Genomic DNA, 57,190 nt, shown 5'->3' on the forward strand with positions numbered 1-57,190 from the left:
TTCGATCTGGTCGGCACAACGTTATCCGGCTGGCTGTCCGACCGCTTTGACAGTCGCTGGCTCTTGTTCTGGTATTACAGCCTGCGCGGTCTCTCACTGCTGTACCTGCCTCAGGCACTGGGCCTAGGGTACACCCAGCTGCTGATCTTCGCCGTCTTCTACGGTCTGGACTGGATCGCTACCGTTCCTCCAACCGCCAAGCTGGCTTCCGAGAAGTTCGGTCCGGAGAAAGCCGGGATGATCTTCGGCTGGATCGTCGTGGCGCATCAGCTCGGTGCATCTACGGCTGCTTACGGTGCCGGCGTTATGCGTGAGCTGCTGGGCAGCTATACATTGCCATTCGTGCTGGCCGGCTTTGCCTGCTTCTTCGCCTCTGTCATGGCGCTGCGTGTCCGTGAAGCAGGCAGGATGACCCGGCGTATTCTATAAACCTCGGAAGGGAGCCTAAGCATGGGCAGACAGCGAACATTTGACGAGGATCATGTACTGGAGCAAGCCATGCAATTATTCTGGACCAAAGGGTTCGAGCACACATCCATCCAGGATGTATGTGAGTATGCCGGCGTGCATCGGGGAAGTATGTACCATACCTTCGGTGATAAGCATGAATTGTTTCTGGCTTGTCTGGACCGATTCCGGCATACGCTGAGGGATAGGTTGTTTGTCCAGTTGGAGGAGCCTGGAGATCCGCGGGAGGTGCTCACCCGCTTCTTCGATACCCTCATCGACCGTATGCTGGACGAAAACAAACAGCGCCGGGGCTGTCTGATAGCCAATACCGCCATGGAGCTCGCTCCGCTCGAGCCCTGCGTCGAAGTGCGCGTGGCAGCCAACCTGCTGGACATGGAGCATATGTTCCATGCTTTTCTCGTGAGAGCCCAGAGGGAAGGCAAGCTAAAGAGCAAGCATAGCCTCCGCGAGATGGCCAGGTTCCTTGTCACGACCAAGCAAGGACTTCATGTAATGGCCAAAACGACCACCGACCGCAAGATGCTTGAGGATGCATGCAAGGTTGCACTGTCTCTGGTGTGACCGCTCCACTTCCTAATCGCATGAAAACTGCCAGTCCCCACCCCGAACCGGAGCGTTCGGGGTTTTTCCCGCTTTTCTGACTCCCCTTCCTTTCCGCCTTCGTGCTTCCAAGAGAGGCGATATGCCGGCTCATTTCCGATGTTCCGCCCCTTCTCCCTAAGCGGTAGTTTAGGGGAGCTACTCAGAATCGTTCGTTTTTTTCTCACCAAGGGATAAACGCCCTCATATGATGAAGTAGTTCGTTTCTTAATGTTCCAGGCATGATCGGACCCTGGGAGGACGTTTCTTGCTGGGAAGGAGTACCGTATGAAAAGAACAAAGGTAAAGATCCAAATACAGTCTCCCGGTGCGACCACAGACGGCTCCACGGTGGCAATCAGCGAATCGGTCCTGCGCAAGTGGAAAATCCCATCCCATCAATCGCTGCAATTCAGATTCGGCTCATTCCGCCAGGAAGTCCGCATCGTCCCATCCAGCCAGGCGAAAGTCATCCGTCTGAGCCCATCCCTGGCAGCGCGAGTGGGCCTGACTGCCGGCCAGCAGCTATGTTTGCAGTACAAATCGTCCAGCAAGGCGCTGGTTCTCGGTCCTCTGATCGGCGTCATGGTCAGCCGGGTCTACACGGGAACTCCCGACAAGCCGTTCGGTGCCAATACCGCCTTCTGCCGGGAGCTGACTGAGGCCTGCAAGCTGTATGGAGCCTCCGTATTCTTCAGCACTCCCGATGACCTGGTCGTTCAAGGGGATACGGTCCGGGGCTGGCATTACGCAGGCGGATGGCACAAGACGACGTTTCCTTTGCCTCATGTGCTGTACAACCGGCTTACGAGCCGCAAGCTGGAAAACCGGCCCAGTGTGCAGCAGTTCATCGCCCATGCCAGGTCGAGACAGAACACCCTGCTGTTCAACGAGAAGTATCTGAACAAGTCGGAAGTGTTCGATGCGCTCCGGCATGAAACCGGTGTGCAGGTATATTTGCCGGAATCCCATCTCCTCAAGTCGTTTCAGCAGCTCAAATCGATGTGCAGCAAGTACCAGACCGTGTTTCTCAAGCCGGTCACCGGCAGCCTGGGCAAGGGCATCATCCGCATCCGCAGGCAGGAAGGCGGCGGTTACGCTTGCCACCTGGCCAGCCTGAACGGAGCCCGCAAGCTTTCATATGCCACACTGTCGGCTTTGTATAGCGGACTCGCAGGCAAGATCAAGGCCCAGCGCTACCAGATCCAGCAAGGCCTGACCCTACTGACGGTCGGGGGCCGTCCAGTTGACTTTAGGGCCGTCGTGCAGCGCGGAGAGACCGGGCAGTGGAAAGTAACCTCCATCGTAGCCCGGATCGCCGGCAGTCATCACTTCGTCTCCAACATCGCCCGGGGCGGCACCCTCAGCAGTGTGAAGGATGCACTCGCCCGCTCCGGCTCCGCAGCGGCATCCAGCGGCTTCGCCAAGCTCCGGCGCGCCTCGCTGCAGATCGCCAAGGGCATCGAAGCCCAAGTCCCCGGTCACTTTGCCGAGCTGGGCGTCGATTTGGCGCTGGATGCAGGCGGACGCGTCTGGCTGATCGAGGTCAACTCGAAGCCTTCCAAGGAAGACAATACGCCGTTATCGGCCGAAAGCAAAATCCGTCCCTCTGTGAGACAGCTGGTCCAGTATTCGCGGTTCGCCGCCAAATTCTGATGACGGAAATGAGGTGCAGCGCCATGTCGACAGCCGGTCCCTATGCAGACAACGCCCGATCGCTAGGCATCCTGACCACATCGATCGAGCATGATCCTCCCTTCGAGAACCGGGGCTTCTACCGCCGCCTGAGCATGCTCGGCCGCAAGCTGAACCTGCGTGTGTTCGTGTTTATGCCGGAGTCGATCGACTGGCAGCAATCCTGCACCTCCGGATTTCAATACGATCCCGGCTCGCGCAGTTGGATCCGTCGGTCCTTTGCGCTGCCTCCGCTTGTCTACGACCGCTGCTTTTTCAGCACTCGCCGGCAGCATGCGGCATACAGGCAGATGCTGGCGGAGCTTCATCGCCACTCCGGCATCAAGCTGCTCGGTCATGGACTGAAGGGCAAGTGGGACGTTCACCGCCTGCTGGAAGCCGACGGACGCTTCGCCCGCTATCTGCCTCAGACCGAGCTGCTGCGCAGCATGCGCACGCTCGTGGATTGGCTCGGCCAGCACGGCGAGGCCGTCCTGAAGCCGCTTGGCGGCTCGCAAGGCCGAGGCGTGCTGCATGTGCGCCGCGAGCCTCCAGGTGCGGAGCCGCGCTTCACCGTGCGCGGGCGCGACGCCCGCAACCACAGCATCGCTCGCAGCTTCACGGACGCCGCGGCACTGCTCGGCTGGCTCCGGCGCCTCATCGGCCGCCGCAGCTATCTGGTGCAGCGTTACTTGACGCTGCACACCGGGAGCGGCGACGCCTTTGATGTGCGTGCCTTGGTACAAAAAAACGGCACCGGCCGCTGGCAGCTCACCGGCCTCGCCGTTCGCCGGGGTCAGGGCGGCAGCCTGACCTCCAATCTGCATGGAGGCGGCTCCGTAGAAGCCGCCGAGCCCTGGCTCATTCGCGAGTTCGGGCTGGAACGCACGGAGGCCATCCTCGAGGAGCTGCGCAGGCTCTGCGCGGAAGTGCCCTATGCGCTGGAAGCCGGTCACGGGCGGCTCGCCGAGCTGGGTCTCGATTTCGGGATCGACACCGGCGGACATATTTGGATATTGGAAGCTAATTCCAAACCAGGCCGCTCCATCTTTACTTATTTACACGACGATCAAGCGCAAGTGGCAGCACTGTCCGCTCCTCTTCGGTATGCCGATTATCTGCTGCGGCCAGCCGGGCGGGCAACACCTGCGGCCGGACCGCAAACCCCTCGCAAAGCCGGCACGGGAGGCTGACCCGGACCACTCTCCGGCACGGAGTCGTGCGGAAGCAAAATGCTTGCCCAGGTACAGCTTAGGGCCGGAAGGCAAGAACCTTCCGGACATGGGGCTGGCTGTACCGCAAATCAATGCCTAAGCGGCATCGTCCTTTAGGAGGTTCATCATGAGCTTGACAACCTGCACGATTCATGTCGCCCAGCGGCAGGAACGCGTCGTTTATGTCAGCGGCGATTTGGCCAAAGCCCTCAGGCTGGCCAAAACCCGCAGCGTGACTTTAAAGCTCGGCAGCAAAAGCATCTCCTTGGGGCTCAAGCTGCTGAAAAAAAGCGGGAACCACCTGTATTTGACGCCATCCATCTACTCACAGCTACGGCTTCCCCGAACCGGTACGACTCTGGTTACGAGCTCCAATGGCAAGGAACTGCGGCTCGGACCGATGATCGGCATCCTGACCAGCGTCGTCAAGGGCAGCTCGGCTCCATTCGGCTCCAGAACGGATTTCATCCGGCAATTCATGAAGGTCGGATCGGATAGAGCCTTCTACTTTGGCTTCTCTCCCTCGGATGTCAATTGGTCACAGGGAACCATCACCGCGACCGTGCCCCGGAGCGAAGGCGGCTGGGTGCGCAAGGTCGTGCCTTTGCCCGATGTGGTCTACAACCGGCTTCCCAGCCGGAAGGCCGAGAAGCTGGCTTCGAACAATGCCTTCAAACAACGCTTCGTGCGCCAGGGCATCCCTTTATTCAACTGGAGCTTCTTCGACAAATGGGATGTCTATAATCTGCTCGAGGGCACGGACGCGTTCCGCCATGTTCCCGAATCCCGTATCAACCCGAGCTCCTCACAGATTAAGGAGATGCTCGACAAGCATAAATTCATCTACTTCAAGCCTACGGGCGGCAGCCTTGGTATCGGCATCTACCGGCTGACCTACAATCCGCAGCGCGGTTATTATGCACGCTTCCGGCGCTCGGGACGCAACGTACTGCTCCGCTTTAGCAAATTCGAATCCTTGATGGCGCTGCTGAATCGCCAAAGCGGAGGACTGAACGGCTATGTCGCCCAGCAGGGCATCCGGCTGATTGAGCTAGACAGTTGTCCGATCGACTTCCGGTTCCACATGACAAAGAACAGCTCCAACCAGTGGGTCGTCGCCGCCATCGGCGCCAAGAAGGCCGGCAAGGGCAGCGTCACCACGCATGTGCGTACCGGAGGCATGCTGATGACGCCAGAGCAGGTACTGCGTCAGGTATTCGGTGGCCGGGCCGGTGAGGTGCTATCGCATAGCAAAGAGGTTGCCATCAAGCTCGCGCAGGACATCGAGCGCAACTACCGGCATACGCTGGGAGAGCTCGGGTTCGATATCGGTATCGACAAAAACGAGCGGATCTGGATGTTCGAGGCTAATTCCAAGCCCGGACGCTCCATCTTCAAGCATCCCGCATTGAAGGAGCAAGGCCGAGCGTCACTGCAGTATATTTACGACTATTGCCTATACCTCAGCCGATTTCGCGCAAGGAGGGATTCCTGAGTGGATGGGCAAATTCAGAGCACAAGACAGCGGCCGATCCTTGCCATTCTCACGTACGCCGATGAAAAGCGGATTTTTCGAGGCAATCAGGAAAATTTTATCGATTTGATCCGCGCGGGAGAGGAGCGCGGTGTGCTCGTCTATGTGATGACAACGGCGGATTTCAAGCTGCGAGGCAAGCAGGCCATCGGCTACAAGTACCGCGCCTCCACCAAGTCGTGGAAGCGCGAGCTGCTTCCACTGCCTAACGTCATCTATAACCGGATTCCTTACCGGAAGTTCGAGGCTTTGCCTGAGGTGCAGCAGGTGATTCAGACCTGCATGCGTCATAGAGAGGTCAAGTTTTTTAATCCTTCCTTTTTCAACAAATGGACGCTGTTCGAGTGGCTGAACAAATCCCGGCGGACTAAGCCTTATATTCCCGAAACCAAGAGGCTGTCCTCCAGCGACGATATCGATAAGCTGCTCCAAGCCTACCCTTCTCTCTACCTCAAGCCGATTCGCGGCAAAGCGGGCAAGGGCATTATGAAGGTAAGCCGGACGGAGGGCAAGTCGAAGCCGAGACAATTCGAGCTGAGTATTCAGGATAAAACGGAAAGTCATATCTCCCGCTACCCTTCGGTCACGCAGCTGTGGTCCCAGGTCCGCGAGCTGGTCGGGTCCAAGGACTACATCGTCCAGCAGGGCATTGTGTTATCCAGCTACAAGCGCCGCCCGTTCGACCTGCGCGTGCTGGTGCAAAAAAATTATAGGGGGGCTTGGACTATAACTGGCATCGGCGCCCGCTTGGCGGGGAAGCTTAGCATTACGACCCATGTCCCTCGGGGCGGGTCGATCGACAACCCGCGCAAGCTGCTCACCCACGCGTTCGGGCAGGCCGAGAGCAAGCGGATCATCCGCAGCGCCAAGCGGGCGGCACTGATCATCGCGAAGCATGTGGAATCATCAAGCGGCCAGACGCTCGGCGAGATGTCGATGGATCTGGGCGTGGACAGCGACGGTCATATCTGGCTCTTCGAAGTCAACTCCAAGCCGATGAAGTTTGACGAGCCGCCGATTCGTCAAAAGTCGCTGGAGAATCTGATTCGCTATTCCATCTTTTTATCTCAAAAAAACGGTCTGTAAGGGCAGGCAGGTGAGAGCGGGATGAGTAAACAAGTAGGCGTGCTTGCGATGTATATGAGTGAAAGACGGCTTGAAGAGCTGTCTTTCTTCCGCAAGCTTTCTGTATTGGGGCAGAAGCTGGGAGTTGAGGTGCTGGTCTTCACCCCGGACGATGTCCATGACAACGGGGCGCGGATCCATGCCCTGGCATACCGGGTATCGGAACGTAGGTGGGTCAGAAAGTGGAGCAAATTTCCGTCCATCATTTATGACCGATGCCGGTATCACGGTGTCGACAACTACCGCAAGCTGTCGCTTTTCCGCAAGAAATATACGGGTTTGCACTACATGAGCAAGCCGCTGGCCAACAAATGGACGATGCATCAGCTGCTCTCGGAGCATACAGGTATCGTACCGCATCTGCCAGCTACCGTCCGGTATCAGAATACCAAGGATCTCGGGAACTTCCTGAAGAAGCATGCGGTCGTGTACATGAAGCCCAAGAGCGGCACCGGCGGTCGCGGTATTATCCGCCTGCAGCGCTTAGCCGGAGCGCGTACCTTCATGATGCAGGGGCGTGACCCCTCCCGGCATATCATCCCTGCCAGGAGGGTGTCGGTCGACCAGATCGCCCTCCGGCTGGCCGGATGGAAGCTAACCGAGCGTTATATCGTCCAGCAGGGTATCCCGCTGGAGCTGGGAGACGGACGGGTGCACGACTTCCGGATGCTAGTACAGAAGGACGGACAGGGCCAGTGGCAGGTCACCGGCTGTGCCGGACGTATCGGTCCCAGGCAGTCGGTCACCTCCAATCTCCATGGAGGAGGGTCAGCAGTGCCGATGAATACGCTGCTGAAAAACCGGTTTGGCAACGAAAGGAAAGTCGACGATATCCGCAAGAATGCCTACGAGCTCGGCATACGCGTCGTGGAGCATCTGGAAAAAAAATTCGGTGCCTTCTGCGAGGCCGGCCTGGATCTTGCCGTCGACCCCAAGGGCCATGTCTGGCTGCTTGAGGTCAACCCCAAGCCATCCCGCGAGGTGTTCCACCGGATCGGCGAGAAGGAAACGTACCGTAAGGCCATCAGCCGTCCGCTCGAATATGCACTGTGGCTCGCACGCCAGAAGCAGGAGGGCTCCAGCGGAACTAAGCCGTAGGCCTTCCTCAAGCGCAGCCTCAAAAAAATCGCCCTTGTCCCAGGCAGCCTGTGTGGCTGCCTGACAAGGGCGATTTTGCGGTTATTACCTTCAAACTAAGCCGTTGACGTCTCCCGGGACTCATCCACGAGCTCAAGCAGCTCAGCGAATGAGGCAATACGCACATCCGCCCCCTCCAGCTCATGGGGCTTGCGGAACCCAGCATAATCACAGCCGACGACAAACAGCCCGTTTTCCTTGCCGGCCTCGACATCCGATGAACGGTCCCCGACCATCCATACATTCTTCAGGCCGTGCTTCTCCACCAGCAGCCTCACCAGATCCACCTTGGAGCGCGTACGGTATTCACCTGCGCTGTAGAGACCTTCCGGTTCGAACAACGGCTCCAGTCCCTGATGCTGGATGACACCCTTCACATAAGCCTCCAGACCATTGCTGGCTGTGAATAGGCGAACCCCCCGCTCGCGCAAGCTCCGGAGCGTTTCCTCCACGCCTTCGTAGAGCTCGCCCTCTCCAAGCTTCAGCCCATCCAGCTGCAGCTTGAGCAGAAGCTCGTCGGCCCGCCGGCGGACATCCCGCCCGTAATCCGGCAGCACTTGCTCCCAAATTTCTTCCAGAAGCATTCCCAAGCCGCTGATGATATAGTGCTCAGGAGGTGTTTCTCCCCGAAACAGTCCTTCCGACCGAAGCCGGTCAAATGTCGTATAATAAGCCGGCAGCAGCAGCGTCTCCGTACGAAAAAGCGTACCGTCTACGTCGAAAATCATGGCTTCCGGCAATGCTCTTGCTCCCATCTATGTCTCCCCCTCTACCCAACCCTGTTCGGGCCCACATGCTAAATTAATACAACCATGTTTTACTGGGCTTGTCAATTAGGCGGAAGAGCCATGTCCGGGAGCACCCTCGAGGACACTTCAGCGAACGGAACGCGAAATACGAGCATGAGACCGATGATGATCGGAACGGAGCATACGTAAGCCACCAGCGGCCTGCGGCTATGCAGACGGAGCATCGGGAACATCATCAGGTCGAACACGACGGAGGAATACCAGCTCCAGCCATGTCCGTACTGAATCCGGTTCGTCCACATCAGGACAAGCTCGGTCCCGCCATACAGCCCTACCCACTTGAGGAGATGAGCAAACTGAGCAATCAGTCCCTTCTCTTCGGGGTATCCGTTCAAAAACATAAGCGTCGTCAACGGGAAAATAAACAGCGAATACAAAAGCTCGCATGTAAGCCTCTGCATCGGAGTATCGGGTACAAACGACCACAATAAATATCCAGCGGTCAATATCAAATAAAGCAGGCTGCCCAGTATCATATAAATCGCCGTCGTATGATATCTAGCGGATAATATCCAGCATCGAGAGCGAAAAAAGCAGATGAGGGTTAAGCCGACCAGAAGCAGATGAATGGTTATTCTCTCCTTTCCACCGACAGATTATGGAATAATCTCACAAAACTCTGTTCATAGGATCGGTTAAAATAACCATTTTTTTACGTCTGATTTATTAAATTTTCTTAATAAAAGGAAAAAGCTATGAGCGAATGAGACGAGCCGGCGTCGAGCGTATCCCGTAAGTTCCTTTGTTCGGCTGATACACAATGTCGAAGCCTGTAACCGCTTCGAGGTCGCTTAGGTGAATCCACAGCTTCTTGTCCTTCTTGACCAAAGGATAGGCCAGCGGCACATCGACGCCATCCTTGGAGATGGCTGACTTATCAGCCTGCACGATCCATCGCATGTCCCCATAGTACAGATTGACCAGGCCATTCTCATCGCGGATGACGACACCCCCCAGTTCAGCGAACGTATCGCGCAGCGGCACATAATCTGCGGCCTTATAAGGATCGACGACTTGCCGGACGATCGTATTGTGGAGCGTTTGCGGTGTGATGCCGGGACTGCCTGCATTGATGCGAGGAATCATCATTTCGTTGTCGGTCCGGGTCGCCATCTCGGGAACGACCGTAAATCCATAATCGATGCCCGATTTCCGTATGCTGTCAATGGCCAGTTGGTCGTAGCTCCCGAACGGATAGGCATAAGCGTTGACTGGCTTGCCGGTTACCCGGTTCAAGCGGCGGACGCACTGGTCCGTATCGCGCTCCACGCGCTCCCTATGCTGGGACTCGGTTTCATTCTTGCCTTCCTCGGAGAGCTGTGTAGTCAGAAACGGAGCCTTCCCATCGTGCTTGCGGTGGAGACGGTTGGAATGGCATTCGATATCGATACCCGATGCCGACATCCTGGCCACATCCTCCTCCGTCAGTGAAGGAAGCTTGCTGCTGAACGGCCCGTCTAGATCCTGCGTAATAACGAAGTTGACTGCGGGGACCTTCCTCTTCTGAAGCACCGGCAGTGCCTGCTCAGCAATACTTTTATAACTGTCATCGAAGGTGACCAGCACCGCATTGACCGGTACCTGCTCACCGCGCATATACCTTTGAAACGCCGGCATATCAATAAAATGATAGCCCTGGTGCTGTAAGTACTCTAGCTGGCTATTGAATATCTCGGGGGTAATCGTCACATTGCTCTTGTCCGTCTCGCTAAGATGATGATAGAGCAGCACCGCAACCTGGTCCTGGTAATAAACCTTATCGGTCGGCGCCGCCGAGGACATCACGACCAGCAGCCCCCCCATAGCCAGGACAGCCGATTGCTTCACGAAAGAAAGCCATCTCAATTGCTTACACCTCTTGATAGTTTAATAGTTAGGATTATCCTAATGATAGCGGAAGCCAGACCTATTGAATACGGGAAGAAAGTCAAATAACGATAAAGTTTTTATACTTTGCTTATTTTTTCAAGGTACCAATTACCCAAAGAATGCATGAGTGTACTACGGGACTTCAAAGAAGAAGAGGAAGTGAAGCCGACCCAGGGAAAAGTAAATATGGATGCAGCGATCATTGCTTTTATGGGGAGGAAAAAATAAGAAAAAGCCACTCCAGCATGATGAAGTGGCCTTTCCCTATTTCCATCGTTCAAAAAAACTTCTTTGCTCCCTGCTCCGCCTTCAGAATCTCCACCGCTTCCCGGAAACGCAGCGAATGCACGACCTCCCGCTCCCGCAAGTACTTCAGTCCGTCCTGAATATCCACATCATCAGTCAGATCGATCAGCCATTGGTAGGTCGCCCGCGCCTTCTCTTCGGCGGCAATATCCTCGTACAGGTCGGCGATCGGGTCACCCTTGGCCTGGATATAGGTTGCCGTCCAGGGAACTCCGCCAGCGCTTTGGTAGAACAGGGCGTTATCGTGAGCGGCATAGTGATCACCCAGGCCCGCAGCCTTCATTTCCTCTGGACTCAAATCTTTTGTAAGTTTATAGACCATTGTAGCAATCATTTCCATATGAGCAAATTCCTCTGTGCCAATATCCGTCAGCAATCCAATCACTTTATCCGGTATCGAATACCGCTGATTCAGATAGCGCAAGGCCGCAGCCAGCTCGCCATCCGCTCCCCCATACTGCTCCAGCAGCAGCCTGGCCATACGCGGATCGCATTTCCCGACCCTGACCGGATACTGGAGCTTCTTCTCATAGACCCACATGCCGATTCTCCCTTCTCTTCATTCATGCATGTCTGAGAGGTGATTCATTCAAACCTGCCATGGCCACGGGGCCTCTTTCCACTGCCAGGGGGCCTGGGAAAAGCTGTAGCCGAAGCTCGTTAAAGGTCCGAATTCCACTTGAAATTGCTGCGCAATCTGCATGCGGTGATGAACGAACCGGTTGTACTGCTCCAGCGCCTGCTGATCATCCGGATGCGTGTCCAGGTACAGCGTCAGCTCCACGATGACAAAATCGACGGCCTGCAGCTCCTTGAGCTGGGTGTAATAATGCTCGGGAAGCGCGTGCTTCATGGGCTTTCTCCTCCTTTGGCAGCAGCATGCTTCCGCCTCGGCTCGTACGGACTATAAAGCGCCGGCCAGAGCGTTCCATGCCTGAGCGCTTCCATCGGAGAAAATTGCGGCAGATTGGGCGGTTGAAAGGTAATAAATAGCTGTGGCGGGGTACTGTACGTCTTCACACGCACCGGCGGACAAGGGTCAAACGGACTGACATAAGGGTGCCATACTCTGACTTGCTCCATGGACCGGTCCTCCTCGTTGACATAGGCTACCATTATTTATACATTGCCCCGCTTCGCCATATGCATATAAAATTTGATAAAACTTGGATTCCCTAACGTTCAGAGAAATCCACAACGAAAAGGAGCCAGTCCCTTTATGAAGAGATCGTTTGGAATGACAATCATGACCACTGCGCTGATCAGCGGATTGCTGGCGGCTTCACCCGGAGCTTCGACACCGGCGCATGCAGCCTCCTTAGACACCGAGTCCATCTCCTATGCTTGGATGGATCAGCCACTCGTGAAGCAGAACATGCTGGCCGATGCCAAGCGCTATATCGGTACACCTTATCTATGGGGCGGAGTTACGCCGGATGGCTTTGATTGCTCAGGCTTTGTCTATTTCATGCTCAACAAGTTCGGCTTAGAGATGAAGCGCACGAATTCTGCCACTATGGCCGAGATGGGGACCGCCGTCAGCCGCTCGCAGCTGCAGCCGGGAGATCTTGTATTTTTTGCCTTGCATGATCCGGATACGGTCTCCCATGTCGGCTTCTATATCGGCGATGGTCAATTCATCTCAGCTACCCGCTCCGCAGGCATTGCTGTGCAGTCGCTGGACAGCAGCTACTGGGGGCCCAGATATACGGGAGCAAGACGGGTTTATTAATTAACAGGTTAGATCGCCTAGATGACCCTTCGGACAGCAGGAGGAACCGGGCATTGTTGAACGTGCCTCCGCCGGAAAAATTCTCAAGCGGCTTGCTGCGGAACTGGGTAGAGAAGGACATCGTTGCTCGCGGTAGAAGCTCATGACGCAGCGCCTCAAACTCAAATGAACGGTTTGCCGCGCTCATCATACTCCTTCCCGGAGGTCTCTCCATATCGGGAATCGGCTCGAAGGATACCGGTCTTCCGCTGTAGTTCACCAAGCGGTAATTGCAGGTCATCAGGATGACCGCTTCCTCGTTCTGCTGTTCGGAGTGATAGTTGCACTCAGAGCCTTTGGACAATCCTATGGCTTCCGTCACGGAAGCCCACAATGATTCCGTTAGAAATCTCTTTCATTATCAAAATACCGATAAAGGGAAGTAGGATGCATACGACACCGATCGTTTTTTTCATATGATTCAATTCCTCCATTCGAAAGATTCTTCACCTGGGCGTTGCCAGAAAGCCAAGACCTGCATACAACAAAAGGCCATCTAATGATGGCCTCTTGTTGTATGCAGGCAAACTCTAGTGAATGTCCTTCTTGCGGAAACGTCCGCCTTTCACATCGTGAATGTTGCCGACAGCCAGAAATGCGCTTTTGTCCATTTCCTCGACGATCGACTTCAGCTTCGCTTCTTCCAGACGGTTGATGACGCAGAAGATGACGAGCTTGTTGCCTCCGGTAAAGGCGCCCTCTCCCTGCAGGAAGGTCACGCCGCGGCCGAGCCGGTGAATGATGGCATCGCCAATCTCGCGGCTATTCTCGCTGATAATCCAGACCGACTTGGATTCATCGAAGCCCTCGATCGTAATATCAATCATCTTGAAGGCGATATAGTATGCAATCAAGGAGTACATCGCATGATCCCAGCCGAAGACAAAGCCTGCGCTGGTTAGAATAAACAAATTGAAGAACATAACGATCTCGCCGACAGAGAAGGGCGTCTTCTTGCTGAACAAAATCGCCATGATTTCCGTGCCGTCAAGCGAGCCTCCAGAGCGGATAACCATGCCCACACCAACACCGAGAATGATTCCCCCGAATACGGCGGCCAGCAGCGGATCGACCGTGAACGGATTCACGGGATGGAGAAAATACGTTCCGAGGGACATGATTAGAACAGCGAATAGCGTGGAGAGTGCAAAGGTTTTACCAATTTGTTTGTAGCCGATGAACAGGAATGGAAGATTGAATAAGATCAGAAAAACACCGATAGGAATCTTGGACAAATGGGAGGCAATAATCGAAATTCCGACGACTCCGCCGTCAATAATGTTATTCGGAACCAGAAAGATTTCCAGTCCGACCGAGACCAGCGCAGCACCGAGAAACATCAGCACTGCGCGGCGCACGAGTTTGGCCGGCGACAGCTTGGTATGCTGCTTAATATGAGCTAAATTCCCTTCCAACTGCTTTCTCCCCCTTATTCACGTTCGTTACGAGCCGTCAAGTTTAAACTTGATCTTCAACAGTCCGACACGCCGCAAAGCATGATAAATAATGATCATGACCGGTCCTAGAAATAAGCCTACAACGCCGATCACCTGAAAGCCAACATACATACTAACGAGAGCAGCAAGTGCGTTAATGCCGACCGCATCCCCGATGATTTTGGGTTCGGCGATCCGGCGGAAGATCAGAAGGATCAGGTAAAGAATGATTAAGCCGATGGCCAGATGAACACTGTCGGTCAGCAGTGCGTAGCCGGCCCATGGCAGCAGCACTGCACTCACCCCGAGCACCGGCAGGATGTCGACCAGCACAATAACCAATGCGACGGCGAGCGGGTAATCAACACGGAGCACCAGCAAGCCGGCAAGCGTCACGATATAGGTGAGAAGACTGATAAGCGCCTGGGCGAAGATGAAACCGAAGACCGCTTTGCGCAAGTCGAGGAGTACCGTTGCTACCTTGGCCTTGGACATATCGTCAAACAGGTTCAGGAAGGACTGATGAAGCTTGGGCAGACATAGCGAGATCAGATACAGCGCAATAATGGACACGACCAGAAAAATGAACAGATTCGGAATCGTCTTGGCAAATCCGATGAGATAGCCGCTGATGGCAACAATCATACTGTTCAAATTGCTCGTCACGCCGGCAAGTGCTTCCTCGATCCACTGCTGGACATCCACCGCCATATAAGGCGGCAGGTTGTCGAAGAAAAACTGCGTCTTGATCAACGTATGTTCCATAAAATGCTGAGCTTCGTTGAAGGCCGCAGGCGCGTCCTTCAACAATTGAACCAGCTCGGACACCATCTTAAACCCGATGAGGTACATAAAGCCCAGCACCACACCAGTGAACAGCGTACATGCCGTTATAGCTGCCATCCCTCTGTTGAATCTGGCATAGCGAATCAGCGCCTGGATGACAGGCTCCAGCAGAATAGCGAGCAGCATAGCCAGCAGGAATGGAAAGCCTACCGTAAACAATCCGTATAGCAGCAGTGCACCAATGAAGCACAACAGTACCGTTCGCCACGACATGTCCGGTAAAAGCTCCCCTCTCCAGTCCTTCTAGGATTCCTGGCGCGCCTCATCCTCAGGCTCAGACACCTTGGCCTGTTGAATGTTTACCCGCATAACCCGCAGCCGGTCCACCTCCGTAATCTCGAAGACAAACTGCTCATGCGAGTATTGCTTGCCCTTGGCTACAGAGCCTTCCAGCTGCTTAAACAGCCAGCCGCCGATGGAATCGACTTCCTCGTCCTCGATCCCGAGGCCAAGCATATCATCGAGCTCCTCCAGCAGTACGCGTCCGTCTACCGAATAGGCTTCACCGACCTTTTCGACCTCCGGCCTCTCCGTCACATCGAATTCGTCGTGGATCTCACCGACGATTTCCTCCAGAATATCCTCTGCCGTAATCAGTCCGGCCGTTCCGCCGTATTCGTCGATGACAATGGCGAGCTGGGACCGTTTTTTCTGCATCAGACGGAGTACGTGACTGATTTCCATCGATTCGGGCACCATGAGCACCGGACGGACGAAGCGCCTCAGATCAGGCTGGCTTCCCTTGATGGTCAACATATCGGTAATATGGACAAACCCGATGATTTCATCCTTGTCATGAGTAGCCACGGGATAACGGGTATGCTTGGTTTCATAAACAATATTCAGATTTTCTTCGAATGGCAGCTCGGTAAACAAGCAATCCATATCCGTGCGGGGCAGCATGACTTCACGCGCAACCCGGTCCGAAAATTCGAAGATGTTGTCGAACAGCGCCATCTCATCCTTGTCGATATGGCCGCTTCGGGCGCTTTCATCCATCAGAATGCGGATTTCTTCTTCCGTATGGGCCGCTTCATGTTCAGTCGCGGGCTGGATGCCAACCACACGCAGCAGCCGGTTGGCCGCTCCATTGAGTACCCAGATGGCAGGGAAGAATATTTTGTAGAACAGCATCAGCGGCGCGGAGAGCCACAAGGAGGTTTGTTCCGACTTCTGGATGGCAAGCGATTTGGGTGCCAACTCCCCTAGTACGATATGGAGGAACGTGATCACGGCGAATCCAATCGCAATGGACAGCGCATCAGCATACCAAGCGTGTCCGAGTCCCATCAGGTCGAACAGCGGCTCTACAATCAGATGAGAGATGGCCGGCTCTCCGACCCAGCCTAGCCCGAGTGAGGCCAGTGTAATTCCAAGCTGCGTAGAGGACAGATAAGCATCCAGCTTCTTCGTGACGGTCAACGCATAGCGGGCCTTGCCGTTCCCCTCGCTCTCCAGCTGTTGCAGGCGTGTTTGCCGGACCTTGACCAAGGCAAACTCCGCCGCCACGAAAAAACCGTTAAGCAATACTAAAAATACGACAAGGACCAGATTCAATGCGATGGAGCCGAAATCAAAACCTGCAAAGCCTGTACTATCACTTTCTATGCCCAATGCGTTTCAAACCCCTTTACTGTTGGTATGGTCTCACTCGGTCGTTCCTTAAGCTTTAAATGAAGGCATGGCGCTTCGTAAAATCGACATCCTTGTAATACGTATCCGCAACGAGCAGATTGGGACCGCAGCAGGACGCTGCCGGACAATAGCATCCGACCTTCGCATACAGCGGATGCTGGCGCCAACGGGCGAATACTTGATCCAAGCGGTCATGCATCGCATTACCCAATGGAGGGACATCTGAAAAGTCAGTGACATAGACATCGCCCGTGAACAAATTCACATTCAGCCGGTTCCGGCCATCCGGATCATTCCGCACCGTGACTCCCGACTCATTGCGCAGGCGGGCAACGATACTGCGGTCCTCCTCCAGCATGCTGCAGGCGTAGAAGGGCAAGGTCCCAAACAACATCCAGAGATTCTTGTCACGACCATCCAGCAGCTTGTGGATCGCGGCGCGCGTCTGATCGAGGGTCAGCACAGGCAGATTGGAGGCGAAGGCGCTCGGATACATCGGATGCACCTCATGCCGCTGGCAGCCCATCTGAACGATCAGCTCATGGATGCCGACCAGCTTCTCGTGCGTACGGAAGTTAATCATGGATTCCGCCGACACAAACAGTCCGCCCTTGGCAAGCTCCCTCGTATTGTCAAGCATCTTGTCGTACATCTTGGCCGCCGTTTCACGGCTGGTGGCATGCTCGGAGCGGACAAAGCCGACCTGGTAGAAATCGTCTTCGTTCAAGTAATTAAACGAAATATGCATCACATCGAGATAAGGTGCTATCGCCTCATAGCGGGCCAGATCGAGGGTCAGGTTCGAATTAATCTGCGAACGGACGCCGCGGGCTCTCGCGTATTTCAATAGGGGCACGATGTACTCATGAACGGTCTTCGCATGGAAGCTTGGTTCTCCGCCCGTTATGCTGATCGTCTCCAGTTGCTCCACTTCATCCAGACGCCGAAGCACATCGGCCAGAGGAAGCCGCTTGCCTTCCCTGAGCGTCAGCGATTCGCCGACCGCACAATGCTCACAGCGCATGTTGCACAGATTCGTAACGGTCAGTTCCACGCTCGTCAATCGGTGTTCCCCGTATTTGCGATAGGCCGGCAGCGGATCCCAAGGATCGTACAGCGGCGAAATCTCGGGCAGAAACGTTGAAGATAACGAGAATGATTCGGACATGATAGTAAGCACACCTGACTCTTCTGTAGGATTGTAATTCTTGACGTACATTATAATCTTATTGTATCGCAATACTGTGGAAAAGAAAACCGGAAGCGGCCAAAAGCCCGCTCCTGACGGGGAGCGGGCTTGCAGCTTGCCTATGCTAAGGAGCGACTGGCTCGTCGTTAACGCCGACGATCATCACGCTAAGGGCTTTGGACAGATCGATTTCCCGGCTGCCATCAAGCTCCTGCCCTCCCTCATCCTGCAGGAGGCGGACGACAGGCCGATGAGGAACCGTGGCATTCAGATCCACGACGACCCCTTTCTCTCCCGTGCTGAGCGTAACGGTGATGCCGATCGGATACACGGCGATTTTATCGCGGAATAACTCGATCTTCTGCTTGTCGTACAGAGAACCCGTACCTGTAAATAAAATCTCCATCGCCTGATGCGGCAACATTGCCTTGCGGTATACCCGGTGAGTGGTCATCGCGTCGTAAGAGTCCACGAGCCCGATCCAGCGGGCGTAATCATGAATCTCCTCACCCTTCAAGCCGCGCGGGTAGCCGCTGCCGTCCAGTCTCTCATGGTGCTGAAACGCACAATGCGCGACCAGAAGCGGAATATTGGGCTCGTCCTTCAAAAACTGAAAGCCGAAGGAAGTATGATGCTTAATGTGAGAGAACTCGGCTTCCGTCAAACGATCTTTCTTGCGCAGAAGCTCAAGCGGAATTTGTGTTTTGCCTACATCATGGAGTAGAGCCCCCAGGCCCAGCGTTGTCAGCTCCTCGCGGCTGTAACCGTCCGCCATGCCGAGCATGGTCGAATAGATACAAACATTCAATGAGTGCTGGAATAGATAATCGTCCATCACACTGATGTTGGAGAGCATGATCATCGCGTCCTTATGCTGGCTCAGATCGGTCATAATCATGTCCATCAGGCCGCGGAAGGACTTACCGACCTGAAGGGTTGTCGCCGTCTTGCGCTTGAGCTGGGTGTCCGCAATCTTGCGGAATGAATCCCGAATTTCGGTTATCGCCCTGGAACGCGTCTCCTCCGACAATAGGTCCCGGATCACGAGGTCGTTGGTACGCGGATCGTCGATATATACAAAATCAATGCCATGGCCTTCCAGCCGCCGGATCATACTTGCCGTCAGTTCGATCTGTTCACCGAGCAGCGTCAAGCCGTCTGAATTATATATTTTTTTGCCGAGCCTCATCCCGGGCTCCACCATGCTGAGCGGCAGCAAACGCATACCGTTTCCTCATCTCTTTCTAAAGAAAAATTTAGAAAATACAACTCCGTCATAGTTAGCGTATCGGATTCGGATTAAAAGAGCAACAACTATTTTGCTTTTCCGACAAATCCTGCAAAGGCTCAGCCGAAGCAAGCCGGCTAGTGTTTCTCTCTCGCCCGCCTCGGGGCTTCTGACTCATTTCCGAAGGATCCACCGGTTCACATCACAGTCCTGGAGCGCTTGCGGATCTTTCAGCTCTTGGAGCAGCACATCCCGGATGAATTCAGGCAAATAAAATTCAGCGCCTGTCCCCTGACCGATGGATAAATAACCGGTTCCAAACGTAAACATGTCCAGGGTACCGACCAAATAGCGGCGGTCCGTCTCAAGCGGATGCCCGCCGATCTGCACAGAGGCAACCTTGGCGTAGGGCGGGGCCTCTGGATCGTATTCCACCCGCATGCCGTCTACCGCCAGCGAGCCCAGCACCTTGCCGCGGAATCCGAAGCCGTAGATCGTCTTGTCCTGGTATTCCGGGAGCAGCGATTCCTCCAGTGCCCGAACAATTTGTTCCCCCGTCAAGTGCAGACGGCATGGATTAATCGGCGAAGGACATAGCTCCAGCAGATCGCCGGCCGTTATCGGACCCTGGGGGAGGCTGCCCAGCAGCTGGCCCGTATTTACAATCCCGATCTCAGCTCCGACCCAGCGCTTCAGTCCGGAGGCCAGCAAGTTGCTAAGCGGGGCCTCACCGTGCCAATTCACCGGCAACGTCCGGTCGATGAAGGCCACTTCCGCGGATAGCTTGTTGCGGGCCAGGTTCGTGCAGCCCTCGATCAGCGCTTCGATATCCGGAGCCCCGGTCACTCCCTGTGTCTCCACTACGCCGCCTCCAGCGAGCGTCACACGCTGCTGCCCCGGGTAGACCTCCAGGTCCATATAGCCGACATATTGGCCATACTTGCCCGTGGCCCCCAATAGAGTGCTGCCAGCAAGCACCGGCTCCTTAAAGAGATGATGGCTATGCCCTCCCAAGATGACGTCGATATCCGGGAACTGCTCCGCCAGGCTCTCGTCGTGACGAAGACCCAGATGCGACATGAGGATGATGACATCGGCCTGCGGGCGAAGCAGACGGACGGCTTCCCCGATGATCGGGAACGGGTCGCGGGCATCCCAGCCCAGCAGCCTGTAGAAATCCGAGAAGGCTGCGGTCGCGCCGATCAGTCCGATCCGCAGACCCGCCCGCTCGAACAGCTGCCAGGGCCGGGCCCAGAGCGGCAGCTCACCGGTGGAGGCCTCGAACAAATTACCGAGTATGACTGCAAAATCAGCCTGTTCCCCATACCGTCTCTGTAAGACATCGGGCGTATAGGTCAGTCCTTCGTTGTTCCCCAGCGTGACCGCATCGTAGCCCGTTGCTTGAAGCACGGTTACGTTCGCGAGCCCCTCTGTCCCCTCCGTCTCGGGGCGCATCCGGTCCATATGATCGCCGATATCGAGTGTCAAGGTATGTGAAGCTCCCGCCTCTTCCCGGAGGTCCCGGACGATACGGGCAATCTTGCCCATCTGTTCGAAATGGCTATGTATATCATTCGTATGCACAATACGAAGCTTGATTGGTTGAAGTTCGGGATACTGGCTCATCATTAGCCCCGGACCGGCCGTAACAGTTGTTCCGGCTCTATCCTGTTATGAAAGCCATAGGTCGCCGTTTCACCCAGTGAGGGGTCGTAGGCGATCCGCAGGCGGACAACGCTCTTTACATTCAAGCACTCGCTGCTTCCGCGGGGGACATACAGCCGAATCGGGAAGCTCTTGGCCAGCGGCTCTCCATTGTCCTGACTGAAGATGAAAAAAGCATCCTGCAGCTCGTGCCAAGGAATCGTAGCGCGGAACTCATCGGAACCCAAAACCTGCAGATGCGTCGGCTTCCCCTTATCCGGCTCTGCCTGCTCCGAGGCTGCCCATGCCGCATACCAGATTTGCCAATCGACGGCCTGACCCTCCGCTCCTCCGATCCGGCTTCCGGCTGCAAATGTTTCGCCGGACACAGCCGCCAGCTCCCTGGCCGAGGCGAATGTCCTGCTTCCTTTCCAATCATCCACTACTTCTATCATATGCCGTCATGCCTCCGCTTCTATGAGATAAGCTTCTAATGGCTTCAATTGGGCTTTATCTGCCATTATATCACTTTTACTTGTGAATATGGTATGCTGAACATGAAATGCGATTCCATGAATCGCCGCAATTTCAATTTCAATAAAGCTACGGAGTGAATGGTCATGAAGCTGAACATCCTGCTGTTTGCCGGATTGGCAGATCTGTGGGGCACCCGGCTCCTGCAGCTGGATATCGATAGGAGTGCCGCGCGTGAGGAGCTGACTGCGGCAGAGCTTAAAGCCTTCCTGATCCGGCAATACCCGGATGCAGCCCGAGCTCTTGCCGATACCTTTATGGCAATCAATCAGCAATACGCGGACGATCATACTTCGATCCGGGAGAATGACGAGATTGCCCTGATCCCTCCGGTCTCGGGAGGGGAACCTGCTGCCGTCGAGCTTACCCGGGATCCGATCCAGCCCGATAATGTAACCCGTAAAGTGCTCCATTCGAGCCACGGGGCATCCCTTACCTTTATAGGCACCACCCGCGAATGGACAGCAGGCCAGCAGACGACGCTGCTCGAATATGACGCGTATGAACCGATGGCACTCCGAACGATGGAGCAGATCCGAACTGAAATCTCGGAACGATGGCCGGAAGTGCTATGCGCAATGACCCACCGGCTGGGCGAGGTTAAGCCGGGAGAGATCAGTGTTGTGATCGCTGTCTCCGCTCCTCATCGCAGCGACGTCTATGACGCCAACCGCTATGCGATCGAACGGCTCAAGCAAATTGTACCCATCTGGAAAAAAGAACGCTGGTCGGACGGCTCCGAATGGAAGGGGCATCAGCAGGGACCTTGGAATCCCTTGGCCTCCCCTGCACCGTCCGGCGAAGGAGAGACGCCTCTATGAATACACCTCATGATTTGCTGCCGCCGCAGCTCGATATCGACCGGGAGCGGTACTCCCGTCAGATCCTATTCTCGCCGATCGGCGAAGAGGGCCAGGCCAAGCTGCTCCAGTCTAGAGTCGCAATCGTCGGAATGGGTGCCCTCGGCACGGTGCTCGCCAATCATATGGCGCGCTCTGGTGTCGGCTTCATTCGGCTGATCGATCGCGACTTCGTCGAGCGGAGCAACCTGCAGCGGCAGATGCTTTATGACGAGGCCGATGCCCTTGCTTCTTCCCCTAAGGCCGAAGCCGGGGCGGCGAGACTTCGCCAGGCCAACTCCGGTATCCGGATCGAGCCGCTCGTCGTGGATCTGAACCGAACGAATGCCGAGGAATTACTGACGGACGTGGATCTGATTCTGGACGGCTCCGATAATTTTGCCGTACGATTCCTGATCAATGATGTCAGCGTCAAGCACGGCATCCCTTGGATATACGGCGGGGCCGTCAGCTCCCGCGGCGTATCGCTCACGATCCGGCCAGGGGAAACTCCCTGTCTGCGCTGCCTGTTCGGTCAGCCTCCAGACCAGGGCACAGCCGAAACCTGCGATACGGCCGGGGTCATCGGACCGTTGATTCACACGGTCGCTTCCCATCAAGCCGTCGAGGCTCTCAAGCTGCTCGTCGGTGCCCACAGTGCCTTAAGTCCCAAGATGGCGCATTGGGATGTCTGGTACAACCAGTATGCCGGCATTGACGTAAGCGGAGCCCGCAAGGCGGAATGCCCCTGCTGCGGCCTGCGCAGCTTCGAGTATTTGGACGCCTTTGTCGACGAGGATACCATCCAGTCGCTATGCGGCCGCAACTCGGTACAAATTCAGCCCAGCCGTCCACTGAAGCTAAGCCTACCGGATTGGGAGAGCAAGCTTGCTCCGGTCGGGCGTGTGGAGCGCAATCCGTTCTTATTGAAGCTGCATCTGGATGATCAGCTGACGCTGGTCCTGTTCCCGGACGGCCGTCTGATTGTCCAAGGCACGGATGATCCTGTCATGGCCAAGAGTTTGTACAGTCGTTATATCGGTATGTAAATTTGTCAAGGTAACAAAGAACCATTGTATATGAACGTTTAATTAAGTAAATTTTAGCATTTTTTTGACAAAATTCAGCAGTCATAGCCCCAATTAACTGGTACAATAGAAAGGGCTTACTTTGTAGTGCGTACTGCAAGATTTTGTATAACGCCGAGGTGACTCCTTTTGCAGGTACCGATTAACCAAATCAAGATTGGCGATCGGCTGGGTTCCGACATTTTCAACCATTCCGGTGTGCTGGTCCTGTCTGCCGCTACCGTCTTAACCCAGGACGACATATTCAAACTCTCCCTTCACCGTGTGGACGAAGTCGATGTCAGGATTGATGAGCAGCAGCCCGCCTATCAGGAGCAGGTTTTGCAGGCCATGGAGAGCCCTCCAGCTCTTTTTGCTGTGGAGGAACGCAATGTCGAGAAGCTGGCCGCCTACCAGGGAGCCGTTTCCGGCATTAAGCATTTATTCCAGCAGGTAGCCACGGAAGGCTACGTATCGATGGAGCAGGTTAACGAAGGCTTCAGCCCGCTTGTCGAGCAGGTCCATCAGGAGAATGACGTCGTCTCCCTCCTGCTCGTATTGAACAACAAGGACGATTATACTTACCAGCACAGTGTTCAGGTTGGGATGATCTCCTACTACATCGCCAAGTGGATGGGCCAGTCGGAAGACGAAGCACTGCTCGCAGGCAAAGCCGGGTACTTGCATGATGTCGGCAAAAGCAAGATAGACCCCACCGTGCTGACCAAGCCCGGCAGATTATCGGACGAGGAGTACCAGCACATCAAGAAGCATACGATCTACGGCTATGAAATCTTGAAAAAATCAGGATTGCCCGAAAGCCTCTGTCTGGCTGCTCTCCAGCATCACGAACGTATGGACGGGACAGGCTACCCGCTGAGACTGCAAGATTCCGACATCCACCCGCTGGCCAAAATCATCGCGGTAGCCGATGTCTACAGCGCGATGATCTCGACTCGCGTGTATCAGAAAAAACGCGATCTGCTGTCCGTGCTCCGTGAGCTGCACCGTTGCAGCTTCGGCGAGCTCGAGCCCCATATTACCCACACCTTTATCAAGCATATGGTGCCGAACTTTATCGGCAAAAAGCTGCAGTTAAACACGGGTGAGGTTGGCAAGATCGTACTGACTCATCCCACTGACTTTTTCCGGCCGCTTGTGAATTTCGATGGATACTTCATCGACCTGTCACAGCGCCAGGACCTGGGTGTGGAGCATATCTTCGTGTAACTCCCTCATTCGAACAAGCTAGCCCAAATGCCGCGTCCGGAGGACGCGGCATTTGGGCTAGTTCCAGCGTGCCCTCGCTAATCTGCAACGCGTTTGGCCTTCAAGTAGGTCTGCTTCCAGTAAGCCTTGTTAATGCTCGTAATCTGCACGCCGTCCTTGGGCTCGGGTGAAGCATGAATCATGTTATTGCCGCCCATGTAGATGCCCACATGTCCCACGACCTTATTGCTCTTGAAGCGTCCCGGCACATAATAAAACATCAGATCCCCCTTGCGAAGCGACTTACGGCTGACGGAGGTTCCTTGATTCGCCTGGGAACGGGCGGTACGCGGCAGGTTCACCCCGTACTTGTCAAACACATATTGGGTAAAGGTGGAGCAATCGAATTTCCCGGATTGGGGATACGGATTGGCTCCAAAATCATATTTGACCCCAATATATCGCTTCGCCTGGTTAATAAGCGCATTTTGATCCACTGCCTTCAGCACAGGCACAGCTTCTCCGAAAGGCCAAATTCCGCCCGACCAGCGGCTCAAGCCCAGCGTCGGCGCAACCTTGCCCTCCGTGGACGTGGGCCCTTTATACGGGTCATTGGGATCTTCCTCGAAATCCAGCTCGCTCCCCGTATTAGGTTCATCCGGACCGTCGATCGTCCCCGTTACCCCAACGCCTGAGGCATTCACGATCATATTTTTCCCCTGAAGCTGATAGCTGATCTCATCCGACAAGAGGAACGCGAAGGCTGATACTGGAATATGCACCTGCGAGTTGTGCAGGATCGGGGCCTCAGCCAGCTCTACGCTCTGATTTTCGCGCATGGCCTTCATATTGCCGGGTTTCAGCTCAAACACAGCATCGTTATCCCCGAATTTGAAGATCCCTGCCCCCTCGTCCCACTTGAAACGGTATCCGACGATCGTGGCGAACTCCGGCCCGACGACATAATCAACGCCATTCACCGTCTTGAACGGGATGGTAGCCTGCTCCGACTGCCCCTGTATCCGGATGGAGCCCCCCTCGCCCGCTGGCGTCGTCTTGCCGTTCCACTGTTCGCTGAGCTGACGATCTGCATTCTGCTGCTCCCGGTTCGGTATGTCCAGCTGCCGGGCCTGATTCTGTTCCTTGGACAACTGGCCGCAGCCTGAGGCGATCATGACGCTGAGAGCCAATACCGATCCTGCCAACCGCTTACTATAACGTTTCATCTGACCGACTCCTTGTCTATATTCACATCCAGGTTATGAATATAGCATGAGGCAGGAGGAAATCGGCTATTCGCGGGGAACAATGGAAATCATGCATCGGTATATACTGGCTGACATCAACAAACAAGCCTGCTCCGCAAAATCATAAGCGGAACAGGCTTGCCGGTATCATACTGCAAGAAAGCTGTCCATCCGAGGCTAGGCTTTGAAGCTTACCCGATAGACCCTTCCATTTCGAACTTAATCAGACGGTTCATCTCTACGGCATATTCCATCGGCAGCTCCTTGGTGAACGGCTCGATGAAGCCCATGACGATCATCTGGGTAGCTTCCGCTTCGGTCAGTCCGCGGCTCATCAGGTAGAAGAGCTGATCTTCGGATACCTTGGATACCGTCGCTTCGTGCTCCAGCGTGATGTTATCGTTCATGATCTCGTTGTACGGGATCGTGTCGGACGTGGATTGATTATCCATAATGAGCGTATCGCACTTGATGTTCGCCTTGGACCCTTGAGAGTTACGGCCGAACGAAGCAAGTCCACGGTACGTCACCTTGCCGCCGTGCTTACTGATCGACTTGGAGACGATCGTCGACGTCGTGTCTGGTGCCAGATGCGTCATTTTCGCGCCTGCATCCTGGTGTTGGCCTTTGCCTGCTACCGCGATGGAGAGAACCATGCCCTTCGCGCCGCGGCCCTTCAGCACAACAGCCGGGTACTTCATCGTCAGCTTGGAGCCGATGTTGCCATCAACCCATTCCATCGTGGCGTTTTCTTCGGCAACGGCACGCTTGGTAACCAGGTTGTAGATGTTCGGTGCCCAGTTCTGGATCGTCGTGTAGCGCACGCGGGAGTCTTTGAGACAGATGATCTCAACGACTGCGCTGTGCAGCGAGTTGGTGCTGTATACCGGCGCTGTGCAGCCTTCCACGTAGTGAACGAAGCTGCCTTCGTCGGCGATGATCAGCGTACGCTCGAATTGTCCCATGTTCTCCGAGTTAATCCGGAAGTAGGCTTGCAGCGGAATTTCCACCTTCACGCCCTTAGGTACATAGATAAAGCTTCCGCCGGACCATACGGCACTGTTCAGAGCCGCGAATTTGTTATCGCTTGGAGGAATGATCGTGCCGAAGAATTTTTTGAAAATCTCCGGATGCTCTCTCAAAGCAGAATCTGTATCCATGAACAGCACGCCTTGATCTTCCAGATCCTTCTGCATGCTGTGGTAGACAACCTCAGACTCGTACTGGGCCGATACGCCGGCCAGGAACTTCTGCTCGGCTTCCGGAATCCCCAGCTTGTCGAAGGTTTCTTTGATCTCGGTCGGTACCTCTTCCCACGTCTTGCCTTGCTTCTCGGATGGCTTGACATAGTACTGGATATCGTCGAAATCCAGATCGTCCATGTTACCGCCCCAGTTAGGCATCGGCGTCTTGAGGAACTGCTCGAGCGACTTCAGGCGGAATTCCAGCATCCATTCCGGCTCGCCCTTCATCCGCGAAATCTCGGTTACGATCTCGCGTGTTAGTCCTTTTCCGCTCTGGAAAATGTTTTGATGCTCATCGCGAAACCCGTATTTGTACTCTTCCATTTCCGGCATTTTCTTAGCCATGGCTTTCGTACCTCCTTTGAAAATCTCTTCTTCACTTTTTACCCGTTATGGCTTGACTTGATCGATACCTTTACGCAGCGCGTTCCACGCCAGTGTCGCACACTTGATCCGCGCCGGGAACTTGTTGACGCCCGATAGGGCTTCGATGTCCTCATATTCGAATTCAGTCGGCTCGCCCTTCATGAGCGAGGAGAAGGAATCCGCCATATTCAGCGCTTCGTCCAGTGTCTTGCCCCGGACGGCATCCGTCATCATCGAAGCGGAGGAGAGGGAGATCGAGCATCCCTCACCCGTAAACTTGGCAGCTTTGACAATCCCGTCCTCTACCTGCATCTGCAGTTGGATCTTATCGCCGCAGGTGGGGTTATTCAGGTCAATACTGACCGAGTCCCCTTCGAAGCTCCCGCGGTTACGGGGATTTTTATAATGATCCATGATGACTCTGCGGTATAAATCATCCAATTGCATGACCGAAGTACTCCTTTGTTTTGATAAGGGCAGCGATCAACCGGTCAACATCGTCTTCGTTATTGTACAGATAAAAACTGGCTCTTGCTGTAGCTGTTACATTCAGCCAGCGCATCAGCGGCTGGCAGCAATGATGCCCAGCACGGACGGCTACGCCCTCGGAGTCCAGCACCGTAGCCACATCATGAGGATGAACATCATCCAGGTTGAATGTGACCAGGCCGACCCGGTTCGTCTGCGGCCCGTAGACCGTCAAGCCTTCCACCTGCAGCATCCGCTCGAGCGCATAGGCGGTGAGCTTCCTCTCATGCTGCTCGATGGCGTCAAGTCCGATGCTTTCCAAGAAATCGATCGCAGCTCCGAGCCCTACGGCGCCCGCGATGATCGGCGTACCGCCTTCGAATCTCCAAGGCAGGTCCTTCCACGTGGAATCGTATAAGCCCACATGATCAATCATCTCGCCGCCGAATTCGATCGGCTCCATATTCAGCAGCAGCTCTTTCTTGCCGTACAAAGCGCCGATCCCCGTCGGTCCGCACATCTTGTGGCCGGAGAACGCATAGAAGTCGCAGTCCAGATCCAGTACGTCGATCTTCTTATGCGGGGTGCTTTGGGCCCCGTCAACCACCATCTTCGCGCCATGCTTGTGAGCGATAGCCGCGATTTCCTTCACAGGATTGACGGTTCCGAGCACATTGGACGCATGCACGACGGATACGATCTTCGTGCGCTCCGTTACTGTCTTCTCCACATCCTCCAGACGGATCGTTCCGTCTGGCTGAAGCGGCATATATTTGAGCACGGCACCGGTTGCTTTCGCAACCTGCTGCCATGGGATCAGATTGCTGTGATGCTCCATCGGGGTGATGACGATCTCATCGCCCGGCCCGCATACGGATTTCGCATAGCTGGCTGCGACCAGATTGATAGCCGTCGTCGTTCCCCGCGTGAAGATAATCTCCTCGGTAGAGCGGGCATTCAAGAACCGGCGTACCTTCTCACGCGCGCCTTCATAGGCATCGGTCGCACGCGATCCGAGGGTGTGAACGCCGCGATGCACATTCGCATTGTCCTGCTCGTAGTACCGGGTGATAGCTTCGATGACCGAGACAGGCTTCTGGGACGTAGCAGCGGAATCCAGATACACGAGCGGATGACCGTTGATCTCTTGCTTCAGAATGGGGAACAGACTGCGGATATCGGCCGTATTCATTGTCCCAACTTCCTTTCGACGAGAAGCTGCAGTTGGGAACGTACCAGCTCCAGCGGAATTTCAGCGACGACCGGATCCAGGAATCCGTAGATAATCAGACGCTCGGCTTCCGCCTTCGTGATACCCCGGCTCATCAGATAATAAACCTGTTCCGGGTTAACCTGGCCTACGCTCGCTGCGTGACCGGCCGTTACATCGTCTTCGTCGATCAGCAGGATCGGATTGGCGTCGCCGCGGGATTTCGGGCTAAGCATCAGAACTTTCTCCGTTTGCTCGCCGTTCGCCTTAGTCGCGCCATGCTCAATCTTGGTGATCCCGTTGATAATCGCCGTCGAGGAATCGCGCATGACCGCACGTGTGATCATCTGGCTGTCCGAGCTCTTGCCGAAGTGAACGGCGCGCGTCGAGATGTTCAGCTTCTGATCGCCCGTGCCCACGCAGATCACCTTGGCATCGGAGGTTGAGCCGTTGCCATGGAGAATGGACGTCGTATCCGATACGGCATTGCCGTAGTGCATCTCGCCGACGATCCACTCGATTGCGCCGTCATTTTCGACCGCAGCGCGGCGGTAAGTAAGATCCGTCACGCTCTCGTTCAGGTTATGAACGGAAGCGAAGGTCACCTTAGCGCCTGGCTTCACGACGATTTCTACCGCTCCGTTCTGCACCAGCCCGTTCAGGCTGCCTTCGGAGATGAAACTGTCCACGTACGTCACGGACGAATGCTGCTCGGCCACGATCAGCACGTGCGGAGAGAAGCTCGCCTCCGCATCATCGGTCAGGAACAATGCCTGTACAGGCACATCGACCTGAACGTTCTTCGGAACGTACAGGAAGGCTCCGCCGCTCCACAGCGCCGCATGCAGCGCCGTCAGACGGTGCTCGTCATGCTTGATCACGCTTTGGAAATGCTTGCGAACAAGCTCCTCATGCTGAATCAAAGCTTCCTCAAGGCTGCAGAAGATAACGCCCTGCTTTGCCAGCGTCTCCGACAGGCTGCTGTACACAACGCCGGAATTGCGCTGTACGAGCAGATTGTCAGGGCTTCCTTCGCCTCCGCCCGTTACGAGCGTTCTGGCCGCTTCCGGCAGCGCCTCAAGCGAGGACAGTGTCTCGGCTTGCTTATAAGTGCCGAAAGAAGACAAGTTCCAACGGTCAATTCTTGTTTTTTCCAATACCGGCCAATCGAGTGTGGTGGCGAGCTCAAGCGCCTGTTCACGCAAAGAGGTGATCCATTCGGGTTCTTTCCGTGCTTTGGACTGCTCCACCAAGCTCACGCGGTCGATCGGAAGAGTTTGTGTGCTCATTCGTTATTCCTCCTGTCCCTCCCGGGTAGCTGATTAATATTTTGGAGCGGTCGTGTTCATCGGAATCTTGAATTCCTCTTCTTCGCTTCCGCCAACGGTTTCGTCGATGATGCCCAGCTCTTCCTTCACCCAGTCATAGCCTTCGTTCTCCAGGCGCTGAGCCAGCTCAGGTCCGCCGGATTTGACGATGCGGCCCTGCATCATAACGTGGACGAAGTCCGGCTTGATGTAGTTCAGCAGGCGCTGGTAGTGCGTAATGATCAGGAAGCCGCGGTCCTCGGAGCGCATAGCGTTGACGCCGTTCGCTACGATACGGAGAGCGTCGATATCAAGACCGGAGTCGATCTCGTCCAGGATTACGATGCTCGGATCCAGCATCAGCATTTGCAGAATCTCATTACGCTTCTTCTCACCGCCGGAGAAGCCTTCGTTCAGGTAGCGGTGCATGAACTCGGGGTTCATCTCCAGCTCCTTCATCTTGCCTTCCATCAGACGGATGAATTTGATCAGTGAGATCTCGCTGCCTTCCTCGCGGCGGGCATTGATCGCGCTGCGCAGGAAGTCGGCATTCGTTACGCCGGTAATTTCACTTGGGTATTGCATAGCCAGGAACAAGCCGGCACGCGCTCTTTCGTCTGTAGCCATGTCCAGCACGTCTTCGCCGTTCAGCGTAACAGAGCCGGCCGTCACTTCATACTTAGGATGCCCCATCAGCGTAGAAGCAAGCGTACTTTTACCTGTACCGTTCGGTCCCATGATCGCATGGACCTCGCCGCCCTTGATTTCCAGGCTCAGGCCTTTCAGAATTTCCTTGCCTTCGATTGTTGCTTTCAAGCCCTCTATTTGAAAATGAGGAGAATTTGCCATATCGTTTGCCTCCGTGCTTCCCTAAATTTTTGTAATTGTTTTCTCTTAAGAATCATTCTAAACTGATTCTCAATGATTCTCAATCATAATATACTATTATATCTTACCATTTGGAATCAATAAATACCTGCCTGCGCCGTTTTTGGCGCTTTTTCTTTGAAATCATTGATTTAACGCCCGCCGGATCTCGTCCCATCTCGCTTGAAACTGTTCATCCGACAACACCGGCACCCGTTCGACATGCTTCAGCAGCTCAGCGGGCAGTCCGATCCAGGATTTGCAGCCGTTATAAGCCGGAAGCACCGGTACGATGACGGCCGGCTGCAGCTTGTACACCCTCAGCAGCATCAGATGCAGCGGCTTCGTCCGCTTCCACTTGAGGCGCTCCTCGGCAAGCTGCTCCGTCCAGATATGGAACGGCTTCAGCTTGTCCAGCTCCTCCTGCGAATGGATCAGAATATCCTCCGTCATCTCCGCATAAAAAGCGATGGCCGCTTCCGTCTGCTCTGCGTTCCAGGCTGCCGCCAGTTCCTCCACACGGGACGCATACGGCTCCTCGACCAGCTCCTTGCGCTGATGCTCGTAGGTAGGGTATAGGTAGAAGCAGTCGCTTTCCACACGAAAATCCCTGGTCTCTTCACGAATGCCTCCCTTGCGCATGATCAGGATCTGGTCTCCGCTACTAAGCGCCTCCACAGCAATGGCCCATTCCTTGAGGCCTATCGCTTCCTCGTCTTCGTCCAACCGCGCTCTCCCTCCTTTGCAATCCCGTTGTAGCGGGTTTCGCGTCCGGATTGTCGCCCGCACGGGATAAAGCCATTCAAATAATTATAGATTTTTAGGCAAAACAATGCAATTCCGAGGCGGCATAAAATCAATCGCAAAGTTCGATGCTAAGACAGCACCATCCAAAAACGACTTGCGAGGGAGGAACAGAACAATGCGTGAAGGTCTGCTTCCAACGGTATTAGGTACGGCTGTAACGGCGTCAGGCGCCGCAATGCGGGGCAAGTATCCAATGGCCGCCGCTGCGGTGGTGGGCTTCGGGCTTGCCCATGTCGTGCTCGGCGCGATCGATTTGGTGGAGCATCGCAGAAAATCGTCCATGTAAGGACGGCTTGGCGGAATCAAACGCCAACGGGACAAAGAGAGGCCTTGGCCTCTCTTTTTTCTGCTGCCTGACGTGACCGTTCCTGCTGCAAACGAACCGCTAACTGGAGGCACCCGCCTTCCGCCTACTATTCCAACCGTGGGCAAATTGTTTTATACTAGAGGGAATGAACTTGTTTGGCTATGGAAAAAGGAGGAATTCATTCCCATGTCTGCGTATCATCCGTTAACTGAAGCCGAGGCGATCGAATACGCCCGCAAGCTCCCCGACTTGTTCGCCCCGGGCAGCGAGCTGAGCAGCCGCGAGATCGGGGACGGCAACCTGAACCTGGTGTTTCATATTTCCGAGCCTTCCTCCGGTAAAAGCATCATCCTCAAGCAGGCGCTTCCTTATGCCAAGGTTGTTGGCGAATCGTGGCCGCTCACTCTCGACCGTGCACGGATCGAGAGCGAAGCCCTTCTCATACAAGAATCTCTCTGCCCCAAGCTGGTCCCTCACGTGCATGTCTATGAGCCCGAGCTCGCACTTACCGTCATGCAGGATCTGAGCGATCATGTTATCATGCGTAAAGGGCTGATCGAAGGCCAGCGGTACCCGCTGTTCGCCGGACATATCGCGACCTTTCTGGCCCGCACGCTGTTCTTCACTTCCGATCTGGGTCTGAACCAGCAGGAGAAAAAGGAGCGTGTCAAGCGATTCATCAATCCGGAGCTCTGCAAGATTACGGAGGATCTGATCTTCGATGATCCTTATACCGATTCGCCTAATAATAATGTGCCGCCTGCAATCCGCGATGCGGTCGAGGCTGTCTGGCAGGACAACGAGCTGCATGTGGAAGTGGCCATTCTGAGAGACAAGTTCCTCACGAAGGCACAATCCCTGCTGCACGGCGACCTCCACACCGGCAGCATCTTCATCAAGGCCGATTCGACGAAGGTCATCGATCCTGAATTCGCCTACTACGGGCCGATGGGCTTTGATATAGGAGCTGTTATCGCGAACCTGCTGCTGAATTTCGCCGCGCAGGAAGGCCTTAGCCTAGACAGCGCGTCCCGTCGCGACTACCGGGATTATCTCACCGGCACGATCCGGGATATCTGGACGAAGTTCGAAGCCGAATTCCGCGCATTGTGGAACGAGCATGGCGTAGACCGCATGTTCCGTACACCAGGTTTTGCCGACTACTACCTGCAAGAGGTGCTGCGCGATACGGTCGGATTCGCTGGCAGCAAGATGGTGCGCCGCATACACGGTCTCGCCCAAGTCGCAGACATCAATCAATTGCAGGACGAAGCCGCCCGCGAGCGCGCACAGCGCATCGCCCTGGCTATCGGCACAGCACTAATCAAGTCGAACCGCTCGGTAACATCCATCGATCAACTGATCGAAACCGCCGACAAGGCGGTTCTGTAAGCACGAATAACGCGAGGAGATGAGAACTATGACAACCGAACAAGCTCCGGCAGCCGATTGGCTTCAATCGGTACGCTGGAACTCGCTGGAGGATCGCCTGGATCTGCTGGATCAACGGCTCCTCCCTGACGAAATCGTCTATCTGGAACTAACGACATCCGAGCAGGTCTGGGACGCTATCAAGCAGCTCGCCGTACGCGGAGCACCTGCGATCGGTATCGCCGCAGCATTCGGCGTGTATCTCGGCATCCGTCCGTTCGAGGGCAGCCGGGAAGATCTGCTGGCCGAGGTAGGCCGCCAGTGCGATTACCTGGCGACGAGCCGCCCGACGGCGGTCAACCTGTTCTGGGCGCTGGACCGGATGCGGGCAAAAGCCGCTTCGCTGCTGGGCGCTTCCGCCGAAGGCTCCGTAGAGCCCGAAGCGGCCAAGCAAGCGCTGCTCGGCGAAGCCATCGCCATCCAGTCCGAGGACGAGGAAACATGCCGGCTGATCGGCGAGCATGCGCTCGGCCTGTTCCAGGACGGCATGGGCGTCCTGACGCATTGCAATGCCGGCGGCCTGGCAACGGCCCGCTACGGCACGGCGCTTGCGCCGATGTATCTGGCTCAGGAGAGAGGCATCGCGCTCAAGGTATTCGCCGATGAGACCCGTCCGGTGCTCCAGGGCGCCCGTCTGACGGCGTTCGAGCTGCAGCAGGCTGGCGTGGACGTCACACTGATCTGCGACAACATGGCCGGCGCCGTGATGGCGAAGGGCTGGATCCAGGCCGTCATCGTCGGCACTGACCGGGTAGCGGCCAACGGCGATGTGGCCAACAAGATCGGCACGTACAGCGTAGCCGTGCTGGCCAAGGCCCACGGCATCCCGTTCTACGTCGCCTGCCCGATGTCTACGATCGATCTGAACACGCCGACCGGCGCGGATATTCCGATCGAGGAGCGCCATGAGGACGAGATTACACAAGGCTTCGGCAAGCGTACGGCACCTGTCGGGGTCAAGGTATATAACCCCGCTTTCGACGTCACGCCGAACGAGTATGTAACAGCGATCATTACCGAGAAAGGCGTCATTCGCGGCCCTTATAGCGAGAATTTGAAGAAGCTGTTCAAATAAACCGGCCTATTCAGGCTGGCAACGCCAAAACAAGCTTTCCCCCGCCAGGGAGAGCTTGTCTTTTTTTCTCCAAAAAAAAGATGCCCCCAGGCCGGAGCATCGACTGCAGCATATTATTCGGCCTCCAGATACGACCCGATCATGGTTGCTTTCAACTGGGCTTTCCAGGAGTCCTCCCCCTGAACCTGCGCAAAAATCTCCTCCGCCTTCTGCAGACAGATGGATTGAACGACGCGCGCATATTCCATGCAGCCGGAATCATGAATCATTCCGATCAGCTCGTCTTTATTGGCCAGCAGCCAATCGGCGGAAAGCCGGCCTGCGTAATAATCCTGAATCGGACGGAAAGCCTCGTCCTCCACCTCCAGCAGATACAGCAGGGGCAGCGTACGCTTGCGGCCGATCAGGTCATTCTTCGTATCATAGCGGACCAAGTCCCGCATATCGTTCTGAATCTGATGGATGAGACCGGTGCAGTCCGCCAGCTGGTGCAGGTGTTCGATCGTTTCATCCGTAATAGCCAGTGACGTATAGCCCATAAAGCAAGCCAACCGGAATAAAGAGCCGGATCGTTCCTGCGTCATCGCCAGATACTCCTCGGCATTGGTCACGCTCGCATTCAGATCTTTCTGCTGTCCGTTCACAGACCTCGCTATAATTCTGCTCATCTCCGTCATAGCCCCGGGCGATACCCCAACCTGTCCCATCTCGCCAACCGCTCCCATCAGCAGGACCAGCACGGCGTTCAAGGTTACCTCCTGCGGACATTGCATCCACGGCTTGCTCCGTTGATCCTGATCCTGCAGATCATCGATAATATCCAAGGTAAGTGCGATCAACTCTGTCACCGCCGCCAGACGTTGAATATCGGGCGAGACTCCGCCCAGCATGTAGTGGGTACAAAGCGTCACCTGAGACCAGGAACTGGACTCCAGATGCTTCTCCGCGATAAAGGAAATCAGCAGCGACTTCAGATCCTCTACCTCGATGTATTCCTCTACAATCCGCTCCATCTGCTGCTTAATCTCCGGATTCACGTGCGTCCCCTCCCCGTTCTACATGTAATATTTGCTAGTGATGAACTTCTCCAGCGCTTCCACTCTCGATTTGACACCCAGCTTGGCATAGATCTTACGCAAATAATTATCGACCGTTCGCTTACTCATATGAATCCGGGAAGCAATCTGCTCATGCGTGGCTCCCTTAACCAGCATGTTCATCATCAGCACTTCTTCTTCTTCCAGCCGTTCATCCTCAGGAGCATATCCGCTATTCAGCTGCATCCGGTGATAGATGGACAAGGGCAGCATCGTATGACCATCCAGAATACAGTTAACCATATTCTTGATCGTCCGCTCGCCGGACTCCTTGGACAAGACGCCGCTAACCCGGATTTCAATCAGCCGGTCCAGGATACCCGTCAGCTCCACTCCCGTAAAGATGACGATATGCGTTCCCGGATGATGCTGCTTGAGCCAGGCTGCCACCTCCATGCCGGATTGATCGGGCAGATGGTAGTCGAGGAACACCAGATCGGGCTTGTGCAGCTTGGCTTGCTCCATACACTGGCTAGCTGTCCTGACGACTCCGATGACTTCGATCCGGTCCAGCTCTTCCAGCAACGCCTTAGTCGCATTGGCGACAAGCGGATGATCATCAACAACCAGTGCTTTTATGACTTCACTCATGCGGACATAACCCCTTCCGTAGGTACGGTAATGACGAATGTCGTCCCGCTTCCTTTCTGCGTGATACATGTCAATTCTCCGCCCATATGCAGCACCCGGCTTCTCATCTGCTCGAGTCCCATGCCTGATGATCCGATCTGTCTGGAAGCCGTCCCCTCTTCATCAAAACCAACGCCGTCATCCTCATATCTCAAGCGGAGCATCCCTGCGGCCTCCTCGATCTGAAAAATGACTTTGGTCGCATGTGAATGTTTCTTCGCGTTGTTCAGCAACTCCTGCACAATCCGAAATAAATGCTGCTTAGCGGACAAGTCTCCTGCCTCGACAGCCCCCTCCGCTCCTATCCGAAATTCCAGCTCGAACGGAGTCGTATAGGCTTCCTTCTCCAGATACATATTCAGCGTCTTCAGCAGGCCCACCTCCTTCAGCAAATACGGATTCAGCTCAAAGCAGCTTTGACGCAAGCTCTCGTTGATCATCTCCACATAGTGGATCAGCCCTCTCAGAGGCTCCTGATCTTCCTTATAACGAACTCCGTTATCCGCCAAGGCCGACAGCCGGCGCTTGAGGAAAAACAAATCCTGCAGCGTCGTATCATGCAGTTCCGTCGCGATGCGTACCCGCTCTTCCTCCTGGAGGTCGAACATCACCTTGCGGAACCACTGAATGTCCTGCGCGGTATGCTCCTGAGGCAATTGAGAAGCCATCTGCTGCAGCCGATAGGTCAGCTTGCGGATCAGGTGAACATTCTCCAGACTAACCTCCAGATAGGAAGTGATCAGCCTCAGCCACTGCAGCTCTTCCTTGGCCAGCCGCGTGTTCGTCTTCTTGCGGGTAATGACCAGGAAGCTCGTGTAAGCCTCATGACGGTTCATCTCGATACATGTATACTGCGGATGCTCCAGCAGCGACGACGAGCCGATTAATTCCCGGATCTCATCCGGATCGATCTCGCCCTCATGGATGATTTCCATCTCATTCTCATAAGCGAACACAATCGCACTCCCCGACACCTGCAGCGTAGTTACGATATCCACAAGAATCAGTTCCTTCAGCTCACGAAATTTCGAGATGGTTCCTAGGTTTCTGGAAATTTTCTTCAGCGCCGCCTGCAGCATGAATTTCCGCGGGAATAAGAACGGCTCCAGTTTCGTCGACCCATGCTCGGCCGCATACAGCACCAGCGATACCATGATCATGGCGCCCGTACTAATAAAAATAACCTGACCGATCTTCGTCTCCTGCTGGAAGAGGAAGATATAAATGCCGGTAAACAAACTAACCGGTACTACCGCCAGTAGGCAGGCGAATAGAAAGCGACGGCACACAAGCCCGATATCATACAGCTGATCCGAGGCGATCAGATAGGCAAAGGAGATCGGGAAAAGCAGGATAAACGAACTGGTGAACCTAGCGTCAATCAGCGCGCTGCCTGTCAGAATGCTCGGTAAAAAGGAAAAGCAAATCGCAGGCAGAAACGCTAGAAAAAATGAAGTTCTAATACTAACAATAATGGTCATGACCGGAGCCGACGCTTTCTTGGCCTGTACATACAGGAAAGTCAGCATCCCCAGAATATAAATAAACCCGGCAATGAAAAAACATAACGAGATCAAAGCGCTATACCGGTAAACCAGATAGGACGTCGGAGGATAGAAATACAGCAGCCTTAGGGCGAGCCCCGCTATGCCCCATGCATACCAATATTTCAGGCTTCGTACAGGCAAGATCAGATTGCTCTTTTCCTTGAAGAAAACAACCAGGAAGTGAACAAAGACAGCCGGCAGCATCATCATAAAACCCGTGATCAGCAGCTTGCCCAAGGCATCGCCTCTAACCGAAGCCCCCAGGCTCATATAAATAATCGTCATCGTCAAAAACACGGCGGCGAGCAGTCTGGCCGACGGGGACTGTCTGGCTTTGACAATGAGCAGCACGACCATTAGCAGACATACAAATTCCTGAACCAGCGGAATCATGTCCCCTAGGGTAGTGCTGTTAACCTTAATCTCGATTTCTGCATCCTGCCCGTCTCTGGAAATCAGAAGCGTGCGGGCCTGCTCGACCATCTTCCATTTTTGAACCGATGGCGACTCTTCCGGTGGCTTGTTATCCACCAGCTTTACAATGTCTCCTACCTGCAAGCCAAGCTGAGCGCGAATATTTTCCTGTTCCAGCTCGCGAATCACCCACTGCTTCCCCGCTGCTTGTTCGATGCTGATTCCGATGTAGGGGTAGTGAAAGGTTATAAACGAGCACCAGGCTTGCACGGCCAAGAAAATGATTACAAGCAGTCCCGTGAAAAAATAGGGTTTCGACATTCTTAAAAAATCATATCCCTTCCATCTTATAATTTGCTATAATAGGAATGAAATACCATCTTCCCCGAACAGGAGTGAACTGGATATGATTTCTATCAAGCTGCACCCGCAATTACATGAGGCGGTTCACCAGCGGAATCGCTCCCATGACCAAGCGCCAACCCACGCGGTACCGGCCGCTGCCGGCTTATCACTGGATGAATCCACAGCATTGATCCGCACGTTCAGTCACTCTTCCATGAACCGCAAGCAAGCTTTAACCGAACGCAACAGCGATTGGGGCTAGTCATTATTTTACCAAAATAAAGAGAGATTGCATAATTAGTATAATCCTACTTATGCCGTCTCTCTTTATTTTTTATTGATTCATTTTACCTATTTTTCCGGTTTCAAGCTTGATGGATGGTTCTTTTAGCTGCCTGCTAAAAGCCCATCCTTTTTCTATTTCGCGCAAAATTTGTTGCATGATTTGCATGATCGCGAAAAAAAAATGGGAACGATTCGACCAAATATGCGCTGCATTCAACGCAAGTTAACATTATGATAAATAGTATAATAATGGTAATTGACATCCAGACGCTTCAGAGAGGGGCACATGTTTATGATGGACAGGGCCGGCAACAGCTACTGCTGCGACCACGAGAGAGATGCCGTTAAACTGGAGGACAAGAAAATTACCGAAATTGTCATCACCCATCATGCGCAAAACCGCTGGGCCACACGTGTGCAAAACGACAAATGCAGCTTCATCGAAATCAAACGCTACTTGTGGGACCGTCTGGAGTCCGGCAATATCCGCTCCTATTACCGTAAGGAAGAGGATGTGTACGTCGTAGACGATGATCTGCTGATGGTGGTCGAGTTTGCTCCGGCGGATCCGGCTGCCCCTTCTAGCGCAACTTTCTTCTATAAATTAGTTGCGGTCACCTTCCTGGGACGCCTGTCAGCCTCCATGGAGCTGCGCGACCTGAAAACCTACTACGGCTGGCTGCGTCATTCACGAAGGATGAGCATGCTCAAAAGCGGCAGAACAAGAAAATGAGATGGCGAGGGACATGGTATGAGATGGCTTAACGATCAAGAGCTATTAGACGCTTATGAGAGATCGATCTGCCTGCAGCTCGAACAGGATTTTATCGAGCTGCTGCTGGCGGAGATTCAATTACGCAGCCTGCCTATTTATGACGGTCAGGTTCATCAAGATGCCGGAGCCGCCCAAATTCTATCTTAGATATAGTAAAACAAAGGCCCTCATTCTCCCTGACAAGCTAAAGAGCTCTGCTCCGGCTTGTTAGCGGAGATATTTGCATAGGTACATCTTGCAAGCCTCACTCCGTTGAGTTATGATTAATATGAAAATAATTTTCTTAAATATATACATTTATAACGAAATAATTTACAAAAATATTAAACTGCGGGTGATTCGATGTCCAGTATTATCCAAATGATCCGGCAGCAGCAAGCAGGCATGAACCGCAAGGAGCAGGAGCTGGCCCAGTTTCTGCTGGAGCATCCGCATGAAGCCGTTCAGCTCAGCATCACGGAGCTTGCTGAACGCTCCGGTATCAGCACCGCCACCGTCTCACGCTTCTGCCGCAGCCTGATGCTCAAGGGCTACAGTGATTTCAGGATGAGGCTCGGAGCGGAGCTCGCGATCACGCCGGCGCAGTCGACCTACCAAGATATTGTCGCCGGCAATTCGCTGCACAGCATCGCGCAGGCGATCGAGGCCAATCATATCCGATCGATCGCTGACACGACGCGCCAGTTGGACCTGCAGGCAGTCGCTGAGGCCGTCCGGGCCTTGCGGGACGCCAAGCGCATCGACCTCTATGGGGTAGCAACCTCCGGCGTCGTAGCCCTCGATTTCCAGCAGAAGCTCATCCGGATCGGCAAGGTCGCGCACAGCTGGCCTGATTCGCATATGCAGATCACGTCCGCCTCAACCCTGGACGAGGGTGATGTCGCCTTCGCGATCTCTTACTCAGGCGATACGGTCGAGACGTACGACGCGCTGCTGTGTGCCAAAGAGCGGGGAGCCGTGACCGTATCCCTAACCAAATTCGGCTCCAACCGCCTGTCGCAGGAAGCCGATATCCGCCTCTTCGCCTCCTCACTGGAAGAAGGGATGCGGCGGGGCGATATGGCTTCCAGGATCGCGCAGCTGCATGTGATCGATATCTTATTCACGGCGCTCGTCAGCGAGCATTTTGACGATTATGTGCCTCAGCTAGAGCATTCCTTCCAGCAAGTCCGCAAATATCGCAAAGAAAAAGGGAGATGACGTGTCGATGAACATCCTGACCTTTCAAACTCAAGACGCATTGAATCAAGCCGGTGCAGGCATCATAACCGCCCTGCTGCAAACCAACCCGAATGCCCGCCTCGGGCTGGCGACCGGGGGAACACCTGTCGGTATTTACGAGGAGCTCGTCCGGGCTTACCAAGCCGGCACGGTCAGCTTCCAAAACGCATCCTCCTTCAACCTCGATGAATACATCGGCCTGGAGCGCACCCATGAAGCGAGCTATTACACCTTCATGCAGCAGCATCTGTTCAGTCAGATCGATATTGCGCCGGAGCGCTGCCATATCCCTAACGGCAAGGCTGACGATCTGGATGCCGAGTGCCTCCGCTACGAGAAGCTGCTGGAGGATAGCGGCCAGATCGATCTGCAGCTGCTGGGCATCGGGCACAACGGCCATATCGGCTTTAACGAGCCGGACGGCACGCTGACCCGCGGCACCCATGTTGTGCAGCTGCGCGAGCAGACTCGCGAGGCGAACGCCCGCTTCTTCGACACGCCGGATCAGGTCCCTACGCAAGCGATCACGATGGGCGTCGGCACCATTCTGAAGGCCAAGATGATTCTGCTCGTCGTCCGCGGGCGCGACAAGGCCGAGATCGTCAAGCAGGCGCTGCAGGGACCGATTACGACCGAATGCCCGGCCTCGCTGCTGCAAACTCATCCGCATGTTGTCGTACTGCTGGATCAGGAAGCCGGGAGCCTGCTCGTATGACGACATCAGCCTGGGATACCTTAGTCGTTCACGCCCAAGTCGTCGGCGAGGATCGGACGTTCGCTGACGGTTATGCTGCTTGGAGTGGGGGAAAGCTCGTCTCGCTCGGCTCCATGGAGGAGCTCGACGAGTCGCTAGCCGAAGCGGCGGCGACCCGAATCGATGCCGCCGGGAGCTGGCTGCTGCCCGGATTTATCGATGTGCATATCCACGGAGGCTACGGCTCCGATGTGATGGATGCTAGCAAGGAAGCGCTGGATACGATCACCAAGTTCCATAACAGCCAGGGGACGACGACGATACTGCCGACGACGGTCACACAATCTCGTGAAGCCATCGAGGCCGTTCTTCGCACCGTTCGAGATTATGTGCAGCAGGGTTCGCCTTATGCCCGCGTAGCCGGTGTCCATCTCGAAGGCCCCTTCATAAGTCCCAAATGGCCAGGCGCTCAAAACCCGTCCTATATCGTGAGTCCCCAGCTCGACTGGATCGACGCCTGGACAGCGGAATACCCGGGACTGATCAAGCTCGTTACGCTTGCCCCGGAACGCGAGCAGGCACTCGCCGCCATCCGGCGTCTGTCGGAGCAAGGCATCGCCGTCGCAGCCGGGCATACGGATGCGACGTACGAGCAGATCATTGAGGCAACGGCCCACGGCCTTAGCCATGCCGTGCATACCTTCAACGCGATGACCGGCATGCATCACAGAAGTCCCGGCGTCGTCGGCGCCGTGCTAACCGAGGAGGCCATCAACGCCGAAGTCATCGCCGACGGACATCATGTCCACCCGGCTGGCATCAAGCTGCTTACGCAAACGAAGCGCCAGGATAATCTGCTGCTGATTACCGATGCGATCTCCGCAGCCGGTCTCGGCAACGGCGAGTACGATTTGGGCGGGCTCCCCGTGATCGTACAGGATGGAGTTGCCCGGCTCAAGGAAGGCAACAGCCTCGCAGGCAGCACGCTGACCATGATCGAAGCGCTGCGCTTCATGGTCGAGCGGGTTGGCCTGTCCGTCGAGGAAGCCAGCCGACTGGCCAGCCGCAATCCCGCCAAGGCCGTCGGCCTGCTCGAGCTTACCGGATCGTTGACCCCAGGCAAGCTGGCTGACGTGCTGCTCGTATCGCCCGACCTGCGTATTGAGCAGGTGTGGGTCGAAGGCCACGCCAAGCTGTAGCGCTGCCCTGTACCGCACTAATCGTGCGGCCCTCCGCGGCCGCTGGATACGCCTCATCCTGCCCTGCCCTGTATTCCAGGGGCAGGGCTTTCTTGCCTTCGTACCTGCGTGAGCTTGCTTGAATATGCCAAAAAACCGGCTCGCGCCCTAAGGCGGCGGCCGGGTTATGTTCGAAGGGAGCCTTACACGGAGTTCTCCAGAAACTGCTGAGCAACCAAATAATAACGGAGCTTGTTCAGATCGGACGACGAGATAGAATGAATTTCGGCCCCATAACGGATCGTATGTTCTCGAATATGTGCATAGCGGACCACCAGGCGCGGATGAATCGTTTCCTCCTCACAGATGATCATGCTGTCATAGACATGGTTCATTTTTACCGTGAAATCATTCACTTCAAACCCGAATCCAAGCCGGCTGACCGAGCAATAACGGACCGGGAATATTTTGAAATCATCATTGAGCGTACCGAACATATTGAGTTTAAAGCTCGCGAAGGTTTTATCCTCATCACGGTACATATCATAATGCTTGCCTGGCTGGGCTTCGATCTTGAAAATCTCCGAATCGGCCGGCACCAGAATAAGCTTCGTCTTCGATACCTGGAGCACTCTCATCTGTATCCGTTCTTGGAAATTAAAACAGATGACCGACTCTCCGCTCTCGAAAGCCGAAGATTCGTCAAACGAAACCTCCATCAGATCGGAGCCTTCATAACAAACTTGCCCCTGATAGACCTTACCTTTATGGAGAAGCTGCATATCCTTCATCTCCATCACCTCCATGAACTTGATGTCTTTACTATAGCTATCAATCTTTCAGAAAGTTTCAGTAAATTATTAGGAGATTATTAAAGAGGCTTGGTGTTTTCATGTTCTTGCCTATTTTTTACCCGTTATGATCAAATTTATGCTGAATTTTCCAATTTTGCTCCACCCGCTTTGCCAAGACAGCAAAAAACCTGGCGGGCAAGCCGTCAGGTTAACACGGGAATATTTAGGAACCTATCGGAGAAAAGAAACCAGCACCCGCTCGACATGAAACAAATGCCGGCGCATCTCCTCGCGCGCGGCTTCCGCGTCGCCTCGGCGAATCGCTTCGTACACCGCCTGATGCTCCTGCCATAGCTGCTCGGACACCGCACGGTTCCCGTACATCTGCAAGCGGCGCGTCTCGCGGATCGCGAGCTGCATGGGAGACGAGATAGAATCGATCATACGCCCGAGAATCTCATTATGTGTAGCCTCTGCGAGCGTGAGGTGAAATTCCATGTCCGATCGCTCCCCCTCCTCCTCATCGCCGAGGTGAAGCTTCATACGCTCCAGAATGGCTTCGAACCGCCGCAGATCGTCCTCCGTCCGCTTCTCCGCAGCGAGTCCCGCATTGGCGATCTCCAGCGCTTGTCTGGCTTCGAGAAGATCCAGAATCGTCTCCCGGCTCATCAGCAAGGAGTTCCACTCCGGCAAGCTGACATCGCCGGGGTCTATCGTCCGCACGTAGCTGCCCTCACCCTGATGAATTTCAACCAGTCCCATCGCTTTCAGCGCGCTGAGCGCTTCGCGGACCGTTGAACGCCCGACCTCGAAGCGCTCCGACAGCTCCTTGGTCGAGGGGAGCTTGTCCCCCGGCTTCAGCTGTCCGCTGGTGATCTGATCCTGGATCTGATCCGCAATCACCTCATAGATTTTGCGCGTTGTAATCTTCCGAATATCCATTCAAAGCTCCTATCTTCATCGGCCATTCCGTTTGATACCCGCAACTTGGCATGCGGGCAGCCCGGTTCAGTCGCTTCTTGTAGTTTCGTTCCTGCTTAGAGCCGCGGCTCTAGTATCGAGCCATGCCAGGATATCCTGCATGACTTCGCTTCGGTTCGTCTCATTGAGCATCTCATGCCGTCCGCCCTTGTACAGGTTATAGGAGACATCCGTCATGCCCAGGCTCCGGTATACGCGCACTAGGTCCATGAATGACTTGCCCTGCGAGCCGACCGGATCTTCATCCCCGGCGAATAAATACAGCGGCTGCTCCTTCGGAATCCTCCGCAAATGAGCAGGCCGGTGATTTCCCAGCAGCCCCTTCAGCATAAAAAGCCACAATCCGTTCGTCGCATTTCCCCCGCAGTACGGATTGTTCAAGTAAAGGTCAACCTCGGCCTCATCCCGGGATAGCCAATCCGCTGAGGTTCGGTTCGGCCGAAACGCCCGGTTATACGTGCCGGTCGACAGAGCATTCAGCAGCTTGCTGCGATAATCAGGCCCTTGTAGAGCAACTAGCAGCGAAGCCAGCCAGTAGCCGCAGGTGTGCACGACCTGCTGAGGCCCCTTCGTGCCTGAGAGCAGAATCCCGTCCGCATGTCCCGGGAAGCGGTACATGTACTGCATCGCAATAAACGAGCCCATGCTGTGACCGAGCAGGAAGAGCGGAATCTCCGGAATCTCCTCACGGATTCGGTCCGTCAGCAGCTTGACCCCCTCCGTCATCCGATCAAAGCCGTCCTCCCCGATCATGGTTACCCGCTCGGGAGAGCCGGCTGTTTGCCCATGCCCGCGATGATCGTTGGCATACACGGCATAACCTGCAGCCGTCAGCCATTGCGCCAGCCTGGCGTAGCGCGCCCCCGTCTCGGCCAGTCCGTGCGAGATCTGCACGACAGCCTTGACCGGACGTTCCCCATCCGGAAGCCACCTGTAGACGTGAATCCGGATACCGTCGGCATCTTCGAATATGAAAGAATCGCTCCGCATCGCAGACTCCCTTCGTGACTTGTCTGATAGCCTTATTATACCAGAAAAAGCACTGTCCCTCGCAAGCACGCTCCGGAAAGAACAACGCTCTGCACACCGCACCCGTCAGTCTTCCGGGCTGGAACCAGCGGACATAGCAAAGCCTCCTGCCGGATGCAGAAGGCTGCCTGCCTAGAACATCAAAGCCACAGCATCAATGCCGCGCATACCGGGGTAAATGCCCATCTCCTCAGCTTTGTACGTGACGGATTCCAGAGGGGCATTGAGAAGCTCCTCAATGGTTCTGACGCCCGTCGCACGAGCCGCTATGATGCTGCGGTCCCTCAACCTCTCATTCAGCAGCGCCACATCCAGCGCTCCGCACATGATGTATCCTTTGTCCGTCGTCACGGCCAGCAGCGTCGTCTTCGGCAGCTTCACCTCAATGGCGAGCGCCGTGCGTCCGCCCACTTCGACCGGTTCCATACGCATCATGATCCAGCATCCCCCTCAAGGCTCGGTATGCTTTCACTATATGAGGGCGCAATGAGGGATGTTCGCTGATCCGCACCCATTTCCAGACCGGGATTATACCAAGATCTGACATAGGTCTACTCAACTACATGTTCTTATCGAAACATGCTATAATAGTCCCACCGAACTAGGGAGGTTCCTGTATGGATAGTCAGAAAAACCCACGAAAAAAATATTTATTCAAAGTTGACATTCTCATCGAGGAAGAGACCAATGGACGTGCGCTAGAGGCGCTGCTGCATGTGCTCAATTCAAATACAATTGAGGATTATCAGATCAAGGAAGGGATCGAGCTCGGCAAACAGATCGAGAAATCATTGAAGGAAACGATTCTTCAGCGGCAGATGAAGGCTGCAGGTAGCGTGACCACGGTCAAAAAAGAAATCAAGCCCGTCATTCAACCGATCCAGCAATCGGCGGCATCTGACGGGCTTCAAGCTTCTTACGACCAGCATCGTCACATCTGGGATGAGATGAAAAAATTCCAGACCGACAATACCTTGATTCGTCTGTCCATCATCAAGCCTCAGGGAGTCAAGCTCAGCATGCCATGCAGAATCATCAATATTGACCCGGCCAGCGGCAACCTGTCTGTCTACCATGTGGATGAAAAGAAAGTTTACTTATTCAAAATCAATGAAATCGATGACTATGAAATCCATTAACTCACGATTCCGATCAATATGCATTCTAAGGTAACCGGCCCTTCAACAGCTGCTCGACCTTGTCGATGCTCAGCGGAGGGCTGAAGTAATACCCTTGAATTTCATCACATTGATTGCGATGGAGAAATTGAAGCTGTTCTTCTGTCTCTACGCCCTCTGCGATCACCTTCAAGCTGAGATGTCCCGTCATCGCAATAATCGAAGCGACAATAGCCGCATCATTGGGATCGGTCATAATATCGCGGACAAAGGACTGGTCGATCTTCAGCTTGTCTATCGGAAACTTCTTCAGGTACGACAGCGAGCTGTATCCCGTACCGAAATCGTCGATGCTGATCTTGACGCCGAGCTGCTTGAGCTCCAGCATTTGTTCCGTGGCATACTCCACTTCCATCGTACAGCTCTCCGTAATCTCCAGCTCAAGCTGGCTGGGAGCAAGTCCCGTCTGCTGCAAAACCTCTGCTACCCGTCCGGTCAGATTATGCTGGAGAAACTGCCTTGTCGATAAATTAACGGAAACCGGAGGCGGCTCATAACCCGCATCCTGCCATTCCTTATTCTGCCGGCATGCCTCACTCAGCACCCATTCGCCGATCGGTACGATCAGACCGCATTCCTCTGCGAACGGGATAAACTGCCCTGGCGGCACAAGTCCCCGTTCCGGATGCTTCCAGCGCACTAAAGCTTCAAAACCGACAATACGCTGCGTTTCAATATCCATCTGAGGCTGGTAGTGAAGCAGCAGCTCGCTTCTGGACAAGGCGCGTCGAAGCTCCTGCTCGAGGGTCAACTTCTCAAGCGATGCCGACTTCATCTGGCTGTTGAACAGCTGATAGTTGCTGCCGCCCTTCTCCTTGGCCCGGGTCAAGGCCATGTCCGCGCCTTTCATCAGTTCTTCCGCACTGCTCTCCTCTTCAGATACGAGGGAAATACCGATGCTTGCGGTAATATGCAGCTGGTACTGCCCTAGCGTGAAGGGCTCCAGCAATACCCGGAACAGAGACTCCGCGAGCTCCCTCACACGGTCCGTACCCTTCTCATCCGTATATCCGGCACAGAACAGCGCAAACTCGTCCCCCTCCGTCCGCGCCAGGAAATCTTCCTCCGACAAGCAGCGGATAAAGCGTTCGGCCACCTGCAGCAGCAGCATGTCCCCGTAATCATGCCCGAACCCGTCGTTGATCATTTTAAAGCGGTCAATGTCAATGAAAAACACAGCGAGTCGTTTACCCGCTGCTGCGGAACCCGTCAGAGAATTTAACGAAGCCTCCAACTGGCGGATGAACAATCTCCGATTCGGCAGACCGGTCATATCATCGTAATAAGCCATATGCCGAATCTGCTCTTCCGAGCGTCTGGCCGACGAGGTATCGTTGCTAATAATAACGATTTCTGCGATATGCGAGCCGCTTCGGATCGGTACAGCTGTACTTTCGAGGTCGACATGGTACCCGTTTTTATGAATAACAGCCGACCTGAATGACCGGGTCGACCCTTTTACTACCTCTTCAAATAAGCCTTTCGTTTTCTGTTTCCCATCCGGTACGAGATAATCGGCTGCCGGCGTCCCCTGCACCTCACCTTCGGTGTAGCCGGTGATCTGCTCTCCGGAAGCATTCATCCGCCGGATCGTCCCGTCTGCGTCCAGAATGGTTACGGCGCTTGGACTATGCTGATAGAAAGCGTCTAGCAGCGAATAAGGCTTCTCTATGTGATCTTCAAGCGTCTCAGTTGAATGAATCCCGCGCAGGAGAACAGCCAGCAGCGTCGCCCCCCATACGATAGAGAGCAGCGGCGGCGCGAGGAACAGCGACAGCAGCAAACTTCCGGCCGCAAGAACCGATACGAACCACTTGTACCCTCTACCTGTTAGCAACCTGTGCCCGCGACCCGTATCTTTTGTCCTAAACATGGATGTCCCCCTTTGAAAAAAGCGCCTTTTTACCCATGCTTACTTATGCCTTTTGGGGCTTCACCAACAAGTTCTACGGGACTTGTGCAAATTCCTGCCAGCCTGGCTGAAAATGAGGGATTATGTCGATTGGCACAAAAAAATCGGCATTTCTGCCGATTCATCTTGTTGCTCCCGTCAAGAAGCCGTTATGCTTTTTTCCATGCCGCTGCCGCCAGGCAAAGCCACCCCAGCAGGAAGGCCACGCCTCCGATCGGCGTGATCGCTCCGAGCATTTTGATACCGGACAGGCTCAGCGCATACAGACTTCCTGAGAATATGATAATCCCTATGATCATCGACCATCCCGCCCACTGCAGCGCCCGGCTCCGCCCCAGCGCCAGAGAAGCCAGCCCGACGCCGATAATACCCAGAGCATGCATCATCTGATACTGTACGCCGGTTTGATAATTGGCCAGCATGTCGGCCGTCAATGAAGCTTTCAAGGCATGCGCCCCGAACGCTCCCAAGGCCACCGACAAAAAGCCGAATAAACTGCCGACGGTTACGAATACCCGATTCATTTCCATTCACCTCCGTCTTCCTTACCTCTATCATAAATCATCCGGGCAAGGCATGCCAAATGACTCGCTTTGCACAAAAAATCCTGCCCCTGACAGCGAGGCAGGACTTCATGTAGACGGGCAGGCTTCCTTCTTATGCGCTACATCACACCGATATCATGCTGTCCGACAATAAGCTTCACCGGTTCCAGGTAAGCACGCAGCGTAGCTGGCTTCTGGATCAGATCAATCTCGATATCCACAATCTTATACCGCTGATGCTTGCCGTCACGCTTGTCGAAAACAACTTCAAACTGCTTCAATCCAAGCTGGTAAGAAAGTACGGAAGAGCCGATAGCCGGCACAGGAATTTCAAACTCCCCATGCTCGAATAGCACCTCGGAGATGATCTCTTCATTCATATCGACGATGTTTACCGTTTGACAAATTTTGTACTTCATTGAGCTTTCCTCCTCAGGCCTGAAGGCTCACGATACTCCAGACCCACTTTTTTCCTTTATCATACGACATTTCGGCGGTTTCTTCCACAATTTCTGCATCATGAACTCCAAATACCACGACTTAAGTCATGGCATATTGCCAGCCCCCTGGAATCCGTTGGAATATTGCCGATCCGCGCCAGACATATCGCACCTAACCCGGCCACGCTACATACAATGCACCATCAAGCGGCAGGAGATGAACGCATATGAGCAAGAACAAAAAGGCCAAAAAAAACACCCCGGTCAGCTCCATCGACAAAAACCAGTACAACATGAAGGTCGTACTGTCTGATGTCTGTGCCCGGTGCCGCAAGTGCGAGCGCGGCATCCGCTACCTGGAGAAGATGTCCGAACCCGGAGCAGTCGGGAAGGGAGTCCCCTGTATCCTGACCAGGGGGAAGGCGTATACGTGACCGGTTGCAGGAAACGGTCCGCTCCGAGCTAGCCGGATACCGTCGCTGTCGTTTCCTGCAATCTGAATGTCAGCTTGAACGAGGTTTTCTCCGGTGAAGAGTCGCAGGAGATGTCTCCCTTGTTCTTGCGCATAATTCGCCTGCATATCGCCAGGCCAAGACCGGTTCCCTCCACCTTGTCTGTGACGAAGGGCTCGAACAGAGATTCCATAATCTCCTGACGAATGACCGGACCGTTATTGGAGATCTCAATCACATAGCCGCCATGCTCCATGAATCCTCGTATGGACATCTCCTTGCTGAGCTTAACGGCGCATAGCGCGTCGAGTCCATTATTGATCACATTGGATATGACCTGCTGCACAGCCACCTTCTGAATACATAGCACGGCCGAATCTTCTATCCGGACGGCCAGACGCACATTCTCGCTGACGAATCTCGGCTGCAGCAGCGAAATCACCGAATCCAGCAGCTGCTCCGCCGTTAAGGCGATACTCGCTTCCTCCGCTACCCGCTTTTTGGAAAAACTCAAAAATCCGGTGATCTGCATATTGATATTCTCGAATTCGCTTTCAACAATCGATAGATATTGCAGGGTCTTGTCCCGTGTCTCCTCGGGAAGCTGCTGGCGGATCAGCTTAAGAAAGCCCAGAATCGAAGTCAGCGGATTCCGGATCTCGTGAGCCATGCTGGCAGCCATTTTGCCGATCAGGTTCAGACGGTCGTCATGAAGCTGTGTGATGGCCTCCTTATGATCCTCCAATTGAGTGGTCGTTCGCGATACATATTCCTCGGCGACCTTCACCGTGAATTGCTCAATCCGGTCCAGTACAGCCGAAAGAAACGAAATGGTGCCGCTGCCGTGCCTGACCTCGGGCTCTTCTTCGAATATCTGAAAAATAGAGGCTCTCCATAAGCCCTTGCATGTAAAAATATGCTCGAATGGAATTCCATTATCAATGATCTTTTGCGTCCAGGGGCTGATCATATGCCGGATGGAATGCTCCTGCAGAGGAATTCCTAAGTCACACATGTAGTCGAAAAACACAGTTGGGCTGCCGGTAAACATATCTCTCTGATAAAAGGACGGAAACTCTCCCGTCACCAGCCTGGTCCATAGCCCGATAATCTCTGTCCGGCGCCGTTTCAGAATGCTGAGCTCCAACTCGTAGTTCATGACATGTTCCACCTTGATTGGAATAAAGTGATGGTTTACGATTTCGACAACTGCCGCCCATATTCCTCCGAGACTAAAGGCCTAAGATGATCGGGGAGATGCTCGCAGGTCATCTATCTAAGAGAAACACAAGCAAAAAAGCTTCCAAGTCCCCCGTTATCCAAACAGGGCGGAAGCTTCTTCGTTCTCTGCACCCGGCAAGAGGCTCGGGTATGAACCCAGCGGGCTAGATATGTCCTTCTCCCAGGTTTTCGCGTTCCAGGACCTCTCCTGCCTCCTTCGGCCGGACAAGCGGCGTTCGCAAATAATAGAAGGCGATGAATGCGAGCATAGCTGCGCTCAGCCATACGGTGACCGAAGCGTAATAGCGGCTTGCCACCCAGCCTCCGATCAGCGGGCCCACCATCACCCCGATGCCCTCGATGCTGGACAGCACGCCCCAGCCCATTCCCTTCTGGTCGGGCGGTACGAAGTATGACATCAGAGCGTTCCAGGCGGGCAGCACAGCTGCATAGGAGCCGCCCAGCAGCGCGGCCATCAGCATGGTGGCATATAGATGATTCGCTGACAGCAGCAGGCCGATCAGCCCGAGAGCGAGGGCGCTGAACCCGCCTACAAGAAACCATTTGCGGCCCCAACGGTCGGACAATCTCCCCATGGGGATCAGGCAGAGCGTGGTCACCACGCCCCCGGCGATCAGAACGAGCGAATACTGCGAGTAGCTGAGCCCGAGATGCTGTCTGGCCAGTGTCGGCAGGATCGGCACCAGCAGCCCGGCTGCCGCGGTCTGCAGAATCATTCCCGGCACTAGCGGCTTCATCGCCACCAGCTTCCACCGGAGCTGGGCCCATTGCTCGCCGAGGGTTTGGGTCTGGATGGGCTTCAAGGTTGCATTCCAGCTAAGCGCAATGAGCCAGCCTGCGGCGAAGATGACTGCCAGCACCCAGAAGGTAAGCCGGTACCCGTAATCGATGACGAAATTGACGGCTACCGGGCCAATGCCCAGACTCGCCAGCCATACCGTATAGATCGTGCCCATCTGCGAGCCGCGCTGACCCTCATGAATCGAGCTTAGACAGATCAGCCAGATCGGCGATACGCCTAGTCCTATAAGCGCTGCCCCGGAGATCAGCATCCAGGGCTGCTGGCTGAAGAACGCCATGCCCAGTCCGATAAACGCGATGGCCAGCGAAACATGAAGGATCGCCTGCGGAGCGAACCGGTCCAGCAAATATCCGGCAACCGCCTTGACCGCCGTATCGGCTATATAATGCACAGACACGGCAAGGCCGACTGCCGCCACCGAAATGCCCAGATGATCGGCTGCATAAGCAGGCAAAAAAGAAATAACGAAGGCGCTTCGGACCACCTCCGTAAAAAATAAAATCATCGCTAACCGGATAAAGGATGATGTAGATAAGGACCGTTCTCTAGGTTCCATGCAAACCCCCATCCACCAGTTCTAAGGCGCTTCTGCCTTGCCATCCTTGGGGCAGCGCGCGGGCCGGAAGCATCCGGAGCACATCCTGCACGATGCGCTCGGAGGCATAGCTGGCCTGCAGGGCGCTGGCCTTCTCCCTGACCTGACTGCGAAGTCCCTCGTCGTTCAGGACGATTTCTACATAGCGGACCAGCTCGGGAATCTCGTTAGCGATAAACGCAACGCCCTGGTCGGACAGAAAGCCTGCATTCTCCTTCTCCTGCCCCGGAAAAGGCTTGAACACGACTATGGGAACGTTGACATGAATCGCTTCCGACAGCGTTATACCGCCTGCCTTGGTAATCACACAGGAAGAAGCATTCATCAGTTCGTGTATATGATCGACAAAGCCATGTAGATGCAGGCGCGATTCTCCGGCAAAGGAGGCTTCCAATTCCGACTGCAGCCGCTGGTTCTTACCGCAGACGACGTTGATTCGTACATCAGGAAGCTCTAGCAGCTGTTCCGTAATCTTCTTCATATCTCTCAGCACGCCATAAGCGCCGGCCATGATCAGAATGGAATGCTGCGGCTCGCCCGTAGTCACAGATTCCGTCATGTAGAATGTGTCGCGGATCGGAATCCCGCTTACCGTAATGATCTGCTCCGGCACTCCACGTTCGACCATCGACTGGCGCAGCTGCTCTGTCGCTACGAAGAACCGGTCAGGCATGGAATAGATCCAGCGGTTATGCAGCACGAAGTCCGTCAGGATGGTACAGGTAGGAATCAGGATGCCGCGGCGCTTCAGCTGATCTGAAATCCCTCCGAACGGAAACGTGCTGATAAGCAGATCCGGCTGCTCTTGCATGATAACGTTCATGAGCTTCTGGATACCCAGCGCATTCAGACACCGTGCGAGCAGGCTCTCCCGTCTCAGATTGCGCGTCATATAGTAGCTCCAGCCGTAGTAGTCCAGACCGTAAGCTGATAACGCACCGCTATTCATATACAGGAACCGCGTAACTTTATTCATCAAGGGATGAGCTTCCTCGAACAGGTCGATCACACGTACGCCGGGAAAGCCGTACTTCTCAAATTTTTGCTGAAGCACCCGGGACACCTGCAGGTGCCCGTCACCATAGCTGGCCGTAAGAATCAATAGGTTGCGGAGCTTGTGCATAGCCTGACACACCTTTCTACGGTTGCGCGATGTAGCGGCTCATAAGTTCCTTGCGGGATATGGCGATAATCTTCGGCACGAGCAGCTCGGACTTCAGCTTCAGCCGCTCTTTGCCTTGAGGATGAACCATATAAAGCAGAAAGCGCAAATACAGGCGGGTCGCGAAAGAAAATGCGCCCTTGGGCAGGTCGAGTACGGTAAAGCCCAGCTTCTTGGTACCGCGATGAATAATGCTGATGCCATACAGACCCTTGACATCCTTATATGCGGGATCGGTCTGCAGCAGCCGGATGATCTGCGGCATCAGCAGCTCCGTGCGCCTTACCAGTTGAATAGCCAGGTGTACGGAGCTGCTGGAGGTTGCTCCAAGCCGGTACAGCAGATTATTATCCAGGTGCAGCTCAGCGATGCGGTCCCCCTGCTGGATTTGCTCGCCATCGGTCAGTAGAATGGCCTGCTTCCCCCGATACTCGGTAATGCGAAGCTGCAGCAGCGTATTAGCCGCATCCACCGGCTTCACCTGCATGACCTTCACGAAGCTGCGTTCCCAGCACATCCATACCTTGACCAGCATGCGCTTGGTAAAGCGGACGACCGATGGACTGACGGTCAGCTCATCGATCCTGACGTAGCGATAGCTCTGCGGACTCAGCTCGCCGAAGACCTCTTCGAGTGCCTGCAGCATATGCCCCGGAGCATCCTTGTCAGCTCCGAACGTATCTCCGCTATCATGCAGCAGCACGATGGACCCTTCGCGAATCTGCTTCAGCAGCACCGACTTCATGCGCTCCTTGCCAACGTTACTGCGCCAATCCTGAACCATCACCGACCAGAGCACAATCGTGTACCGCTTGCGCAGGAGGTAATCGCACAGGTTGATAATCCCCCAGGGCGGGCGGTAGTAAACGGGACGTACTCCGGTAATCGACTCGATAATGCCCGCAGACCGTTCGACCTGACGACGGGATACCGACCAGGGCAGCATCAGCCAGTTGGACCGGTGATTGTAATTATGAACACCGATCAGATGCCCCTCCTGGTGAATGCGGAGAATAAGCTCCGGATGAGCCTCCGCCTTAGACCCGAGCACGAAAAAAGTCCCCTTCACCCCATACTTGCCGAGCAGCTCCAGCAGCTGCGGCGTGTAGACCGGATCGGGTCCGTCATCGAACGTAAAAGCAATTTCTCTGGCTCCGCTCCCCCGGCGGAACACCCCGATACCGAACATCCGGGTCAAGATCCATGGCAGAACGGTGTACAAAACGATGACAAGCATTACAGTAAGCACAAATTTCTTCTCCATGGCGGTACCTCCTGAAAACAGCCTTCCCCGTTCCGCAGGAATATATTGCTGCTTCAAGCATTCGCATACAAAGCTTGTCGGCGTTCCTGCCAAACCGGGCCCTGATAATCACGGGCCGTACCTAGAATCGAAAAGAGCGCATGCACAGCCCCTTCTTTCATGGTACCTAGCTTTGCCATATTTTTCAACGCCAATAAGGAGTTTTTATCGGTTAATAAATGAATCAGCCGCTCGCGCAGCTGCTCAGCGTTCTTCGCTTCCATCGCTGCGCCCATTTTCAGTAAATATGACGCGTTTTCCTGCTCTTGGCCGGGGATCGGTTTGTACAGCAGCATCGGCAGCTCCATCGCCAAAGCCTCGGAGACGGTGAGTCCCCCGGGCTTCGTCACGATCAAGTCGGCTACAGCCATCAGTTCATGGATGTGGTCGACAAAGCCCACCACGGTTACGCGATGCGGCATGTCCCGGAATTCCTCCTCCAGCTGCAGACGCAGCTTCTCATTGCGTCCGCAGATCAGGATGTAGCGGGCAGGCGCTTCCAGCTGCTGCGTTTTGATTAGTGTAATAAGCTCCTTGCCAATCAGACCATGTCCGCCGCCCATCACCAGTACGGTAGGCAACCCGTCCTTAAGTCCGTAGCGTGCCCGCAGCGTGTCGCGGTCCGGACTTTGACAGAAGGACAGGCGGATCGGGATACCCGTGACCCGGATCGTACCGGGAGCCACCCCATAACGCAGCAGAGCGCTGCGGACATGCTCGGAGCCGACCAGGTAGCTGTCCGTATACGGATGAACCCAGTAGCTGTGATCGGTGTAATCGGTCATCACGGTGACCGTCGGCAGCTCGGTCATCCCATGCGCCTTCAACAACGACATCGCCGCCGCCGCGGACGGGAACGTGCTGACTACGACCGTCGGCTGCACGTCCTCCAGCAGCTTCAGCATCCGGGTGATGCTGAAGGATTTGATGCGTTTGAACAGATTAGACATCGTATTCGGATTGCGTGTCTTGCGATACAAATAGCCGTACATGCTGGGCAGGCTCTTCACCCATTGCATATAGCAAAACTTGCCGACCCCGTGCAGATACGGGTGGGTCCATTCCAGAAAATCTACAGTCACGACCTCCACATCCGGCCGAATCACACGCGCAGCCTCCAGTATAGCCTTAGCCGCCTGATTATGTCCGTCTCCCAAAGCGCCGGTCAGCAGCAGAATTTTAGGTTTTTGAATCCCATTCACAGCAAGTCCCCTCTTTCATTTCTACGCTCATTCGGCCGATGTGGTTTACCTTCTCTCTATAAGGTACTGTTTTATGAGCCGAGAAAGTACAGACCCGCGAACTGTTTTGCTCCTGGACCTAAGTCGGGTTGTGTCGGATACCCTAGCAGCGCGGGATAACTAACAATTGGGCGAGGTTCCCGAAAGGTCGGTTGCTTTGGGAATCTGACGCATACTGTGAGCCCGAGCAGCCACAGGCATCAGGAGCGCTTCGAGCGATCCCCCATTCTAGTGCAACCGCAGAGTGAATTCTTGCCTTGTGCAGCACGGGCTTGCGACCTGGACCAGCCCGGCGGCACGCACCACGTGAACACTGGCGGCGGCCTGAGCGAAATCTTGAATTCTCTGTATCCCCGTCATGCAAGTACGAAAAAGACTCCTTCACAGAGAAGAAGTCTTTAGGGCTTGCTTGTATAGGGGCCTACCGGGCTGCGCCGTTCCAGGAGAAGCCAACGCCCTCAAGGAAGGCACGGGCAATCGCCATGTGACCGGTCAGGTCCGGATGCACGCGGTCCCAGGCTAGCGCAGCCGGGTAGCGGTGGGCCAGAAGCGGCTCCAGCGCAGCCTGGACATCAATTAGAACCGTACCATGCTTTGCAGCGGCTTCCTTGATTACTTGTCCATACTGGTCCATCGCCTGACGCATCGCATCCTCCGGATTCGGCTCGATATAGAAAGGCGTCATGAGGATGATACCTTTCACCTGGGGCTTAGTCACTTGGATCAATGCCTCCAGCGTATCGCGGTATTCCTCCAGGTACACATGTGATTCTGTAATCTGAGGCTGGTCGAACTGACGCCACACATCATTGATGCCGATCATAATGGATACCCAATCCGGCTTGAGATCCAGCACATCCGTCTCCCATCTGTCCTGCAGATC

Annotated in this window: 58 protein-coding genes (2 of these 58 cut by a window edge); 22 read left to right on the forward strand and 36 right to left on the reverse strand. The window is 54.8% G+C overall.

Annotated elements, in window-relative coordinates:
• The 7 genes from WMW72_RS02645 to WMW72_RS02675 form a co-directional block, all read left to right on the forward strand.
• A protein-coding gene (locus tag WMW72_RS02645; protein ID WP_341413846.1) for an MFS transporter crosses the window boundary here: on the forward strand, positions 1-429 show its 3' end. Its footprint begins 840 nt before the window's first position; 429 of the gene's 1,269 nt are visible here — the last part of the coding sequence; the start codon falls outside the window, past its left edge; its stop codon occupies positions 427-429.
• A 21-nt stretch (positions 430-450) separates the two neighbouring features.
• A complete protein-coding gene (locus tag WMW72_RS02650) occupies positions 451-1,032 on the forward strand; it encodes a TetR/AcrR family transcriptional regulator (RefSeq protein WP_341413847.1) in 582 nt (193 codons plus the stop codon).
• Positions 1,033-1,338: 306 nt separating this feature from the next.
• Complete coding sequence (locus WMW72_RS02655; protein WP_341413848.1) at positions 1,339-2,706, forward strand: YheC/YheD family endospore coat-associated protein; 1,368 nt, start codon at positions 1,339-1,341, stop codon at positions 2,704-2,706.
• A gap of 23 nt (positions 2,707-2,729) precedes the next feature.
• A complete protein-coding gene (locus WMW72_RS02660; RefSeq protein WP_341413849.1) occupies positions 2,730-3,917 on the forward strand; it encodes a YheC/YheD family endospore coat-associated protein in 1,188 nt (395 codons plus the stop codon).
• A gap of 148 nt (positions 3,918-4,065) precedes the next feature.
• Positions 4,066-5,433 (forward strand): YheC/YheD family endospore coat-associated protein, encoded by a 1,368-nt coding sequence (locus WMW72_RS02665; RefSeq protein WP_341413850.1) that lies wholly within the window; start codon positions 4,066-4,068, stop codon positions 5,431-5,433.
• Positions 5,434-6,558, forward strand: coding sequence for a YheC/YheD family endospore coat-associated protein (locus WMW72_RS02670; RefSeq protein ID WP_341413851.1), 1,125 nt, complete (start codon positions 5,434-5,436; stop codon positions 6,556-6,558).
• A gap of 21 nt (positions 6,559-6,579) precedes the next feature.
• Positions 6,580-7,695 (forward strand): YheC/YheD family endospore coat-associated protein, encoded by a 1,116-nt coding sequence (locus WMW72_RS02675; protein ID WP_341413852.1) that lies wholly within the window; start codon positions 6,580-6,582, stop codon positions 7,693-7,695.
• A 95-nt stretch (positions 7,696-7,790) separates the two neighbouring features.
• Here WMW72_RS02675 and WMW72_RS02680 read toward each other — a convergent pair whose 3' ends face one another.
• From WMW72_RS02680 to WMW72_RS02705, 6 genes are all read right to left on the reverse strand, one after another.
• Entirely contained in the window at positions 7,791-8,489 is a 699-nt protein-coding gene (locus WMW72_RS02680; protein ID WP_341413853.1) for an HAD family hydrolase, read from the reverse strand.
• Between the two features lie 74 nt (positions 8,490-8,563).
• Positions 8,564-9,118: a CBO0543 family protein gene (locus WMW72_RS02685; RefSeq protein ID WP_341414092.1), complete on the reverse strand. Its 555-nt coding sequence runs from the start codon at positions 9,116-9,118 to the stop codon at positions 8,564-8,566.
• A 118-nt stretch (positions 9,119-9,236) separates the two neighbouring features.
• The gene (locus WMW72_RS02690; protein ID WP_341413854.1) at positions 9,237-10,388 is read right to left on the reverse strand and encodes a polysaccharide deacetylase family protein; all 1,152 of its coding nucleotides are present in this window, start codon (positions 10,386-10,388) and stop codon (positions 9,237-9,239) included.
• A 301-nt stretch (positions 10,389-10,689) separates the two neighbouring features.
• The gene (locus tag WMW72_RS02695; RefSeq protein WP_341413855.1) at positions 10,690-11,259 is read right to left on the reverse strand and encodes a manganese catalase family protein; all 570 of its coding nucleotides are present in this window, start codon (positions 11,257-11,259) and stop codon (positions 10,690-10,692) included.
• A 48-nt stretch (positions 11,260-11,307) separates the two neighbouring features.
• Positions 11,308-11,571 carry a spore coat protein CotJB gene (locus WMW72_RS02700; protein ID WP_341413856.1) on the reverse strand — a complete coding sequence of 88 codons (264 nt, stop codon included), beginning with the start codon at positions 11,569-11,571 and terminating at the stop codon, positions 11,308-11,310.
• Complete coding sequence (locus WMW72_RS02705) at positions 11,568-11,801, reverse strand: spore coat associated protein CotJA (protein ID WP_341413857.1); 234 nt, start codon at positions 11,799-11,801, stop codon at positions 11,568-11,570. Before WMW72_RS02705 ends, WMW72_RS02700 begins: the two co-directional genes overlap by 4 nt.
• A gap of 154 nt (positions 11,802-11,955) precedes the next feature.
• Here WMW72_RS02705 and WMW72_RS02710 point away from each other — a divergent pair, with 154 nt between their 5' ends.
• Complete coding sequence (locus WMW72_RS02710) at positions 11,956-12,450, forward strand: C40 family peptidase (RefSeq protein ID WP_341413858.1); 495 nt, start codon at positions 11,956-11,958, stop codon at positions 12,448-12,450.
• A gap of 569 nt (positions 12,451-13,019) precedes the next feature.
• Here the strand turns inward: WMW72_RS02710 and WMW72_RS02715 are convergent.
• From WMW72_RS02715 to WMW72_RS02745, 7 genes are all read right to left on the reverse strand, one after another.
• Positions 13,020-13,829: a YitT family protein gene (locus WMW72_RS02715; RefSeq protein ID WP_341414093.1), complete on the reverse strand. Its 810-nt coding sequence runs from the start codon at positions 13,827-13,829 to the stop codon at positions 13,020-13,022.
• Positions 13,830-13,931: 102 nt separating this feature from the next.
• Entirely contained in the window at positions 13,932-14,984 is a 1,053-nt protein-coding gene (gene ytvI / locus WMW72_RS02720) for a sporulation integral membrane protein YtvI (protein ID WP_341413859.1), read from the reverse strand.
• Between the two features lie 30 nt (positions 14,985-15,014).
• A complete protein-coding gene (locus WMW72_RS02725; RefSeq protein ID WP_341414094.1) occupies positions 15,015-16,379 on the reverse strand; it encodes a hemolysin family protein in 1,365 nt (454 codons plus the stop codon).
• Between the two features lie 61 nt (positions 16,380-16,440).
• Positions 16,441-17,574: a radical SAM/CxCxxxxC motif protein YfkAB gene (gene yfkAB, locus WMW72_RS02730; protein ID WP_341413860.1), complete on the reverse strand. Its 1,134-nt coding sequence runs from the start codon at positions 17,572-17,574 to the stop codon at positions 16,441-16,443.
• A 145-nt stretch (positions 17,575-17,719) separates the two neighbouring features.
• The gene (locus tag WMW72_RS02735; RefSeq protein ID WP_341413861.1) at positions 17,720-18,820 is read right to left on the reverse strand and encodes an HD-GYP domain-containing protein; all 1,101 of its coding nucleotides are present in this window, start codon (positions 18,818-18,820) and stop codon (positions 17,720-17,722) included.
• A gap of 177 nt (positions 18,821-18,997) precedes the next feature.
• Positions 18,998-20,407, reverse strand: a complete 1,410-nt coding sequence (locus tag WMW72_RS02740; RefSeq protein WP_341413862.1) for a bifunctional metallophosphatase/5'-nucleotidase — start codon at positions 20,405-20,407, stop codon at positions 18,998-19,000.
• 44 nt (positions 20,408-20,451) lie between these two features.
• Positions 20,452-20,922, reverse strand: coding sequence for a hypothetical protein (locus WMW72_RS02745; RefSeq protein ID WP_341413863.1), 471 nt, complete (start codon positions 20,920-20,922; stop codon positions 20,452-20,454).
• A 165-nt stretch (positions 20,923-21,087) separates the two neighbouring features.
• Here WMW72_RS02745 and WMW72_RS02750 point away from each other — a divergent pair, with 165 nt between their 5' ends.
• The 3 genes from WMW72_RS02750 to WMW72_RS02760 all read left to right on the forward strand — a co-directional run bounded on the left by WMW72_RS02750 (position 21,088) and on the right by WMW72_RS02760 (position 24,137).
• Positions 21,088-21,822, forward strand: a complete 735-nt coding sequence (locus tag WMW72_RS02750) for a molybdenum cofactor biosynthesis protein (protein WP_341413864.1) — start codon at positions 21,088-21,090, stop codon at positions 21,820-21,822.
• The gene (locus tag WMW72_RS02755; RefSeq protein WP_341413865.1) at positions 21,819-22,889 is read left to right on the forward strand and encodes a ThiF family adenylyltransferase; all 1,071 of its coding nucleotides are present in this window, start codon (positions 21,819-21,821) and stop codon (positions 22,887-22,889) included. The genes WMW72_RS02750 and WMW72_RS02755 overlap by 4 nt, the downstream gene beginning before the upstream one ends.
• 168 nt (positions 22,890-23,057) lie before the next feature.
• Complete coding sequence (locus WMW72_RS02760; protein WP_341413866.1) at positions 23,058-24,137, forward strand: HD-GYP domain-containing protein; 1,080 nt, start codon at positions 23,058-23,060, stop codon at positions 24,135-24,137.
• 77 nt (positions 24,138-24,214) lie between these two features.
• On the opposite strand, the gene WMW72_RS02765 is transcribed toward WMW72_RS02760, so the two are convergent.
• The 7 genes from WMW72_RS02765 to WMW72_RS02795 form a co-directional block, all read right to left on the reverse strand.
• Positions 24,215-25,342, reverse strand: a complete 1,128-nt coding sequence (locus WMW72_RS02765; protein WP_341413867.1) for a C40 family peptidase — start codon at positions 25,340-25,342, stop codon at positions 24,215-24,217.
• Positions 25,343-25,554: 212 nt separating this feature from the next.
• Complete coding sequence (sufB, locus tag WMW72_RS02770; RefSeq protein WP_341413868.1) at positions 25,555-26,952, reverse strand: Fe-S cluster assembly protein SufB; 1,398 nt, start codon at positions 26,950-26,952, stop codon at positions 25,555-25,557.
• 45 nt (positions 26,953-26,997) lie between these two features.
• Entirely contained in the window at positions 26,998-27,420 is a 423-nt protein-coding gene (sufU, locus tag WMW72_RS02775) for a Fe-S cluster assembly sulfur transfer protein SufU (protein ID WP_341413869.1), read from the reverse strand.
• Positions 27,407-28,633, reverse strand: a complete 1,227-nt coding sequence (locus WMW72_RS02780; RefSeq protein WP_341413870.1) for a cysteine desulfurase — start codon at positions 28,631-28,633, stop codon at positions 27,407-27,409. Before WMW72_RS02780 ends, sufU begins: the two co-directional genes overlap by 14 nt.
• Positions 28,630-29,940, reverse strand: coding sequence for a Fe-S cluster assembly protein SufD (sufD, locus tag WMW72_RS02785; protein ID WP_341413871.1), 1,311 nt, complete (start codon positions 29,938-29,940; stop codon positions 28,630-28,632). Before sufD ends, WMW72_RS02780 begins: the two co-directional genes overlap by 4 nt.
• A gap of 33 nt (positions 29,941-29,973) precedes the next feature.
• Complete coding sequence (gene sufC / locus WMW72_RS02790) at positions 29,974-30,807, reverse strand: Fe-S cluster assembly ATPase SufC (protein ID WP_341413872.1); 834 nt, start codon at positions 30,805-30,807, stop codon at positions 29,974-29,976.
• 162 nt (positions 30,808-30,969) lie between these two features.
• Positions 30,970-31,551, reverse strand: coding sequence for a DUF1802 family protein (locus tag WMW72_RS02795; protein WP_341413873.1), 582 nt, complete (start codon positions 31,549-31,551; stop codon positions 30,970-30,972).
• A 196-nt stretch (positions 31,552-31,747) separates the two neighbouring features.
• Here WMW72_RS02795 and WMW72_RS02800 point away from each other — a divergent pair, with 196 nt between their 5' ends.
• The 3 genes from WMW72_RS02800 (at position 31,748) to mtnA (ending at position 34,445) form a co-directional block, all read left to right on the forward strand.
• Positions 31,748-31,918 (forward strand): asparagine synthase, encoded by a 171-nt coding sequence (locus WMW72_RS02800; RefSeq protein WP_341413874.1) that lies wholly within the window; start codon positions 31,748-31,750, stop codon positions 31,916-31,918.
• A 207-nt stretch (positions 31,919-32,125) separates the two neighbouring features.
• Entirely contained in the window at positions 32,126-33,331 is a 1,206-nt protein-coding gene (gene mtnK / locus WMW72_RS02805; protein WP_341413875.1) for an S-methyl-5-thioribose kinase, read from the forward strand.
• 19 nt (positions 33,332-33,350) lie between these two features.
• Positions 33,351-34,445 (forward strand): S-methyl-5-thioribose-1-phosphate isomerase, encoded by a 1,095-nt coding sequence (gene mtnA / locus WMW72_RS02810; RefSeq protein ID WP_423227503.1) that lies wholly within the window; start codon positions 33,351-33,353, stop codon positions 34,443-34,445.
• A 113-nt stretch (positions 34,446-34,558) separates the two neighbouring features.
• Here mtnA and WMW72_RS02815 read toward each other — a convergent pair whose 3' ends face one another.
• The 3 genes from WMW72_RS02815 to WMW72_RS02825 are packed head-to-tail and all read right to left on the reverse strand — an operon-like array spanning position 34,559 to position 38,454.
• The gene (locus WMW72_RS02815) at positions 34,559-35,482 is read right to left on the reverse strand and encodes a polyprenyl synthetase family protein (protein ID WP_341413877.1); all 924 of its coding nucleotides are present in this window, start codon (positions 35,480-35,482) and stop codon (positions 34,559-34,561) included.
• A gap of 18 nt (positions 35,483-35,500) precedes the next feature.
• Positions 35,501-36,133, reverse strand: a complete 633-nt coding sequence (locus tag WMW72_RS02820; RefSeq protein ID WP_341413878.1) for a response regulator — start codon at positions 36,131-36,133, stop codon at positions 35,501-35,503.
• Entirely contained in the window at positions 36,130-38,454 is a 2,325-nt protein-coding gene (locus tag WMW72_RS02825; protein ID WP_341413879.1) for a sensor histidine kinase, read from the reverse strand. The genes WMW72_RS02820 and WMW72_RS02825 overlap by 4 nt, the downstream gene beginning before the upstream one ends.
• Positions 38,455-38,539: 85 nt before the next feature.
• On the opposite strand from WMW72_RS02825, the gene WMW72_RS02830 reads away from it, so the two are divergent.
• The 6 genes from WMW72_RS02830 (at position 38,540) to nagA (ending at position 42,652) form a co-directional block, all read left to right on the forward strand.
• Positions 38,540-38,740, forward strand: a complete 201-nt coding sequence (locus WMW72_RS02830; protein ID WP_341413880.1) for a hypothetical protein — start codon at positions 38,540-38,542, stop codon at positions 38,738-38,740.
• Between the two features lie 315 nt (positions 38,741-39,055).
• Positions 39,056-39,496, forward strand: a complete 441-nt coding sequence (locus tag WMW72_RS02835) for a hypothetical protein (RefSeq protein WP_341413881.1) — start codon at positions 39,056-39,058, stop codon at positions 39,494-39,496.
• 18 nt (positions 39,497-39,514) lie between these two features.
• Positions 39,515-39,685, forward strand: coding sequence for a sporulation histidine kinase inhibitor Sda (gene sda / locus WMW72_RS02840; RefSeq protein ID WP_341413882.1), 171 nt, complete (start codon positions 39,515-39,517; stop codon positions 39,683-39,685).
• 195 nt (positions 39,686-39,880) lie between these two features.
• Complete coding sequence (locus WMW72_RS02845) at positions 39,881-40,738, forward strand: MurR/RpiR family transcriptional regulator (protein ID WP_341413883.1); 858 nt, start codon at positions 39,881-39,883, stop codon at positions 40,736-40,738.
• A gap of 7 nt (positions 40,739-40,745) precedes the next feature.
• Positions 40,746-41,474 carry a glucosamine-6-phosphate deaminase gene (nagB, locus tag WMW72_RS02850; RefSeq protein ID WP_341413884.1) on the forward strand — a complete coding sequence of 243 codons (729 nt, stop codon included), beginning with the start codon at positions 40,746-40,748 and terminating at the stop codon, positions 41,472-41,474.
• Entirely contained in the window at positions 41,471-42,652 is a 1,182-nt protein-coding gene (gene nagA, locus WMW72_RS02855; protein WP_341413885.1) for an N-acetylglucosamine-6-phosphate deacetylase, read from the forward strand. Before nagB ends, nagA begins: the two co-directional genes overlap by 4 nt.
• 182 nt (positions 42,653-42,834) lie before the next feature.
• Here the strand turns inward: nagA and WMW72_RS02860 are convergent, their stop codons facing one another.
• From WMW72_RS02860 to WMW72_RS02875, 4 genes are all read right to left on the reverse strand, one after another.
• Positions 42,835-43,422 (reverse strand): hypothetical protein, encoded by a 588-nt coding sequence (locus tag WMW72_RS02860; protein WP_341413886.1) that lies wholly within the window; start codon positions 43,420-43,422, stop codon positions 42,835-42,837.
• Positions 43,423-43,656: 234 nt separating this feature from the next.
• Complete coding sequence (locus WMW72_RS02865; protein ID WP_341413887.1) at positions 43,657-44,367, reverse strand: FadR/GntR family transcriptional regulator; 711 nt, start codon at positions 44,365-44,367, stop codon at positions 43,657-43,659.
• A 66-nt stretch (positions 44,368-44,433) separates the two neighbouring features.
• The gene (locus WMW72_RS02870; protein ID WP_341413888.1) at positions 44,434-45,396 is read right to left on the reverse strand and encodes an alpha/beta hydrolase; all 963 of its coding nucleotides are present in this window, start codon (positions 45,394-45,396) and stop codon (positions 44,434-44,436) included.
• Between the two features lie 171 nt (positions 45,397-45,567).
• Positions 45,568-45,870 (reverse strand): YunC family protein, encoded by a 303-nt coding sequence (locus tag WMW72_RS02875; protein WP_341413889.1) that lies wholly within the window; start codon positions 45,868-45,870, stop codon positions 45,568-45,570.
• Positions 45,871-46,052: 182 nt separating this feature from the next.
• Between WMW72_RS02875 and WMW72_RS02880 the strand changes: the two genes are divergently transcribed.
• Complete coding sequence (locus tag WMW72_RS02880) at positions 46,053-46,574, forward strand: hypothetical protein (RefSeq protein WP_341413890.1); 522 nt, start codon at positions 46,053-46,055, stop codon at positions 46,572-46,574.
• Positions 46,575-46,599: 25 nt separating this feature from the next.
• On the opposite strand, the gene WMW72_RS02885 is transcribed toward WMW72_RS02880, so the two are convergent.
• From WMW72_RS02885 to WMW72_RS02895, 3 genes are all read right to left on the reverse strand, one after another.
• Positions 46,600-48,486 (reverse strand): putative bifunctional diguanylate cyclase/phosphodiesterase, encoded by a 1,887-nt coding sequence (locus WMW72_RS02885; RefSeq protein WP_341413891.1) that lies wholly within the window; start codon positions 48,484-48,486, stop codon positions 46,600-46,602.
• A 188-nt stretch (positions 48,487-48,674) separates the two neighbouring features.
• Entirely contained in the window at positions 48,675-49,049 is a 375-nt protein-coding gene (locus WMW72_RS02890) for a DUF423 domain-containing protein (protein ID WP_341413892.1), read from the reverse strand.
• Positions 49,050-49,189: 140 nt separating this feature from the next.
• The gene (locus WMW72_RS02895) at positions 49,190-49,489 is read right to left on the reverse strand and encodes a hypothetical protein (RefSeq protein ID WP_341413893.1); all 300 of its coding nucleotides are present in this window, start codon (positions 49,487-49,489) and stop codon (positions 49,190-49,192) included.
• A gap of 248 nt (positions 49,490-49,737) precedes the next feature.
• Between WMW72_RS02895 and WMW72_RS02900 the strand changes: the two genes are divergently transcribed.
• A complete protein-coding gene (locus WMW72_RS02900; RefSeq protein ID WP_341413894.1) occupies positions 49,738-49,944 on the forward strand; it encodes a hypothetical protein in 207 nt (68 codons plus the stop codon).
• A 28-nt stretch (positions 49,945-49,972) separates the two neighbouring features.
• On the opposite strand, the gene WMW72_RS02905 is transcribed toward WMW72_RS02900, so the two are convergent.
• The 6 genes from WMW72_RS02905 to WMW72_RS02930 all read right to left on the reverse strand — a co-directional run.
• Entirely contained in the window at positions 49,973-51,121 is a 1,149-nt protein-coding gene (locus WMW72_RS02905; RefSeq protein WP_341413895.1) for a sensor histidine kinase, read from the reverse strand.
• Between the two features lie 226 nt (positions 51,122-51,347).
• The gene (locus WMW72_RS02910) at positions 51,348-52,562 is read right to left on the reverse strand and encodes an MFS transporter (protein WP_341413896.1); all 1,215 of its coding nucleotides are present in this window, start codon (positions 52,560-52,562) and stop codon (positions 51,348-51,350) included.
• Positions 52,552-53,724, reverse strand: a complete 1,173-nt coding sequence (locus WMW72_RS02915) for an MGDG synthase family glycosyltransferase (RefSeq protein WP_341413897.1) — start codon at positions 53,722-53,724, stop codon at positions 52,552-52,554. Before WMW72_RS02915 ends, WMW72_RS02910 begins: the two co-directional genes overlap by 11 nt.
• Before the next feature lie 16 nt (positions 53,725-53,740).
• Positions 53,741-55,027, reverse strand: a complete 1,287-nt coding sequence (locus WMW72_RS02920; RefSeq protein ID WP_341413898.1) for a polysaccharide deacetylase family protein — start codon at positions 55,025-55,027, stop codon at positions 53,741-53,743.
• 53 nt (positions 55,028-55,080) lie between these two features.
• Positions 55,081-56,268, reverse strand: a complete 1,188-nt coding sequence (locus WMW72_RS02925; RefSeq protein ID WP_341413899.1) for an MGDG synthase family glycosyltransferase — start codon at positions 56,266-56,268, stop codon at positions 55,081-55,083.
• Between the two features lie 460 nt (positions 56,269-56,728).
• A protein-coding gene (locus WMW72_RS02930) for an SGNH/GDSL hydrolase family protein (RefSeq protein ID WP_341413900.1) crosses the window boundary here: on the reverse strand, positions 56,729-57,190 show its 3' portion. It continues 201 nt past the right edge of the window; only the last 462 of its 663 coding nucleotides appear in the window; the start codon falls outside the window, past its right edge — the gene reads right to left on this strand; the stop codon is at positions 56,729-56,731.

Source organism: Paenibacillus filicis (genome assembly GCF_038070315.1).
Taxonomy (GTDB): Bacteria; Bacillota; Bacilli; order Paenibacillales; family NBRC-103111; genus Paenibacillus_G; species Paenibacillus_G filicis.

Bases quoted from the DNA above. Each gene is read 5' to 3' on its own strand.
- WMW72_RS02650 (WP_341413847.1), top strand. From the start codon at position 451: ATGGGCAGACAGCGAACATTTGACGAGGATCATGTACTGGAGCAAGCC.
- WMW72_RS02655 (WP_341413848.1), top strand. From the start codon at position 1,339: ATGAAAAGAACAAAGGTAAAGATCCAAATACAGTCTCCCGGTGCGACC.
- WMW72_RS02660 (WP_341413849.1), top strand. From the start codon at position 2,730: ATGTCGACAGCCGGTCCCTATGCAGACAACGCCCGATCGCTAGGCATC.
- WMW72_RS02665 (WP_341413850.1), top strand. From the start codon at position 4,066: ATGAGCTTGACAACCTGCACGATTCATGTCGCCCAGCGGCAGGAACGC.
- WMW72_RS02675 (WP_341413852.1), top strand. From the start codon at position 6,580: ATGAGTAAACAAGTAGGCGTGCTTGCGATGTATATGAGTGAAAGACGG.
- WMW72_RS02680 (WP_341413853.1), bottom strand. From the start codon at position 8,489: ATGGGAGCAAGAGCATTGCCGGAAGCCATGATTTTCGACGTAGACGGT.
- WMW72_RS02695 (WP_341413855.1), bottom strand. From the start codon at position 11,259: ATGTGGGTCTATGAGAAGAAGCTCCAGTATCCGGTCAGGGTCGGGAAA.
- WMW72_RS02700 (WP_341413856.1), bottom strand. From the start codon at position 11,571: ATGAAGCACGCGCTTCCCGAGCATTATTACACCCAGCTCAAGGAGCTG.
- WMW72_RS02705 (WP_341413857.1), bottom strand. From the start codon at position 11,801: ATGGAGCAAGTCAGAGTATGGCACCCTTATGTCAGTCCGTTTGACCCT.
- WMW72_RS02710 (WP_341413858.1), top strand. From the start codon at position 11,956: ATGACAATCATGACCACTGCGCTGATCAGCGGATTGCTGGCGGCTTCA.
- WMW72_RS02715 (WP_341414093.1), bottom strand. From the start codon at position 13,829: ATGTTTCTCGGTGCTGCGCTGGTCTCGGTCGGACTGGAAATCTTTCTG.
- ytvI (WP_341413859.1), bottom strand. From the start codon at position 14,984: ATGTCGTGGCGAACGGTACTGTTGTGCTTCATTGGTGCACTGCTGCTA.
- yfkAB (WP_341413860.1), bottom strand. From the start codon at position 17,574: ATGTCCGAATCATTCTCGTTATCTTCAACGTTTCTGCCCGAGATTTCG.
- WMW72_RS02735 (WP_341413861.1), bottom strand. From the start codon at position 18,820: ATGCGTTTGCTGCCGCTCAGCATGGTGGAGCCCGGGATGAGGCTCGGC.
- WMW72_RS02745 (WP_341413863.1), bottom strand. From the start codon at position 20,922: ATGATAGAAGTAGTGGATGATTGGAAAGGAAGCAGGACATTCGCCTCG.
- WMW72_RS02750 (WP_341413864.1), top strand. From the start codon at position 21,088: ATGAAGCTGAACATCCTGCTGTTTGCCGGATTGGCAGATCTGTGGGGC.
- WMW72_RS02755 (WP_341413865.1), top strand. From the start codon at position 21,819: ATGAATACACCTCATGATTTGCTGCCGCCGCAGCTCGATATCGACCGG.
- WMW72_RS02765 (WP_341413867.1), bottom strand. From the start codon at position 25,342: ATGAAACGTTATAGTAAGCGGTTGGCAGGATCGGTATTGGCTCTCAGC.
- sufB (WP_341413868.1), bottom strand. From the start codon at position 26,952: ATGGCTAAGAAAATGCCGGAAATGGAAGAGTACAAATACGGGTTTCGC.
- sufU (WP_341413869.1), bottom strand. From the start codon at position 27,420: ATGCAATTGGATGATTTATACCGCAGAGTCATCATGGATCATTATAAA.
- WMW72_RS02780 (WP_341413870.1), bottom strand. From the start codon at position 28,633: ATGAATACGGCCGATATCCGCAGTCTGTTCCCCATTCTGAAGCAAGAG.
- sufD (WP_341413871.1), bottom strand. From the start codon at position 29,940: ATGAGCACACAAACTCTTCCGATCGACCGCGTGAGCTTGGTGGAGCAG.
- sufC (WP_341413872.1), bottom strand. From the start codon at position 30,807: ATGGCAAATTCTCCTCATTTTCAAATAGAGGGCTTGAAAGCAACAATC.
- WMW72_RS02800 (WP_341413874.1), top strand. From the start codon at position 31,748: ATGCGTGAAGGTCTGCTTCCAACGGTATTAGGTACGGCTGTAACGGCG.
- mtnK (WP_341413875.1), top strand. From the start codon at position 32,126: ATGTCTGCGTATCATCCGTTAACTGAAGCCGAGGCGATCGAATACGCC.
- mtnA (WP_423227503.1), top strand. From the start codon at position 33,351: ATGAGAACTATGACAACCGAACAAGCTCCGGCAGCCGATTGGCTTCAA.
- WMW72_RS02820 (WP_341413878.1), bottom strand. From the start codon at position 36,133: ATGAGTGAAGTCATAAAAGCACTGGTTGTTGATGATCATCCGCTTGTC.
- WMW72_RS02825 (WP_341413879.1), bottom strand. From the start codon at position 38,454: ATGTCGAAACCCTATTTTTTCACGGGACTGCTTGTAATCATTTTCTTG.
- WMW72_RS02830 (WP_341413880.1), top strand. From the start codon at position 38,540: ATGATTTCTATCAAGCTGCACCCGCAATTACATGAGGCGGTTCACCAG.
- WMW72_RS02835 (WP_341413881.1), top strand. From the start codon at position 39,056: ATGATGGACAGGGCCGGCAACAGCTACTGCTGCGACCACGAGAGAGAT.
- sda (WP_341413882.1), top strand. From the start codon at position 39,515: ATGAGATGGCTTAACGATCAAGAGCTATTAGACGCTTATGAGAGATCG.
- WMW72_RS02845 (WP_341413883.1), top strand. From the start codon at position 39,881: ATGTCCAGTATTATCCAAATGATCCGGCAGCAGCAAGCAGGCATGAAC.
- nagB (WP_341413884.1), top strand. From the start codon at position 40,746: ATGAACATCCTGACCTTTCAAACTCAAGACGCATTGAATCAAGCCGGT.
- nagA (WP_341413885.1), top strand. From the start codon at position 41,471: ATGACGACATCAGCCTGGGATACCTTAGTCGTTCACGCCCAAGTCGTC.
- WMW72_RS02860 (WP_341413886.1), bottom strand. From the start codon at position 43,422: ATGAAGGATATGCAGCTTCTCCATAAAGGTAAGGTCTATCAGGGGCAA.
- WMW72_RS02865 (WP_341413887.1), bottom strand. From the start codon at position 44,367: ATGGATATTCGGAAGATTACAACGCGCAAAATCTATGAGGTGATTGCG.
- WMW72_RS02870 (WP_341413888.1), bottom strand. From the start codon at position 45,396: ATGCGGAGCGATTCTTTCATATTCGAAGATGCCGACGGTATCCGGATT.
- WMW72_RS02875 (WP_341413889.1), bottom strand. From the start codon at position 45,870: ATGATGCGTATGGAACCGGTCGAAGTGGGCGGACGCACGGCGCTCGCC.
- WMW72_RS02880 (WP_341413890.1), top strand. From the start codon at position 46,053: ATGGATAGTCAGAAAAACCCACGAAAAAAATATTTATTCAAAGTTGAC.
- WMW72_RS02885 (WP_341413891.1), bottom strand. From the start codon at position 48,486: ATGTTTAGGACAAAAGATACGGGTCGCGGGCACAGGTTGCTAACAGGT.
- WMW72_RS02890 (WP_341413892.1), bottom strand. From the start codon at position 49,049: ATGAATCGGGTATTCGTAACCGTCGGCAGTTTATTCGGCTTTTTGTCG.
- WMW72_RS02895 (WP_341413893.1), bottom strand. From the start codon at position 49,489: ATGAAGTACAAAATTTGTCAAACGGTAAACATCGTCGATATGAATGAA.
- WMW72_RS02900 (WP_341413894.1), top strand. From the start codon at position 49,738: ATGAGCAAGAACAAAAAGGCCAAAAAAAACACCCCGGTCAGCTCCATC.
- WMW72_RS02905 (WP_341413895.1), bottom strand. From the start codon at position 51,121: ATGAACTACGAGTTGGAGCTCAGCATTCTGAAACGGCGCCGGACAGAG.
- WMW72_RS02910 (WP_341413896.1), bottom strand. From the start codon at position 52,562: ATGGAACCTAGAGAACGGTCCTTATCTACATCATCCTTTATCCGGTTA.
- WMW72_RS02915 (WP_341413897.1), bottom strand. From the start codon at position 53,724: ATGCACAAGCTCCGCAACCTATTGATTCTTACGGCCAGCTATGGTGAC.
- WMW72_RS02920 (WP_341413898.1), bottom strand. From the start codon at position 55,027: ATGGAGAAGAAATTTGTGCTTACTGTAATGCTTGTCATCGTTTTGTAC.